Below are 57671 nucleotides of genomic sequence, written 5' to 3'. Positions count from 1 at the left end.
GGTTTTAAAACGGCGATGGAACCACATCCATTGCGTAGGTGCGATACGAAGTTGAGCTTCAATAATTTTATTCACGCGAATAGCATCATCGACTTCATCTTCACTTGGCATATTGTCCACAATTGGTTCAATCAGTACTTTATATTGTGGATTGCGAACATCGCCATAGCGATAGAAATATAAGGGGATCGCAACCGCTTTCGAAATTTTGAGTAAACGGCGATGAGCAGTCACGGTTGCCGCTGGAACACCAAAGAAAGGCGCCATCACACCTTGTTTTAAACCAAAATCCTGATCAGGACTATACCAGATTGCACCGCCATTTTTGAGTCGACGGATCAAACCACGCATATCATCGTGATCAATTTGATGTTGATAAATGGTGGCACGACAGCGATAAATCAGCATATCCAATAGCGGATTGTTTTGTGGGCGATACACTACATCGGGTTCAAAATATTGAGAACAGATATAACCGCCTGCATCCAGTAAGGTGCTGTGGGTGCCGAGTAATAACACGCCTTTACCTTGTGCTTTTGCATCGGTGATATGTTCTAAGCCTTCAATACTATGGCGTCCTTTAAACCATTTGGGACAGTACCAAGCATTGAGGGTTTCAAATACACCAAGCATCATATCGACAAAAACTTGTTTGGCTTGTACTTCAACCTCAGCAGGCGACCATTCTGGAAAACACAGCTCTAAATTCCGAAGTGTGGTTTTACGGCGTGATTTGAGCAAGCGCCAGCATAAAGAAGCTAAACCATGTGCCAAGCGCCATTGTATAGCCCACGGGAGAATGGCCAATAACATAAGAAAGAGAATGGCGATCCAAATTTTCCAGTATTGGGGTAATAGAAATTTCCATTGAAATTCGCCAGGGATATAAGACTGATTTTGACTCATAAACTTAGTAAAGAGAATAACGTTGAATTTCAGAGCAGTGTAACATGAAGTGAGTTTGGCAACTTTAAATGTAAAATAAAACTAAAGCTGTTTTAGTGTCTCTTGCGACACAAAAAGAACATCTATACGTTCATAGATTGAAACAAGATACTGAAATAGGCCTTGCTAACATGCCCAGCAAAGAGATTAGGTTAATAAGGTTTCCAACCAAAATTTGAAGGTTTGAACTTTTGGAAGAGTCGCTTTGTTAAAGGGAATATCGATCCAATAACCATACTTGCTTTGGATATCAGTATCTATCATCGTTTTTAGTGTACCTATATTGAGTTCATTCCGAATCATAGGTTTATCGATAATCGCGATACCATAACCAGCAACAGCAGCTTGAATCACTTGTTCTGTTGTTGAAAATTCGATTGCACAATGTGAATCGCTTAAATCTATATAATGGTTTTGTTTTAACCAGATTTGCCATGTATCTAGTCTTTTACGGTTATATAACACATGGATAAGAGGATAGTCTTGAAGATTGGGAGCAAGTTCATCTTTAAATAGTTGTGGGCTGGCGACCATTACATAGTCTTCTTTTAATAATAAGCTGCTTTGACAATGGTGGGCCGGTGAGAGGCCAAATCGAATACGAATATCCGTATCTACAGCAACCTCAGTGTTTTCAGCATCTTGAGTATAGTTCACTGTAAATGAATAGTCTTTGTTGGTAAGCAAAAAGTTTTTTAAATTTGGGGAGAGAATTCGATTACACCATGTTGGTGGGGCCTCAATATTGAGTTTTGTGCGGATGTTTTTTGCTCTAAATTTGAGTGTGGATGCTTCAATTTGATCAAACACAATCTGCATATCATTTGCGAACTCGAGACCATGAGAGGTGAGTTCGATTCCTTTGGGTGATCTCAGAAAAAGCTGAACGCCTAAATATTCTTCTAGTAATTTGATTTGTCTGCTGACAGCCCCATGCGTCAGACAGAGAGATTGTGCTGCATGAGAGAAATTTAAATGCTTAACCACCTCTTCAAAGATGCGTAAAGCGTTCATGGGAGGTAATTGTCGCATCCATACTTCCTTTTATCATATCCTTGATATTTATAAGATGAAGATTAAAGCCATGTTTCCTGATTTAACGGTTAATCTTCATCACAATCCATTGTACTAAGTCTAGCATAGCGTATATTTTGGATGATGTGCTTTAACTATAAAAATAATTTTTATAATTTAAATAAGGAATATTCTATTGGTTGGTTAAAAATAATAAGCAAGTGAAATATATGTTTTTTGATTCTAGTTATTATTTGATCCTTGTGCTAAACCATTTTGATCACCAAGGTAGGGATCATACTTTCCGATTAAATGCTCTGCTTGAATGGTAAGGTCTTTAATTTTAAATGCAATACCTGGAATAACTCTGTAACTATCAGTATTGCTATGCTTTTTATTGATATAACCACTGATATTGAGATAAGGGCGAATGGATTGTGCATATTCAAAATGATATGGAATTAAGTAGCTAAACTCAGTTGAAAAAAAGTCTCCTTGCGTTGCTGAATTATAAGAATAGTCAAATCCGCCCAAGCTAATATGATCAGGACTCAAGCGGTCTTTATTATCAATGTCTTGATGACCAAATAATAATTTGCTATTCCAACTTTGATAATTAAAATCAGCAAAAATAGACCATACTTGACGTGATCCTGTGCTGGAATAATTTTTGTTTTCGATGTCTGAGTACCAGACCGATGTACCAAGTTGATAGTTGAGGTCAGCATAGTTTGAAGAGTATGCATAACGGGCAATGATCATATTTTTTTCTTGGGTATTGGTTCCATTCTCAACATAATCATCGGCATTGACCATATTAATACTGAAGTGCCGTGCATCTTTTGAATGCCCTCTAAAATTGCCGCCATCAATTGGATAGAAAGCTAAAGATAATTGATTTTTATCAGTTTTGAATTGATAGTTAATCCCAATATTGTGTACATCTTCAAGACCCATCACATTGGCAATGCCAAGAAAAAAGGTATTTCCCCAGTAACGATCTAATCCAAATGGGACTGGGTTTAAACCTGCAATGATTTTATTGTTTGGATTGATTTTATAGCCAAGCCAAGCATCTGTTAACCAGCTTGCATCACCGATATGACCATAATATTCATATAGACGGTAATCTAGCCCGCCAATAAGCGTTGCAGACTCATAGTTGAGCGCTAAGATCGCATCACTAAAAGAAAATTTACTACTACTCGGGTTGGCGTCATGGTCATAGACATATTTACCTCGGATTGCACCACCCACATTTAATTGACCTAAACTTGAAGTTGGTTCGCCAGTTTTTATTCCAGAATAAATGGTTTGACTTATTACTAAACTACCTATGAAAAGTAGAGTTTTAATTGGTGCTGATTTTATTTTTAACATTTTTCATCCTTGAAAATAAATTTAATTTTAATTTACTTGTTTTTGGTTAATAAAACATGTTTGAGGTTTTATTTGTAATGAAAATTTAACAATTGCTATGAATTTAATTCACAGCAGTGTGAGTTTTTTTAATATTAGATTTTTTAATAGTGTTGTGAATTAATTTGCATTTTATTTTTATTTAAAACGAGGGATGGTAATAGCAGTTTATTCGATCAAGGAAAGTACATGGATAATTTAACTGCTGCAGTTTATATCGGCGAGGGATTTGAAGGTGAGGGGGTCAATGCATCACATATCAATATTTTAATTGGTCCACGTGGTGGTCCTGTCGGACAGGCTTTTGCAAATAGTCTGTCTTCACCATCTCAAGGTCATTGTCCATTCATGGTGATTGCTCAACCCAATATCCCCGTGAAACCAATGACTTTGTATGTCAATAAAGCGGAAATTCAAGGGGATTTGCATGCAAATGCGACTTGGGGGGCATCACAAGCGGGTATTGCTAAGGCCATCAATGAAGCACTCTCGTCTGGGATATTTCCTCCTGAGGCTGAAAATGAGTGGGCCATTGTCACCGCGAATTGGGTTAATCCGAGTTGTAATGATTTGGATGAGGTGTATCACAATAATTACAACGCTTGTGTTCGGGCAATTCATGCAGCATTGAATTATTTACCGCTAAAGCATGATTTAGTCGCACTCAAACAAATCAAAAACCCATTTTATACCCCTAAACATTAAGGTTGAAGACCATGGAATATATCAATTTAGGAAATTCAGGTTTAAAAGTTTCGCGCCTATGTTTAGGCACCATGAATATGGGTTCATCTTCTTGGAAACCCTGGATTTTTAATGCTGAGCAAAGTGCTCCAATTATTAAATATGCACTGGATTCAGGGGTCAATTTTATTGATCTTGCTGATTTTTATTCAGCAGGAAAAGGTGAAGAAGTTGTTGGTGGAATTATTCATAAACTGGTCAATCGTGATGAGGTGGTCATCACCACAAAAGTTGGCTATGGAACAGGTGGAGGCATCAATCAAACAGGACATTCTAGAAAGAATATCCTCAGTAGTATCGATCAATCTTTAAAACGCATTGGTACCGATTATGTCGACATTTATATGCTGCACTTTTTTGATGTCGATAGCCCAGTAGATGAAACCCTTGCTGCCATGAATGAAATTATCAAGTCTGGAAAAGCACGTTATTTTGGTGTGTCTACCATGACCGTTGGGCAGTTGGCAAAAATCTTAATCTCATGTGAGTGCAATGGTTTTGTCAAACCGATCAATATGCAATTGCAACTGAACTGTGCTTATCGGGAAGAAGAACGGGAAATGATTCCTTTCTGTATTGATCAAGGGATTGGCGTTTCAGTATTCAGTCCCTTAGCCCGTGGCATTTTAAGTGGTGAAATGAGTTCAACACGGAATACCACCGATTTCTTTACCCAGCAGATGTATAACGACGCTGTGAGCTTTGAAATTGTAAAATCGGTGAGTAAAGTGGCTCAAAACAAAAATTTAACAATGGCACAGGTTGCACAGGCTTGGGTACTGCAACGCCCTGGCATTCACAGTATGTTGGTAGGCGCTGATAACGTAGATCAATTTAAAACCGCAATACAAGCCTTAGAGACCCAATTCAACGAAGATGAATTATATGAAATTGATCGTAATTATACCCCTTGCGATCTGATTAATGATTACACCAGTGAGAAGCGTATTTCGCGCATTGCTCGTGAGGCTAAAGGCTGTTTTGTAGATGTAGGGGTGTAATAAGATGTTAGATTTAAAGAAAAATACCAGCTTTATCAATGGTCAATGGTTGGCAAGTCAAGCCAATACTTATCCTGTTTTTAATCCAGCAAATGCGCAAGAAGTGAGTCAGGTTCTAAAATGCGGTGCTGAAGAAACAGAACATGCAATTGTGGCAGCTGATCATGCTTTAGAAACATGGAAAAAAACACTTGCCGCTGAGCGAACACAAGTCTTGAAACGCTGGGGTGAATTGATGTTGGAGTATCGGCAGCAATTGGCAGAGATTCTTGTGGAGGAACAAGGTAAGCCTTTAGCTGAGGCTTTAGGCGAGGTGGTCTATGCTGCCAGTTTCTTTGAGTGGTTTGCTGAGGAAGCGAAACGTAACTACGGCGATATTATCCCTACATTTAAAGCGCAAACAAAAATCATGGTCACCAAGGAGCCTGTTGGTGTCGTTGCGGCGATTACCCCTTGGAATTTTCCATTAGCAATGGTGACACGTAAAGTTGCCCCAGCCTTGGCTGCGGGGTGCACCATGATTTTAAAACCTTCGGAAGAAACACCGCTGTCAGCTTTTGCACTTGCAGTTCTGGCAGAGCAAGCGGGTGTGCCTGCAGGGGTATTTAATGTTGTTTCTGGGAATGCGCAGGAGATTGGCGCAACTTTACAGTACTCAGAGAAAGTGAAAAAAATCAGTTTTACGGGGTCTACTGCGACGGGCAAATTATTAATGCGTCAAGCTGCGGATACTTTAAAGAAAACCTCATTTGAACTGGGTGGAAATGCCCCTTTTATCGTGTTCGAAGATGCTGATTTAGAGGCGGCGGTTCAGGGTGCAATGGCATCAAAATATAGAAATACCGGGCAGACCTGTGTTTGTGTCAACCGTTTTTATATTCATGAAACGGTCTATGAGTCATTCATTGAACTGCTTACGGCAGAGGTTCAGAAACTCAAAGTTGGTCATGGCCTTGTAGACGGTGTCACCCAAGGGCCATTAATTAATCAGGCCGCGATAGCAAAAGTGCAACGCCACATTGATGATGCCTTAGCGAAGGGCGGTTCAATTGTGACGGGTGGACAAGCACATGCGTTAGGTGGGCTCTTTTATGAACCGACGATTATTCAGCATGCCAATGACAAAATGCTAGTTGCGCATGAGGAAACCTTTGGACCTGTCGCAGCATGTTTTTCCTTTGCTTCGGATCAGGAAGCGATTGCCCTGGCAAATAACACCCAATATGGGTTGTCTGCATATTTCTATACCAAAGATCTAAAGAGAACGTGGTGGGTTGCAGATCAATTGCAAGTGGGAATGGTGGGAATCAATGAGGGCATTATTTCGACTGCGGTAGCACCGTTTGGCGGTGTAAAAGAGTCTGGCTTTGGTCGGGAAGGCTCAAAGTATGGTTTAGAAGAATATCAAAACATCAAGTACATCTTGTTGGGTGGTCTTGCTTGATCAGCTAAGCATGCTAGAACTCAATCGAATTGAATTGGGATCTAGCCTTGCTGGAGTCAGCATCACTTTTTAAATTTTTGGATAGAAGAATTATTCAATTTTACTCCATGGAATGGGAGCGTATATGAATACCGTAAATATTGATAATGTGCCATTGAACAAATTTCATTTGAAAATAACGGCTCTGACTTTCGGTGCACATTTAACGGATGGCTATATCATTGGTTTGATTGGGATGGTTTTCACTTTAATTACCCCCCTGATGCAGCTAGATTCCTTTTGGCAGGGGGCAATCGGAAGTGCTGTTCTGATTGGCCTCTTTGTAGGAAGTTTATTTTTTGGATTTATTTCAGATAAATTAGGTCGGCAGAAGATCTTTTGTATTAGCTTCATTTTGGTCCTGATCGGTTCGATTGCCCAGTTCTATGCTTCTACACCTTTAGAACTGTTTCTTTGTCGCGTGCTCATGGGGATTGGACTGGGTGGGGACTATACCGTTGGGCATGCATTGTTGGCGGAATTTTTGCCTAAACAAAGTCGAGGTGCAATTTTAGGCTCATTTAGTGTGGTGTGGACATTCGGTTATGTACTGGCAACATTCATTGCCAAGTTCGTGATTGATTTAGATCTTGGGCCTGATACATGGCGTTATTTACTCGCCTCAACAGCAATCCCTGCGGCAATTATTTTAATTGCACGAATTGGAACACCTGAATCCCCACGGTGGTTGATGCAACATGGACGTAAAGATGAGGCTCGGGCGATTGTTCAAAAATATTTTGGAGCACATGTCACGATTGAGAGTGAAACAGATCAAGTGGCGCAGCAAAATAATTTTTCCAGTATTAAATTATTGTTTAGTCAAAAATACCTGAAACGGACCTTGTTCAATTGCATCTTTTTTACCTGTATTGTGATGCCGTATTTTGCAATTTATACCTTTTTGCCGATGATTCTAGAATTGATGAAGTTATCCAATGATTTCACTACAGAAACCATCTTAAATTTGATGCTGCTACTCGGCGCAGTAATTGGTATTTACTGTACTTATAAATTTTCCCGTCGCGGTTTCTTAATCTATTCCTTCGTATTGCTCTCGGTCAGCTTACTGTTGATTACCATATTGCCTGAAACATTGAACTGGGCATTGGTACTCTTGTTTGCCGCATTTACGATGATTTTATCTGCAGTCAGTAATTTAGTTGGTGTTTTCCCTGCAGAAAGTTTTCCGACTGAGGTTCGTTCTAGTGGCATTGGGATCGCCACAGCAGTGAGCCGATTTGGTTCTGCAGCAAGTACTTTTATTCTTCCAATCAGTCTGTTACAGATCGGAATGACTGCCACGATGTTATTACTGGTGTGTATTTTGGTTTTTGGAACTATTATTTCGATTTTATGGGCTCCAGAAACTAAAAATCTATCTTTGGTCGAGGCATCTGAAGTTGATGAAATAAAGGCTTATACGGCTTCAAAAGAGCTACCATAAGTACAGTTCATCTGATTAGATTTTGACGTGGCTTCAGATGATTTTAAAAAAGAAAAAGGCTCCATCAGGAGCCTTTAATCAATACATGCCAAGCTTCTAGCCTTTCGACATATTTTCTAAAATGTCCCAGCGTTCCAATTTTTCTAGCAATACTTCTTCAATTTCAGCTAGACGTTGGCTGGCTGCTGTTGCGGCATTGGCGTCTGAAACAAACCAAGAACCATCAGCTAATTTTTCTGATAATTCTACTTGTTCGTTTTCCAGTTTTTCAATCTCAGCGGGTAGTTGTTCAAGCTCTCGCTGGTCTTTATAACTGAGTTTTACCTTTTTAGGTGCTGCAGCCGCTTCTGCTTTGGCTTGTGCTTTTTTCACATCACTTTTCTGATCAACCACCTTTTGATCTGGGCGTTGTTCCAAATAGTCTTGATAGCCACCGATGTATTCATCAATGTTACCTTTACCATCGAATACCCATGTCGAAGTCACGACATTGTCCATAAAGGCACGGTCATGCGAGATCAACAGCAAAGTACCTTTATAGTCAGACAGCATTTCCTCAAGTAGCTCAAGTGTCACCATATCCAAGTCATTGGTTGGCTCATCCATGACGATTAAATTCGATGGTTTGAGCAATAATTTTGCCAATAAGATACGGTTTCTTTCGCCCCCTGAAAGTGCTTTAACTGGCGTGCGTGCACGTTCTGGCGAGAATAAAAAGTCTTGTAAATAACTATAGATATGACGGCGGTTACCATTCACATCAACAAAATCAGAACCTTCTGAAACGTTGGCCATGACGGTTTTTTCAAGATCTAAGGCATTACGCAATTGGTCAAAATAAGCAACTTCGAGTTGAGTACCGGTTTTCACAGAACCACCGTGCTCAATCTCACCTAAAATCGCTTTAATCAAAGTGGTTTTACCCACACCGTTGTCACCGACCAAACCAATACGATCACCGCGTAGCACGATAGCAGAGAAATCTTTGATCAGTGGTTGTTGGCCATAGCTGACGCTGAGATTTTCAATTTCAAATACCAGCTTACCAGAGCGATTGGCTTCTTGCGTTGCCATACTGACTTTGCCTTGTTGTGAACGACGTGCTTTAGATTGTTCGCGTAAGTCTTGCAACGCACGGACGCGACCTTCGTTACGGGTACGACGTGCTTTAATGCCTTGACGAATCCAAGCCTCTTCTTCAGCTAACTTTTTATCAAATAAAGCATTTTGTTTTTCTTCTGCTTCCATTTGTTGTGCTTTGAGATCGAGATAGCGAGAATAGTTACCTTCGTAGCTACGCAAAATGCCACGATCAAGCTCAACAATACGGGTCGCAATGCTGTCAACGAATGAACGGTCGTGCGAAATAAACAGTAAGGTTAGATTATTTTGATCCAATAAAAACTTTTCTAACCATTCGATACTTTCGACGTCTAAATGGTTGGTTGGTTCGTCGAGTAACAATACATCAGGTTGAGTCAGTAGGGCACGCGCCAAGAGTACACGACGTTTACGACCACCCGATAAATCCGCTAGATCAGCATTAGGATCAAGCCCCATTTTACTCAGAATTGAGTTGACCTTGTTTTCTAATGCCCAGCCATCCAACTGATCCAGTTTGTGCTGTAGCATGCCCATGCGGTCGCAAGCTTCCATATCACCTAATACGCAGGCATCACTGGCTTCATGGTATTCTTTCAACACAATAGATGCTTCGCCCGCACCATCGGCAACGATGTCGGCAACTTTGCCTGAATCCATTGGGACGTCTTGGGCTAACATTGAAACAGTTAAACCGTTTTGAATTGAAACTTCACCGTTATCTGGTAACAAGCTTCCCTCAATCAGTTTTAATAAAGTAGACTTACCTTCTCCATTACGACCAATTAAACAGACTCGCTCGCCACGTTCTAGGTTGAAGTTCGCGCCATCGAGTAAGGCAGGTCCGCCAAATGCGAGATGGACATCCCTTAAAGTAATATAGGCCATAATGTTTCCTAAAAGTTCAGATGAGGTCTGAAATGACTAAACCACAAAATTTTGATAATCACGCGTCATTCTCCGCACCCATTGAAGATTTGCAAGTCCGAATTGCATTTTTAGATGATTTAGTTGAACAATTGAATCAGCAACTTGCAATTCAAACGCAGGAAATTGCTGATTTAAAAAAACAAATGCAATTTTTATATCGTCGGGTTGAATCTTCAGATTTATCCGAAGGAATTGCAGCTTTTGATCCTATAAATGATAAACCACCCCATTATTAATAAATCCTCCTGCAATGCTGAGTTGCATTACTGGAGGATTTCCCTTGAATGATTGCATTTAAAAACCATGCAGGACAATTTTTCCTTTGGTTGTACCACTTTCAATTTGTTGATGTACACGTTTCAGATTTTCTGCATTGATTGGTGAAAGTACCTGACTCACTGTGGTTTTAATCTTTCCTTCATCAACTAAGCTGGCAATCTGATTCAAAAGTTGGCTCTGTTGGATCATATCTTCAGTCTGGTACATAGAGCGCGTGAACATAAACTCCCAGTGAACCGAAACAGACTTTGATTTAAAGGGCCTAATGTCGAGTTGCTCAGGGTCATCAATTAAACCGAAATGGCCTTGTGCTGCGATCAGTTCTGCAATATCAGTGAGATGTTGATCGGTTTGCGTGGTTGAAAACACATATAAAGGGGCATTTAAGCCGAGTTGCTGAATTTGTGGCGCTAAAGCTTGGCGATGGTCTAAGACATAATCAGCGCCCAATTGTTTTACCCATTCAGACGTTTCTGGTCGAGATGCGGTACTGATGACGGTTAGATTGGTTAATTGTTTGAGCAATTGAATGGTGATTGAACCGACCCCACCAGCACCGCCAATGATGAGGATTGAAGTGTTCTCAGCCGCAGCGCGAGGAACTTGTAATCGGTCAAACAGCATTTACCATGCGGTAATTGCGGTTAAAGGCAGTGCTGCCGCTTCGCTTGCATCGAGTGACTTGGGTTTATGTCCGACAATACGCTCGTCAACCAATTGCAATTCACTATTACTGCCTTGTCGGTTGAGTGCTCCTGCATACCAGACGTGGTCACCATTTTTGAACTGAGTGACTTGTTCGCCAATCGCCTCAACGACACCCACTGCATCCCAACCCAGAATTTTCCATTGATGATCTTCTGCACTTTTATTGTTTCGGATTTTGGTATCGACTGGATTGACTGAAACAGCTTGCACACGAACGAGTAAATCATGTCCATGTGCAACAGGTGAGTCGATCTCAATGTCTACAAGCGCATCGTCTAAACGAATTGCACCTGCCTTTTGATATGCCACAGCTTTCATGGTTTTGCTTCCACTTGATTGGAATCTCAGCATAACTTAAGCTTAATTTTGGTGACTACAGACAAATAACGCTCATAGTGTCAAAAAGGATACTGTAAAATGGCAAAAATGCGGCATTCGAGTTTTGATTGTTCCCCTGGCTGTTCCGTTGAAGCCGCGATCAGCTTGATTGATGGCAAGTGGAAATGTGTCATTCTCTGGCATTTATTTAATGAAGGCACTTTGCGTTTTAATGAAATTCGTAAGCGCGTACCGAGTATTACCCAGAGAATGCTGACCAATCAGCTACGTGAACTCGAACAAGATGGCATTCTGCATCGAGAGGTCTATCCTCAGGTTCCTCCAAAAGTTGAATATTGTTTAACTGATTTAGGTCGTAGTCTGGAACAGATTATTGTTGCATTAAAGCATTGGGGCGATATACATCTTGATCAATTCGGAAAATTAACCCTAGTCGAATAAAGTAAGCGCGTTAAAAGCATTTGGCACTTTAGGCTTTTGAGAGTCTGAAAAGGGGTGCTTTAAAGGGTCAGTTGAATACAAGATTATTTTTTTACGTTGAAACTTGCCTTTTGGATTCAACTTATGTAACGCTAATAAAAGAAAGTTTTGGGCTACTTTATGAGTAATATTGGAATTTGGATCACAGTTGCGATTGTACTGTTTGTACTTGGCTCGATTTTTGGCTTGCGTGTCAGTCCACGAGAAAAGGCATTGGGTATGATGCGTGATCAGGCGCGCAAAATGGGATTGCATCCGCGTTTAATCGTTGCGCCAGAATGGACCAAGATTCCAATGGCATCGGAAAAACGTGCCAGTATGGTGGCTTATTATAGTGTGCTGATTCCAGATGCCCGCTTGGCGTTAATGCGCGCGCGGGTGGTGGATGGCAAGCTTCAGGTTGTGCAAGGGGATCAGAAATTTAATGATTTAACCATTGCATTAAAAGGAGTTTATGCTATTGATATGCAGGCAAACTGTGTCGGACTGTATTGGGATGAAGAAACTGACCTAAGAGCCACACAGCTTGAACAGATAAAAGCTTATTTACATGATTTAGCACAGCGCTAACTCTCTGATTGATCATAGGAAAAACGATTTATTATGGCGAATACTCCACGCTCTGCTTCAGAAAGCACAGCAGCTTCCGCATCTGCTGCAAAGAAACGTGCCTTAGTGATTGTGGAGTCGCCTGCAAAAGCGAAAACAATTAATAAATATTTGGGTTCACAATATGTGGTGAAGTCATCTGTCGGTCATGTGCGTGATTTACCGACAGGAGGCGGGGCGAAATCCACTGAAAAGAAGCCCGCAACCCGTGCCAAATTAACGGATCAACAGAAAGCCGAAAAAGCACAGTCTGCATTGATCAATCGTATGGGTGTCGATCCAGAGCATGATTGGATTGCACACTATGAAGTGCTCCCAGGCAAAGAACATGTGGTTGCCGAACTGAAAAAACTCGCCAAAGATGCAGATGCAATCTATCTCGCAACGGACTTGGATAGAGAAGGGGAAGCGATTGCTTGGCATTTAAGAGAAGTCATTGGTGGGGATGATAGTCGCTACCATCGTGTGGTCTTTAACGAAATTACCAAGAATGCCATTCAAGAAGCATTTAAACAGCCAACACGACTTGATTTAAACCGTGTTAATGCTCAACAGGCGCGTCGTTTCCTTGACCGTGTGGTGGGCTTTATGGTGTCGCCATTACTATGGGAAAAAATTGCCCGTGGTTTATCGGCAGGACGCGTGCAGTCAGTTGCAGTGAAACTGGTAGTTGAGCGTGAACGTGAAATCCGTGCCTTTATCCCTGAAGAATACTGGCAAGTGTTTGCAGATACCATTTCCAAGAAAGAAGACATTCGCTTAGAAGCGGTTAAGCAAGCAGGTAAAACACTCAAGCTTAAAAATAAAGCCGAAACAGATGCCTTACTCAGCGTATTAAAAGATGCTGAATATAAAGTGGCGTTGCGTGAAGATAAACCAACCAAAGTTAATCCGAGCGCTCCGTATATCACTTCAACCTTACAACAAGCGGCGAGTACGCGTTTAGGTTTCTCTGTGAAGAAAACCATGATGCTGGCGCAGCGTTTGTATGAAGGTGGTTTCATTACCTATATGCGTACAGACTCAACCTTTTTGAGTGATGACGCTGTGAATATGGTGCGTAACCATATTCAACAAAACTTTGGTGAAAAATACGTCCCTGCCAAGCCAAATCGCTATGGCAATAAAGCGGGTGCACAAGAAGCCCATGAAGCCATTCGTCCTTCAGATGTTGGTTTGACTGGCGATAAACTTGCGGGCGTAGAGCGTGATGCACAGCGTTTATATGATTTGATTTGGCGTCAATTTGTTGCCTGTCAAATGACACCAGCAGAATATTTATCTTCGACGTTGACCGTTGAGGCATCAAATGTTGAGCTAAAGGCGAAAGGCCGTACTCTGGTATTTGATGGTTTTACCCGTGTTCGTGGTGCCAATAAATCTGATGATGATATTTTATTGCCTGCGGTGAAAGTTGGTGAAGTACTTAAGTTAGAAAAACTTGATCCGAGTCAACATTTTACCAAGCCACCTGCACGCTTTACTGAAGCATCTTTGGTGAAAGAATTAGAGAAGAAAGGGATTGGTCGTCCATCGACTTATGCTGCGATTATTTCAACCATTCAAGAACGTGGTTATGTAAAACTGGAAAACCGTCGTCTCTTTGCAGAGAAGATGGGCGAGATCGTTACAGACCGCTTGGATGAAAGTTTTAATAACCTGATGAATTATGCTTTTACCGCTGATTTAGAAGGTCAATTAGACCGTGTTGCAATGGGTGAACGTAACTGGAAAGAGTTACTGGATACCTTCTACGGTGATTTCAAGAAACGTTTAACCAATGCGCAGGGTGAAAGCGGCATGCGCCGTAATCAGCCAGTCGAAGTTGCCGATGTATCTTGTCCTGAATGTTCGCGTCCAATGCAAGTTCGTACCGGAACAACGGGTGTATTCTTAGGATGTTCAGGTTATAACCTGCCACCGAAAGAGCGTTGTAAAGGCACACTCAACTTAACGCCAGTCGAGTCTTTGGCGGCATTGTCGGATGATGATGGTGCTGAAACTGCTGATTTGATGTCGAAACACCGTTGTCCTAAATGCGGTACAGCAATGGACAGTTATGTGGTCGATGGTGGCCGTAAATTACATGTCTGTGGTAATAACCCAGATTGTGATGGTTACGAAGTCGAAGAAGGCGAGTTCAAGATCAAGGGCTATGACGGTCCAACCATTCCATGTGATAAATGTGATGGTGAAATGCAGTTAAAGACAGGTCGTTTTGGTCCTTACTTTGCCTGCTCAAGCTGTGACAATACCCGTAAAGTATTAAAGAGCGGTCAACCAGCGCCACCGCGTGTTGATCCAATTAAAATGGAACACTTACGTTCAGCCAAGCATGATGATTTCTTCGTGTTACGCGATGGTGCGGCAGGTCTGTTCTTAGCAGCCAGCAAATTCCCGAAAATCCGTGAAACGCGTGCACCGAAAGTGGCTGAATTACGCAGTGTTGCTGAGCAGCTTGATCCGAAATACCAGTTCTTGTTAGAAGCGCCAGATGTTGATCCTGAAGGCAATCCAACGGTAGTGAAATTCAGCCGTAAGAACCAAGCACAATATGTGGGTTCTGAGACCGCTGAAGGCAAGCAAACCAAGTGGAGTCTGGTGTTCCAAGATGGAAAATGGGTTGAAGCTTAAACATTAAAGTTTAAAAAAATGCTAGCGATTGCTGGCATTTTTTATAGAACAAATAAAAAGAAAAATTAATTTTTATTGGGGTGAAGTGTATGTGGAAAAATATCCGAGTCGCTTGTTTACTACTGGTGTTGTTGATTGTTGCAGTGAATGCTTATCGGGATCAAAATCAGGATTGGAATCAGCCAATTAATATCTTACTTCATCCGATTAACGCGGATGGTTTGACTGCAACACAGCAGTATATTCAACAATTGCAGCAAGATGATTTTGCTGAGGTCAAACAATATTTAGAAAAAAACAGCCAGCAATATCGAGGGCAAAGCAGCTACTTTATGATTCAAATCGGACGTGAGTTACAACAAACCCCACCGAAGATGTCTGAGCAAGCGAATATTCTGGATAATATTCTATGGAGTTTAAAGTTCCGATTCTATGCATGGAAACAGCATCAATCGATCGATGGTTCACCGAGTTTAACTTTATATTTGAATTTCTATGACCCAAAGCAAACACGTGAGTTGAAACACTCAACTGCGTTGGAACGAGGGCGAATTGGTTCAGTCAATTTATTTGCCTCGGCTAAACAGACGCAGCAAAACAATGTGGTATTGGTACATGAGTTATTACATGGTTTTGGCGCGACCGATAAATATAACTTAGCCAATGGTGAACCTATTTTTCCGATTGGCTATGCACAGGCAGATAAACAGCCACTCTATCCACAAACCGAAGCTGAAATTATGGGTGGACGGATTCCATTGTCTGAACACAAAAGTAAAATGCCAAACGATTTAGAACAAACCGTGATCAGTGTGCTGACCGCACAAGAAATAGGCTGGATCAAATAAATTGTGGATAAGTTCAGACTTATCCATATCTTTAAAAAATAATGACACAACTTAAAAAGATCAAAGAAAACATCCATTTTCTGACATTCCGTCATTAATTCTCAACATGCCTTATACAGAACTCAGTGAAAAACGCGATCAATATAGAGATATAACATTGATGATAAAAGAGTAAATAATGATGAAAACAGTGGGTAACGATCTAATTCGCAATCAACTGCATGCTGATCGTAAATGGTATCTGTTATTGGGCGTGTTATTGGTTATTTTTGGCCTTGTTCTTTTAGCGGCTTTACCATTTGCAACATTATCTGCCGTGTTGTTGTTCGGTGTGTTGATGATGTTGGGTGGTATCTTGCATTTTGTTGCCGCATTTATGGTGTTTAAAGGTGGCACACGTTGGCTGTGGGCCTTGTTTGGTGTGCTCTATTTGGCAGCGGGTTATTTTGCTTTTACCACACCCGTGATTACTGCGGTGGTACTCACCAGTTTCTTGGCAGTTGCCTTAATTATTGCAGGGATTATCCGTACAGTGAACGCCTTTATCCTTAGACCAATTTCAGGTTGGGGGTGGGTGCTGTTTTCAGGCATATTAACCCTATTAACTGGGATTCTGATCCTGTCATCACCTGATTCACCTTTTTGGGTACTAGGGATGTTCCTTGCGATTGATATTCTATTCCAAGGGATTAATTATCTGACTTTTGCTGGTGCAATTAAGCAGTTACCACATAGTTCAACTACAGTCTAACAGGTCAGGCTGAGAGCGAGAGCATGTCTTTACATGCTCTTTTTGTTTTTGTAGTCGGAAACATTTCAATGGCTTGAGTCTGCTAAAATAGCATTTCGTTTTTAATTGACCGATTGTATGACGCTTGCCAAGCTAATTGATGAACTGAATCCACAACAAAAACAAGCAGCCACAACGACAGCACAAAATTGTCTGGTCTTGGCTGGAGCAGGTTGTGGTAAAACCAAAACCATCGTGGCAAGAGCAGCATACTTAATTGATCAAGGTTTAGCTGCACAACAAATTCAGATTCTGACCTTTACCCGACGTTCAGCAAGTGAAATTGTCACGCGGGTGGAACAGCATATGGGCGCACAGTCCAAGGGCTTACGCGCCTCAACCTTTCATACTTTTTGTATGTATCTATTGCGCCGTAATCCACGGGCTTTTGGGTTGACTCAGTTCAGTATTATTGATCGAGATGATCAATTGCTGATGTTCCGCTTACTGCGTGGTAAAGATAAGGGCAATGTGTTGCCGAAGGCTGCGGAGTTGTGCGATCTGTATTCTTATGCGCGAAATACCAAAACCAAATTGTCAGATGCATTAGTTGAGCAGTTACCCCAAGCGGTTGAGTATAAAACTCAAATTGCTGAATTGATGAAAGCCTATGAGCAGCGCAAGCAGGAACGTAATTTTCTGGATTATGATGACATCCTATCTATTGTTGCCGTGCATTTGCAAAGTTCACCAGAGCTAGTGAAGTGGGTCACTGGTTTTTGTTCTGCCTTATTGGTTGATGAAATGCAGGATACCAATCCACTGCAATGGGCGTTGTTACAACCATTGGTAGGCAAGGTCAAACTGTTTTGTGTTGGTGATGAGGCACAATCCATTTATGGCTTTCGTGGCGCAGATTTTGAAAATATTCATCATTTTAAAGAACGTGTACCCGATGCCGAAGTGTTGACTTTGGAAATGAATTATCGTTCGACCCAAGGTATTTTAGATTTATCCAATTGGCTGCTGGAGCAGAGCCAAATTGAATATGATAAGCATCTGCAGGCTTATCGAGGCAAAGGTCTAAAGCCGCAACTGCATATCTTGAGCAATGAGTTTGAAGAAGCTAATTGGATTATTCAGGATTTGAATCGCCGTCATATGCAAGGTGCAGCTTGGGCAGAACATATGGTGCTGCTGCGCTCAGGTTTTAGTGGACGTTATTTAGAAGGTGCATTGATTGCAGCTAATATCCCTTATCGTTTTGTTGGTGGGGTAAAACTGCTTGAGTCTGCACATGTGAAAGATGTATTGAGCTTACTTCGGGTCAGCGTTAACCCACAGGATGATTTGGCTTGGATGCGTTTCTTGACGCTTTGGGATGGCGTGGGTGATGTGGGTGCCAGTAAGTTGGCGCAAGAGCTGATTCAACTACCTGATATCGAAGCCCGTTGCCAACGTTTAGAGCGGCATGGCAAAGTACCGCAACAGGCGATTTTAATTTTGATGCAACTGGATGTATTGCAGCAGCATGTTGAAGCGTGTATTGGCCTCGCACTGGATGCGCTAAATGAACAGCTGGAAAATAATTATAAAACTAAAGATTGGTCACGCCGTGTTAAAGACTTTGATTTGGTCAAGCAATTGGCACGTAAACACAGTGCTCTTGGGGAGTTCTTAGAGGAATATGTACTTGATCCAATTTCTATCTCAGAAATTGATAAAATGCCTGATCAAGATTTAGTGACGCTGATTACCATCCATTCAGCTAAGGGTGCTGAACAAAAAGTCTGTTATGTCCCACATGTTTCTCCAAATCAATATCCTCATGCACGTGCACAAGGCGATTTTGATGATGTGGAGGAGGAGCGTCGTGTGCTGTATGTGGCCTTAACCCGTGCAGAAGATGAATTGATTTTGACCAAACAGAATTTAAATTTATGGTCACAAGATCAATATGATGAGCTAGGAAGAAAAATAGAAAGTTACTTCCTCAATGATTTACCTCAACATTTAGTCGATGTTCAGATTCATCGAGATATTCCACGTGGCTATGCCCAAAGCAATCGTACTCGCACTGCTGCAATCAATTTAGGTTTTGGGATTGATTTCGATTAAACTAGGCAGATTCAATTTCTTTTGATTCATTGATTCTACAATGAATCATCTTTTAGGTTTTAGCATGAAAATTTTAGTTCGTAATTTAGACCGTAATGTGACTGATGCGGAAATTCTCGACTTATTCAAAGCATATGGAAAAGTTGAGTCTTGTGTCGTGGTCAAAGACGAAGCAACAGGTAAATCGAAAGGTTTTGGTTTTGTTGAAATGCCAAACCCACGTGAAGCGATTAAAGCAATTAAAGGTTTAAACACCTTGAAAGTAAAAAGCCAAGGCATTCGTGTCAAAGCTGCGGATGATAAAGCTTAATTAGCAATGTTAAAGCAATATACGGCTTTATCAATTGTTGCACCAAATGCTGAGCGAATAGCGAAGAAAATTAAAACTCTTGAAGTTCGCTCATGGCAACCTGAAATGTTGCCACTGAAAGATTTGATGATTGTAGAGAATCAAAACTTTCTTTTGAATGATGGGGATGAAGACGCTGGTTTTGCAGTTGCACTGGTAGATATTGAATCAGTGCATCCATGGCAATTTGATGAAGTTGACGCGGCTTGTGCGACGTATTGGACTGAAGGATATTTGGCTTGGGTTATTGGCAATATTCGCCCGATTGATCCACCGATTCAAGTCATTGCCAAACGAAAACTCTATCTGCTTGGGCTGGACATTGAATAACTTATCCTACCGTTATTTGCCCCAAGTTGAACCCCAGCCCTGACAAGGGTTCGAAAAATATTGATAGATATTAATCATTTCTTGCTGGTCGATCAGACCATTGTGATTAAGGTCTAAGGCTTTAAAGATTTTTATTCTTTTGGAATCGATTGTAAGGACCTGTTTCTGCCAAGCCACGGGTTGGCCATGTAATTGGATTAATTTTTTCCATTCATTTTGATCGATCATTTGATCATGGTTGAGATCGTAATCTGCATAGAGCTTTTCCCAGTCTAATCCTGCTGGCTCACAGCTATAGCTGGTTGGGATGACCACGCAGCATATTAAGCTCAGTATGGCTTGTTGAATATGACGCATGGGTAGGCTCAAAAGATATTGATTTTATCATTAAAGCATTTAATCTTAAGTAGGGTCTATTGATATTTCAACTGTACCCCTGAGCAAGAGTAAAGCACTCAGCGTTATCGCTCGTAAGGTGTAATCTCAATAGCCTCTAAACCAAGCGAAAGGATTTTGAAGGAAAATATTATGTCCCGTGTTGCTCGTTATCATGCTGATCGCACCAATCAAAAACTGTATTTTGCTCGTCTCGCATGTCAACAAGCGGAGCAAACTGAGCATATTCAGCAGGCACAGGCTTATCGCGAAGCTGCGGTTTTCCATTTGCATGGTGCACTTTTAGCTTTCTTGCAGGAACTGGTGCGTTATTACCGTCTCAATGATTTACAGCCGACCTTTAAATCAATTGAAGAGCATATGGCAGATAAAGGGCAGGTTTCACCTGAGGTTTTAGTGTTGCAGCAATTGGCTAAAGATGGTTTTGTGGCAGAATTAAAGCGTGCATACCGTATGTGTCAATATGCACCTGAGCCAACAGCACCTGAACCTGAAAATGAGACTTCCTCAAACCTGATTATCAAAGTAACTCAAAGCCCACAGGCTTGGTTGCCCGATGCCAAAATTCTGCGTGAGTGGCACCGTGAATTGAGTCATTTAATTGATGGTTTCCGTAATGAAATGGTTGAGTTCTAAGTCGGAATGTTTAAGGCGACTTGAAATCTATGCCAACAGTACTTATATAAATAAGACGTGAGCGCAAAATACTTTGCCACCATGTTGAAGCATGGAGAAAATTTATGTCAATGCAACAGTTAAAAGAATTATTTGGTAATCAAGAAGCAGTTCTTGAGTTGGTCCAACTCGAAGGTGGTGAGCTGGCTTTGCGCAATGCGGGTTCTGAAAATGAGCCTTTAGTTAAGATACAGTTTAGTGATGAGGTCAAAGCCATACTTGGCGATCAAACAGCAACTGTCGCACAGCACATGATTCAAGCGGCTTTGTTTGGTCTATTAGAAAAGCAGATGAATGAGTGGCAGGCCGAGGTCGTCGATGAGCAACCTCCACACTTGAGTTAATCTCACAAAATAAAAAAGCGTACTTTAAGTACGCTTTTTTATTGTTGAACATATTTAGTGGGCTTCGGATTGATGCGCCAGTTCGATTTGACTGAGAATATGATGGCTCATATTTTTTGCCATTTCTTCTTTGGCGTAGAACACTTCACCAATATTTTCTTCGCGTATCACCACCGCTTCTTCTTTACTCTCTGCACAAATAAGAACCTGAATTTCAGGATTCAGTTGTTTGGAGATGTCCACGATACGATGAATATCTAGAATATCCATCGGTGAAATGACTAGCAAACGGGCATGTTGAATATGTGCCTGAATCAATACATTGGGTTCAGTTGCTTCACCACTGACCGCAGCAATGCCTTGGCTACGTAATTTTTCAACAATTTCACGATTTTCTTCTGCAATCACGACTTTGATATTCTGTTGCATCAGATTTTCGCTGATACGACGACCAACACCGCCATAGCCAATAATCACCACCTGATCACGTAAGTAAGCTTGATCAACCTCATCTGGCAACATGGCCAGTGGGTCACCACTACGTTCTAATAAACGTGCTAAATGCGAGCGTTCACGAATCCAGCGCTGTACAGGTTCGATTGCAGAGAACACAAATGAGTTCAGAGTAATCGAGAACAATGCGCCAGCAAGAATCAGGTTTTGTGCATCATGCGTCAATAAACCTAAGGATAAACCGAGTGTTGCCAAGATAAAGGAGAACTCACCGATTTGCGCCAAACTTGCGCCTACGGTTAAGGCGGTATTGATTGGGTAGCGGAAGAATAATACCAAAGCCATAGCTGCTAGGGTCTTGCCCACCATGATAATGGCAACAACAGCTAAAATACGTAACGGCTCTTCTACTAAAATGCTCGGATCAAATAGCATACCGACTGAAACAAAGAATAAAATCGCGAAAATTTCACGCAATGGCAGTGTTTCTTCTTCTGCGCGGTGGCTAAAGTCAGACTCTTTTACAACCATGCCCGCAAAGAATGCACCAAGCGCCATTGATACGCCAAACACTGCATAAGAGCCGTATGCAATCGAAACTGCAGCTGCAACAACAGTGAGTGTAAATAGCTCACGAGAACCTAAACGTGCCACGAATTGCATGATCATTGGTACAAGTCGTTTACCAATAATCAGCATGAAGGCGATAAAGCCTGTGACTTTAAGTAGGGTAATGCCAATCGTGATCCAGATGCTTTGAGATGTATCTGTCCCAGGTAGTGCTTGTCCACCGAGTAATACCGCTGTGGCGGGTAGGAGGACCAAGGCTAAAACCATCACCAGGTCTTCAACCAAGAGCCAGCCGACAGCAATTTTTCCATTCACTGAGTCAAGTAAGCCACGATCACCCAATGCCTTGAGTAATACCACGGTACTCGCACAGGATAAGCTTAAGCCGAAGATCAGTGCAGAGCCAAAGCTCCAGCCCCAAAACATAGAAACTGCGATCCCAAGTAAGGTTGCAACCGCAATCTGCAAAATTGCGCCAGGCACAGCTATACGACGTACTTGCAGTAAATCTTTAAGGGAGAAATGCATTCCCACGCCGAACATCAGGAACATAACCCCCAGTTCAGCCAACTGATTGGCGAGCTGCATATCACCGACTACGCCAGGCGTATTTGGACTAATAATAATGCCTGCAACTAAATAACCAATTAAAGGAGGGAGGCGTAGACGTGCTGCGATATAGCCAAAAATAAGGGCCATACCAAAACCAACAGCAAGTAATATAATTAAATCAACATTATGTGGCATTGCGTTTCCTTAATCGTTGCGGTTAAGGTAGAAATAAATGAGCATAAAACATGCCAAGAAAACAGCGAATAAAGTGTAACAAGTAAAATCGAATTTGTTGATGACAATTTTTTTATTTATCAAAAAAAGTCATGTAAACCATAGTTTCATTTGTTTTTTATTATGACCATTTTTTAGGCAAAAAAAACGACTTCAAGTGAAGTCGTTTTTTTAAAGAGCTAAAATTATTTAATTTTAGCTTCTTTGAAGATTACGTGTTGACGGATTTTTGGATCAAATTTTTTGATTTCCATTTTTTCCGGCATAGTACGTTTGTTCTTAGTAGTGGTATAGAAATAACCAGTACCAGCTGTAGAAACGAGGCGAATCTTATCACGCATTGTTCAGACTCCTTAGATCTTTTGACCTTGAGCACGGAGATCAGCAACAACTTTCTCAATACCCAATTTATCAATAATACGCATACCTTTAGTAGTTAGACGAAGACGTACGAAACGCTTTTCGCTTTCTAACCAAAAACGGTGGTGGTGCAGGTTCGGCTCGAACCGGCGTTTGGTTTTGTTGTTTGCGTGCGATACGTTGTTACCAACGATAGGACGCTTGCCGGTAACTTGGCAAACCTTAGACATGGTGAACTCCATTGCTAGTTTATATAGCACTGTTTCGTGCAACTAGCCATTCAAGTAAACGGATGAAATCATTCAAGGGGCGTTTTATACCAAAAATACGATTAAAAGACAAGCGAATTTGGTAAAAACAAGGCATGAACTGGTGTGATAGCTCATGCCTTAACCAGCTTAGCGAAATAGTGTTTTTAAAAGCAGTTTGTGCGTTGCTTTATTATAAGGCGGTAGGATGAATTTTAAACTGTAAAGTTTAGGACTTACTGGGTTGGACATCATTGAACGTTCATGTGAGAAGCTAAAGAAACCTTCTTTACCATGATATTTGCCCATACCCGATGCACCAATACCTCCAAATGGCAGGTCATCTTGTGCAACGTGTGTTAGCACTTGATTGATACCAAAGTGACCTGAATGGGTACGTCCCGCCACATAGTCAGCACGTGCAGTATCGATATCGAAGTAATAGAAAGCTAGTGGACGTGGGCGACTATTAATGAACTGAAGTGCATCATCTATATGGTCGTATTCTAAAATAGGCAGAATTGGACCAAAGATCTCATTCTTCATAATTTCCATTTCAGTGGTCACGCCCGTTAATAAGGTCGGCGCAATTTTACGAACTTCAGTTAAAGACTCATTCTTGGCATTTAGTTCAACAATCGTTGCACCTTGGTCACGAGCATCCTCTAAATAACCTTGCAGGCGATTATATTGCTTGTCATTCACAATTGAGGTGTAGTCTTTATTGTCACGCAAGCTTGGGTACATCGTGGTCACAAAGTCATTGTAGTGCTTGGTGAACTCTGCTGTTTTGCCTTTAGGTAGGAACATATAGTCTGGCGCAACACAGGTTTGACCCGCATTCCATAGCTTACCAACAGCAATACGTTGTGCCACATCACGAATATTCATGGCTGAATGGACCAACGCAGGCGATTTTCCGCCAAGCTCTAAAATCACTGGAACAAGATTCTCTGCTGCCGCTGCCATCACCGTTTTACCGACAGACGTTGAGCCTGTGAAAATCATTTTATCAAAAGCGAGATGACTGAATGCATCTGAAATAACGCCGCCGCCATTCACGACAGCAACCAACTCTTGTGGGAATGCTTCAGAAAGGGCATTTTCAAGCACATAACCAAAATTTGAAGAAGCACTCGAAATTTTGATCATGGTATGGTTACCTGCAGCCAAAGCACAGATCAATGGGCCGACTGAAAGTAATAAAGGGTAGTTCCATGGTGCAATCACCCCGATTACACCCAATGGTTGATATTCTACCCAGCCTTTTGCTGGTTGGTGTAACATGCTGATATGGCGTTTAGATGGTTTCATCCATTCAGTTAAGTTTTTGCTGTAGTATTTGATATGTTCTAAACAAGTCAGAACTTCGCCAATTTTGGTTTCCATAATGGCACGGTTGCCATAATCTTGACTAATTGCGTTAGCAAATTGATCTTGATACTTTATCAAGATGTTTTTAAGTCGAGCTAAGCGTTCAATACGTTCTTTGGCGCTTGGCACAGGATGGCGTTGGTAAGCTGCTTTTTGCTGCTCAAGCAAATCATGTAGCCGTTTCACATCAACATGAGGTGTCATAGCGGTTGTTTTTGTTTGACTGTTCATAGGAGTGGACCAAAAGAAAGCTTATTATTTTTTAATTTTTAGAGTAAATACTCTAAAGTGTCAAGTCGCTTTATAGGTTTGTTTTATAACCTATTGATTATGTTATAGATGGTTAAAATCAATGTCGCACGCTAAACCGAATAAAACAAAAGATCGAATTCTGCAAATCAGTTTGCAGTTGTTTAATGAGCGTGGAGAGCGTTCGGTCACAACCAACCACATCGCGGCTGAACTCGGGATTAGCCCAGGCAACTTGTATTATCATTTCCGTAACAAACAGGAAATTATTAAAGAACTGGCACAGCAATATCAGGCTGAAACCTTGGAAATGTTGGCCTTGCCAACGGATCGTCCGTTGAATGCCAATGATAAAATTAGTTATTTCCAAGTACTCAGTAATCAGTTGTGGGCCTATCGCTTCATTCATCGTGATGTCTATCATCTGGTCGAAAATAATGAAGACTTCAGAAAAATCTATCCGCGTTTTGCTGGACAGGTGATGCAACAGGGGCAAAAAATTTATCGTGCCTTCGTAGACGCAGGTCTGATGAAAATGACTGATTCAGAAATTGAAGCCTTGATTATCAACTTGTGGATTGTGCTGACCAACTGGACCAACTTCTTATATATGTCTGGTCATATCAGCGATAACAATCGTCTGGAAGAAAAGTGGGTTTGGCAAGCATTGCGACAAATGGTGTTCTTGGAAGGCCCATATTTGATGGGTGAAAGTCGCCAAACCTACGAACAGTTACTTAAATCACTTGGACCATCAGACTTGTTCGCGAGTTTGTCTAATCTTAAAAATGATGATGAATAGATCGTCAGCAGCTATTTAGTCAATAGCAAAAAAGGGTTAGAATGCTCGGCTTGATTTTAATTTGATTCGAATAAGTGATATTAACCAAATGAACACGACTACAGCCCACACAGCGCGATTACTGATTACTTGTGAAGACAAGCCGGGGATCGTGCAAGCCGTATCGAGCTTTTTGTATCATCAGGGAGCAAACATTACCGCACTTGATCAGTACGCAACAGAAGCTCAAGGCGGGCGTTATTTCATGCGTGTTGAGTTTGAGATTGATCATTTGCAATCTCGGAAAGAAGCGTTGATGCAGACCTTTGCTGCCAATGTTGCTGAACGTTATGAGATGCAATGGAAGCTTACTTTTGTTGGCGAGTTGAAAAAGGTCGGTATTTTAGTTTCTAAAGTGGACCATGCTTTATTGGAATTGTTATGGCGTCATGCACGTGGTTCATTGCCATGTGAAATTACCCAAGTCATCTCAAACCATCCAGATTTGCGTGAATCGGTTGAAAACTTTGGTATCCCATTCCATGTTGTACCAGTCAATAAAGACAATAAAGTTGAAGCTTATGCTCAAATTGATGAAATGATGCAGGGCAATGATCTATTGATCTTAGCGCGTTATATGCAGATTTTGAGTGAGGACTTTGTTGCCAAGTGGGAAATGAAGATCATCAATATTCATCATTCTTTCCTGCCTGCTTTCGTGGGTGCAAACCCATATAAGCAAGCCTATGAGAAAGGGGTGAAGCTGATTGGTGCAACCGCACACTATGTGACGGCTGATCTCGATCAAGGCCCAATCATCGAACAAGATGTTGAACGTGTTAGCCATGATTACAATGTGGAACAGTTACGCGAGTTAGGCGAAGACGTTGAACGTAACGTATTGGCACGTGCAGTCAAATGGCATTTAGAAGACCGTATTATTGTGGATGGAAACAAAACAGTGGTGTTCTGATCCATCAGTTTGTTTCAGTGTGTAAAGAGAACATGTCGAAAGGCATGTTTTTTTATATCTATTTTTCAATGGTTAGCGAATATACAATAAAAAAACAGTTGCAAATGAAAACACTTCTCATTTATTATTACGGCACTTTCATTGTTCTATCCGATGAGTGAAATCGTTTTTTTTAAGGTTTGCCCATCTATATTGGTACTTAGATTCTTATGAGTCAATCTCCTGCCACATTCAATACGCCACACCCGATGAAAAAGAAAATCATCACTGCATTAGCTGCCGTTGTGATTGGACATGTAGGAGTTTTGTGGGCGGTTAGCCACATGAAAACGATTGAGTTAAGACCAATCGAAAAAGAACCGCTTAAGGTGAAGTTCGTTAAAATTAAAGAACCACCTAAACCAGAACCACCTAAACCAAAAGAACAGCCGAAACCTGAACCTAAAAAAGAAGTGAAGGAAGTTAAGGTCGTTGAAAAACCTTTGCCTCCACCGAAAAAGATTGAAAAGGTTCAACAGGTCAAAGAGGCACCAAAACCTGTTCTTCAAAAAACTGAACAAAAGATTGAACCTAAAGTTGAGACTAAAGTCGTTACCACAGTCACTGAAAAAGTGGTTGAAAAACCACAACCCGTTCAGGAAGTAACGAAACCTCAACCTGCTGCTGATCCATCACCAAAACGTGTATCGATTGGGGGTTCAGGGGTTCAGTGGAGTCGTTCACCGAAATTATCTGTTACAGCAAAAGATTTAGATAACCAAACACGCTCAGTGATGGTACTGATTGAAGCTGATGAGAAAGGTAAAATTACCAACGCGCGTGTAACACGTAGTAGTGGTATACCGAATCTCGATGAAAAAGTTTTACGTGCTGTAAGAAGTGCGAAATTTAAACCGTATATGGAAAATGGTGTTGCTTACCCGATTCGAGCAGAGCAGCCGTTTGATCTTAGTCCTTAATAAATTTGAGTCCTTGCGACAGATTAAATCAGGAGTTCGTATATGAACTTTTCAGTTTATTGGCAACATGCAGATGCAGTAAGTAAAACACTGTATTTCATCCTTTTAGCAATGTCGATTGCGACGTGGACTATTTTCATTCTGCGCCTATTAGGAACACGCCAATTAAAACAACAAGCTTATACTCAACTTGTTCAAGCGTTGGCTACGCTTAAATCAAAGTTACAGCCATTATCGTTTGAACAACGTAAAGCCGTCGCTGAGCAAGCATTGCTTCGCCAAATCTCTGCTGAAAAATCTCAAGCAGAAAAAGGTGTATCCGTTCTTGGAACAATTGCTTCACTTGCACCGTTTGTGGGTTTATTCGGTACAGTATGGGGAATTTTCCACGCACTTGTTGCAGTGGGTAAAAGTGGTCAAGCTGGTTTAGCTCAAGTCGCAACTCCAGTGGGTGAGGCGCTGATCATGACGGGTCTTGGTCTTGCGGTCGCGATTCCAGCGGTGATGGCGTATAACATCTGTGTACGTTTCAATCGTGGCTTGGCACATGATTTACAAGATCAAGCACATAGCTTGTTAATCGATACCATGTTGCAACAAGACAGTACAGCAAAGACGGAAACTAAAGCGACTCAACAAAGTTTAGTTGGAGGTCAAGCTTAAAATGGGCTTTCAATTGGGTGAAGACCACGACAGTGGCATGAATGAGATGAACCTCATTCCTCTGATCGACATTATGTTGGTATTGATGATTATCTTTTTAGTCACAGCAACGGTTGCTAACCCATCAATTCCATTAAGTTTACCAAAAACCACTGCTGAAATTGTCGATCCGCCACCAAAAGCGATCACCATTAGTATTAATGACAAAGGTGAAGTGGCTTGGGATGCGCAGATTATTAGCTTAGAAGAGCTAGAGAAGCGTTTCCAAGAGGCGGGTCAGGCCGCGACCAAACCGACTGTGCAGTTGCGTGCAGATAAAGAATCAAAATACGATACGGTTGCGCAAGTGATGTCTCGTGCCAGCGAAGCAGGTTTAAGTGATATTGCGTTCGTCAGTGAAAACTAAGACAGCACGCGATACCAAGAAAAAAGCAACTCAATGAGTTGCTTTTTTTGTGCTTAGGCATCTTTGAGCAGATCAAGATACTTAGCGCGTAATTTAGATAGCTTAGGTGGAATGCTAAAGTTGCAGTAACCTTGTGATGGATTACGTGCAAAGAAGTTCTGATGATACTCTTCCGCAGGGTAGAAGGTCGGTACAGGAGCGAGTTCCGTCACAATATTTAGTCCTTCATCTTCCAGACTATGGATGACCTGTTCAGCTTGCTGCTTTTGTTCTTCGTTGAAGTAATACACCACAGAGCGATATTGAGTGCCAATATCATTGCCTTGACGATTGAGTGTAGTTGGATCATGTGTGGTAAAAAAAACATTCAACAATTGCGTATAGCTGATCTGCTGTTCATCGAAATCAATCAGAACGACTTCAGCATGTTGAGTTGTGCCTTGGCAGACCTGTTCATAAGTCGGGTTTTGACTAATTCCACCTGCATAACCACTCACCACTTTCTCTACACCTTTGAGTTGTAGAAACACGGCTTCGACACACCAAAAACATCCACCACCAACGAGTGCTTGTTGCATAAAACTCCCCAATTTTTAATTTTAAGAATGTTACTAAAGTAAACGAAGTGCTCAAAAAGTAAAAGCCCGTGTTTGCAACGAGCTTTTACTTTTTTGTGATCTGTAAATTACGGAAGCGGCTGAATCACTGTGACGAAACTCACCAGAACCTTGCCTGATGCATCCATGAATTTAAGCTCATGGCCTTTGAGTTCATAGTTCGTTGTGCTTGCCAATGCATTTGCATATTGACGTGAGAGCGCACTGTTATCTTGGCCAATACACGCCATCATGGTTGAAGCAATTGGACCGAGGCGTAAGATAGCCCCTTGGCTTTCAAAGCTGCCTTGAATCTGGTTGCAACCATCTGCACCAAAGAAACGTTTGCCTTTGGCGTCAAATTGAATTGCAGGGCGCTTGCCAGAAAGATCATTGCTTTTAATCTCGACACCATTGATATGGGTGGCAATCCAATTACGGTCATAGAGATTGATGCTTTCTTTTTGAGACGCATTGGGTGAGGTTTGGAGAGATTCTGTGGTTGAACAACCCGTCATTGCTACGGCAATTGCCAAAGTACATGTTGTTAAAAAAGGCTTTAACATAAAATTTAAGTCCAAATCATTGTGTTTCTATGCTTGGTATTAGAATAAAACAACATGGAGTGGAGCAGGATATTGCGTATCCTTTTGTAAATGTTCAGATGTTTTTAATAAAATTAGTGGAAAAATCACTCAGTTTTGGGAAGACCTGTACGAATGACATCCGAAAAATATTCACTGCTCTGATTGGGCTGTTGTTCATATTGTTCTGCACGTGGATTGATATGTGCTAAGCGATACCATTCTTTCATGCTGTAGTTTTGATTGAGGGCTTTCAGGTCGTAGAGGTAGTTGGGTAAATAACCTGAGGCCAATAAGCGGTAATCTTTAGGTAAGCGCTGTGGATTAATCGCTTGCACCATGTCAAAGACCAGCGTGGTGCAGTTACTGGTCAGGGTGTTGTACCATTTGGCTTCTGCACGCAGTTCATCTGCTTTGTGCAGATATTCAATAAATAGGGCTTTGCGTTCAGTTGCAGGCATTCTGATCGGGAATAAATAGACCTGTTCATGACGAACATTACTGCGCGTATAGATCAGATCCTTTTCATCTGAAGCCACTAGACTGAGTTCGTATTTACGGAAAAAGCCACCAATTGCAGAAAAATCTTCGCCTTTTTCCTTACGGATTTCAATGGAGAACACCAATGGCTTTTGATCAGAAAAATCAAAACTGACCAGCGTATGGGCAATTTGTGGGCCCATCCAATAAGAGGTAATGACATTGATGCCCGTAATCTTATTCAGATCAATGGTGCGATCTTCCCAGTGAATGTCATAGCTGCCATCAGCATGCCAGTCGAAATTTCGGACATTGTGCAGCTGTACAGTATCCCCACTCTTTTCGTAATGGAGCTGTTCTGCAACTTCAGGGTTCCAATCCCGATCCTGTCTAGCATCTAGGGAAAAATACCAGACTAAGGAGCAGGCAAATGCAACACAATAAATAATGATATCAGTGCGGCGGCTAAAAAGATGACCGCTGACATAAACGCCAATTAGACTAAGTGCAAATAAAACCCATAACACAATTGCAGCGCGGCTAAAAAAACTACCTAAGGGTTGCTGAATCCATAAAGCCAGACAGAGCCAGACACTTGAAAGGATCACACACAAGGTAAACAGACTGTGTAAAAGCCCGATGCCTAAAGCGATGAAAAACTCACGGGATCCAATATTGTGCATGGCAAGCGCGATCCATTATTATTTTTGGTAGGTCGCAAACTCAAAAGTAACCCCTGATTTCTCATCAGTATGTTGTTCCGAGTTTACTTTGTGAAAGTTATCGGAGATTTTTGGGTAATGCGCATCACCTTGAACATCGAGATCAACGTGAGTTAATTCTAAACGATCAGCAATAGCGAGCGTTTGCGTAAAAATCTCTCCACCCCCAATAATAAATAAGGATGCTTTTTCAGCCTGTTGTGCATCTGTAAGTGCACCATTGAGCGCATCTTCGATACAGTGAGCGACTTTAACCCCATCAAAATGCCATTCAGGGTCTCGCGTAATCACCCAGTTGACACGATTCGGTAGGCTACGCCCCATAGATTCAAGGGTTTTACGCCCCATAATCACTACACCACCTTGGGTAATGGCTTTAAAGTGTTTCAGGTCAGCAGAGATATGCCACGGCAAAGCATTGCCTTTACCGATACAGTGATTTTTATCCATTGCAACTACGTGGACAACTTCAGTGCCTTGCCATGCCATTTTATATTCTCTCTAACTAATCGATTTAAACTGCGACGGGTGCTTTAATTGCTGGGTGTGATTCATACCCTACAATTTCAATATCTTCAAATTTAAAGTCGAAAATATCAGTGATCTCAGGATTTAGTTTTAATTGACACAACGGTAGCGGTTCACGGCTAAGTTGTAACTGTGCCTGTTCAAAGTGATTGGCATATAAATGCGTATCGCCACCTGTCCAGACAAAATCACCTACGCCTAAACCACAGACCTGAGCAATCATATGTGTAAGTAGGGCATAGCTGGCAATATTAAACGGGACACCTAAAAACACATCAGCACTGCGTTGATAGAGCTGGCATGACAGTTTGTTGTCTTGTACGAAAAATTGGAACAGGGTATGACAAGGTGGTAATGCCACTTTTCCTGCTTCATTTGGGTTCCAGCCTGACACAATCAAACGACGTGAATTGGGATTGGTTTTAATTTCATTGATCAACCATTTGATCTGGTCAAAGCCATCCTGCTGGTAGCTACCATCTTCATTTTGGGTTGCGCCAAAGTTACGCCATTGGTGACCATAAACTGGACCAAGCTCACTTTCAGGGCGACCAAAACGGGCAGTTTGTTCTGCGGTTGCCCACTCATCCCAAATCGAAACTTTATTATCTTTTAGATATTGAACGTTGGTATCGCCTTTGAGGAACCAAAGTAATTCAATGGCGATAGAGCGAAAATGGACTTTCTTTGTGGTGAGCAGTGGAAAGCCTTTAGAAAGATCAAAGCGCATCTGATGACCAAATACTGAACGTGTACCTGTGCCAGTACGGTCGCCTTTGTCGCCGCCATTGTCGAGGATATGTTGTAAAAGGTCTAAGTAAGTGCGCATCGTGATTCCTAATCGCAAATTTTTATCGGGCTCATCTTATCAGAATTTATGTGATAAATAATGGGTCAATTGAGCGTCATTAACTGTCGTAGTATAGACTTTGTGCTCTGTTTAAATTTAGCTGCTTGTTTTATATTAAGTTCTATAAATAAGTACATGGACAAGCAACAAAATGAATTTTAAACCAGAAACTTTACAGAACAGTTTGCAGCCATACCTAGAAAAAATCTCGGCGACTATTCTGCCAACAGTCACCATGCAACTGACACCCTGTGATGAATTAACTTTATGGCAAAGTAAGATTGGGGGACAACCTTACTTACCGCTGGATGCGACATATCCAGTCGACTCGAATGGCAATCCGTTGGCTTTATTGGCGCAATTTAATTTTGCTGAAATCCCTAATTTACCTAATTTTCCAAATCAGGGAATTCTACAATTCTATATCGCTGCTGATGATTTGTATGGAATGAACTTTGATGACCAACAGCAGCAATCGGGTTTTAAAGTGTTGTACTTTGATCATGTACTGGAGGATGTTTCACAATTAAAACAGGACTTCTCAGAAGTTCTGCTGAGTGAAGATGATTATTTACCATTTACGGGACAGTACGCGATTGAATTTAATCTCACTTCTCAGCCAATGAGCCTTGGTGATTTTGCCTTTGCACCGAAGATTTTAGGCGTCGATGAACTATACGATTTTGAAGATCGATTCGAAGGTGGTGATTTCGAAGATGATTTTATAGAACCTTATGATGAAGTTGCTTCCGCAAGTGGACATCGTTTAGGTGGTTATCCGTATTTTACTCAGACCGATCCACGTCAATATAATGAAAAAGTTCAAGATTATGTACTGCTTTTTCAGCTTGATACCGATGATGCAGAAAATGAGATTATGTGGGGTGATTCAGGTGTGGGGAATTTCTTTATTCATCCAGAAGATCTAAAGAAACGAGACTTTTCCAAAGTGCTATATAACTGGGATTGTTGTTAAATAAAAAAAGCGGATGATTTCTCATCCGCTTTTTTATCAGTGCTGAATCTTATTCAGTAACAAAAGTAACTTTGCCATCTTCTAAAGATTTAACACGCGCTAACGACTCAACGCGGTAGCCTTTTTCCAGCAATACATCGCGGCCTGGTTGGAATGATTTTTCAATCACGATACCCACCCCAACCACTTCAGCTTTTGCTTGATGAATTAAGTCAATTAGACCTAACGCAGCTTGACCATTTGCCAAGAAGTCATCAATTACAAGTGCTTTGTCACTTGAACTAATGTGCTTGTTTGAAATCGCAATGGTACTTTCAGTCTGTTTGGTAAACGAGAACACTTTAGAACGGTAAAGGTCGTCTTTCAATGTTAATGACTGGTATTTGCGCGCAAAAATAACAGGAACGCCAAGCTCTAAACCTGCCATGATTGCAGGTGCAATACCTGAAGCTTCGATGGTAATAATTTTAGTAATACCTGCATCTTTAAAGCGAGCGGCAAACTCTTTACCAATCAGCTGCATCAACACAGGATCGATTTGGTGGTTTAAGAAAGCATCAACTTTCAAAACCTGATCAGATAGAACGATACCTTCATTTAAGATTTTCTGTTCTAAAGCGTACACGGGAGAATCCTCTAAACGGATGCTTGTTCAAGCAAAGGCATATTTTAAAAAGCATCGAAAAAAATGCAAGCCAAAATTGACCAGATGCTTAGTTTGTTTTACCCGAATAGCCTGTTAATAGCAGACCATATGATGATTTTCCATCATTATGTGCCATTTTTACAGGAAGGTAATCGAGTTTTGGTGCTAACCAGAACACGGTATTGCGCTCAGGTTTATCATGCTGCATGACCACTTTGATGGTGCTGAATGTGCCATAAGGGGTTTTGATGTTCTCAGTGCCTTGCTTAACAAAGCGACGTTCATCGATGGCTTTCGCATCTGCAATCAGATACTTGGTTTTCAATGAATTGCTCTTCAAATCCTCACGGATTTGCAGTTCAGCATTGAGTTCATCCAAAGCACCTGCTTGCCATGCAAATGAGCGTGCCGTGTCATCTTTTTTGGTATTCACAATTTTGCTATTGGGATTGAAGTTAATGCTCATCGTGTTGTTGTGAATTAAGATTTTACTGCTGCGACTAAATTTCTGAGAGTTGATTTTATTATCGGCAAAACTAAATTGACTGGTTTCAGATGCAGAAGCAATGCCACCAGCTTTAGCACTGAATTGATAGGTCCAGTTATTGCCTTGTTGAGAAAGAGTACGTGTTGCTGAACCTAGATTTTTATTGTTGTAGCTGAATTGATAGCTGGCTTGGAAAGGCGCCATTGCCAAGGCATGACTAGAGACGCTCGCACTGAAAATGGTAGCCGAAGTAAGACCTAGTACTTTCAATAATTTCTTTGTCATAACACTATATCCTTTGAGCAATACTGAATTGAATCGCTCATTTATCATTACGATTTAAAGATATTATGCCTGTAGATTATGAAGAAAAGATCAGGTTTTTTACTAAGCGCTTGTTAATTTTTCGTATAAATCATGAAGATGTGTATTTTAGGTAGCACCTCATGAGAAATGGGGTACTACCTAAATGAGGTGCATTTTATCGTTTACGATCTTTTTGCTGAATTGGGGTGACTTCGGTATCTTCTAAGTCATGCTCATCAAAATCATTATCATTTGGCGGATACAAAATTGCAGCTAGATTAACATTGCCCCATACGATGAGTTCCGCAGGACGGACACGAGCACGATTAACATGTACTTTACTCAACGTTTCGATAATGCTGGCCTTTTTCCCAAGCCAACGATTTAAATCGAGATAGAGTAAGTCATCTTTGACTTTAACAACTTCAAAATGTTCTAGGATTTTGCCAAGCGGATCTTCTTCACGGAATTTTTGGTAGTACCAAATTGCCACATAAAAGCCCCATTTTTGAAAGATATTTTTGAATTTGGCTTCAATCACTTGGGTATTACTGATTTGCTCAAACACCATTAGTTGTACATTTTGATTCATTTCCATTTGAATCAACTTTAAATCAACCGATAAGGTGGTATGCAGGCCTTTGACATCGAGGGTGGTGTATAGGCGTAACCAACCATCATAAAGATCTGCGTGCAGGTCTTGCATAATGCCGACATTTTCGGTGACATAACGTTCCATCGTGGCATTCACAAAAACTTGTGAAAGTGAAAATTCTCTTTCTTCTTCGATGAATTCTTCTGCTTTTTGGTAAACTTTACGTAGACGTTTAACTACAGATGAAATTAGCGTTTGCATAAAAGTTGTTCCAGAAAGTGAATTGATGAGTAAAGCAATGCCACGATCTTTGTATTCACTAAAAATAAAAAATAAATTTCTGACTTGCAGTGTAGCAAAATTAATTGCTACATTTTCATAAAATGATGGTATGGAAACACTGTAACTATAAGTGGATCACATTTTTGTAAAATTTTGAATATTGGTTTGGTTTTTATACGGTTATGCCGTTGGGGATGGGACATTTTGTCGCTTAAATACCATGTGGAATAAAATAAATTTTCGTTCAGAACTGTCTCCTTATTGGTGGCAAGATCCAATTTTTGTTGGGGCAGTGGCTTTAGCGATGCTTTTGCATGGGGTTGTGTTGGCGATTCAATTTACCATGCCGTCACCCGCTGACACTTCCACCAAAGAAATTGCGGTAAGCGTTCGTCCAAGTACTGAAAAAGTTAAAGATGCAGACTTTTTGGCGCAAGCTGATCAAAAAGGTTCTGGTGACTTCCGCGAAGCACATCGGATGTCGAGTGATATGCCTGCACCGATGCAGGCCGATGCGACTACGGGTGAAAAAGAGCTAGAAAGTCTGGAAAAAATTCAGCAAAAACGAGAGTTAAAATTCGAAGAAAAAGTGCTCATGACGGTTTTGAGCTGGCAAAAGCAAGCCGAGCAGAGCGAACGTAAAAAAACCTTGGATGATCTACAAAGTCAGTTTCAAGCCAAAGCTGCCATGGTGGCGAGCTTAGAAGCACAATATTTACAACGCCAACAAAATTTTAGCCGTAAACAACGGATTAAAACGGTTGATGGCATTCAGGCCAAACAAGATGCATCTGCCGCTTACCTAGATAAATTTCGCCAAAAAGTCGAGTTATACGGGAATCGCTATTATCCTGATGAAGCGAAACAACAACACTTGGCGGGTGAAGTGCGCTTAATGGTGATTTTGAATGCTGAAGGAGGAATCCGAGCGATTCGCTTAATTGAAAGTTCTGGGCATGCAATTTTAGATGAGGCAGCCAAAGCATCGGTTCGCCGTGGTGCACCATTTGGACCTTTTGATGCCACGATGAAAAAAGAAATTTCTGAGTTACGTATCATTCGGACTTGGCGTTTTGATCCGGTCGATGCTGAATTTGAAGTGCACTAGTGAAGGGTGCGCTTCTTATTAGAAAATAATGATGGATAAACTAAAAAATAAATATTTATAAAAATCATTTAATTAGTTTTAATGTGGTCTTAATTTTATTTTAAATTAAATAAAAACAATTAACTAAATTTATTTGTTAAAACTTGAATTGATAATAAAAACAATTATCATTTGCAATGTGTTTTTAGTTAACTCTCCTTTTTGAAAATGAATGCATCCTTCTTAAAATTTATCGGGGGAATGAGGTGCATGTTTTCAAGACCGCTCCCTTGCAATAAGGACATATTTCATGCACCAACATCCAACTTTAAACCTGTTTAAAGCCCGCCCGCTCGTATTGGCAATGGCTGCCATATTATTACCTTCATTGGCTTTTGCAGAAGATGAAGCTAAAGAAAATGCAAAATTGCCAACGATTACAGTAAAAGCAGAAGAAGGGGCTCTGGCTGTAACTGAAGGAAAGAAAAGTTATACCGCTAAAAGTACCAATACGTCGACCAAACTCAATTTATCGCTTCGAGAGACACCACAATCGGTCAAAGTTCTCACCCGTGAGTATTTGGATGATGCCAATATTACATCGTTTCAGGACTTGTTAAATAACGTCACAGGCGTGACTGTGAACCAGTGGGATGAACGTCAGTACCCAACAGCACGTGGGTTTGATGTCGACTATTATCTGTTTGATGGTGTTCCAAGCAATGTTGGAATGGAAGCCAATGATCCTGATTTAACCATGTACGATCGGGTTGAACTGGTGAAAGGTGCAAATGGTTTGATGACAGGTGCTGGGAATCCTGCAATTGCAATTAACATGATTCGAAAACATGCCAATGCTAAAGAGTTGACGGGCAATGTCAGCACTTCTTTGGGCTCATGGAATGCATGGTCAAGTTCAGCAGATATTTCAACACCATTAAATGCCGATGGCAGTGTCCGTGGTCGTATCGTCGTGAAGCATGAGGATACGGATTCTTATATGGATCGCTACGAAAAAACCAATAATGTCGTCTATGCGGTTGTGGATGCAGATATTACTGATAAGACTTACCTTTCAGTCGGTGCGGGTTATCAGAATCTGGAGAGAGATGGCGTTCGTTGGGGCGGATTGCCAGCATTTTACACCGATGGTACTCGAACTCATTTCGATCGTTCTAAATCAGTGAGTTCGGATTGGACATACTGGAATACTGATACCACTACGGCTTTTGCGACATTGAAGCAGAATCTATTTAACGATATTAATTTAAATGTGAACTACGCTTATCGAGAAGTAAAACAAGACACGGCTTTGCTCTATTCATGGGGGAAGCTGGATAGAGCAACCAATACACTCGACTCTTTCATGACCTGGTCTGATGCCACTCAGACCAAAGAAAATAATATTGATACCTATCTCTCAGCACCCTTTACGCTGGGTGGTTTAAAGCAGGAAATTGTTGCAGGTTTTATGTATAACCAAAGCAAGAAAGACAAGTGGTACTCAGGAACGCCGCCGATTGCCTCAGGTGCTGTGCTTGATTTTGATCATCCCAATATTCCATTAATTGGCGCAATTCAGAATAATAACTTGTATCAACCTCCAAATAAGACCACACAAACAGGTGCTTATCTTGCAGGCAAGTTCAGCTTATTAGAGCCATTGAAGTTAATTACAGGGGTACGTTTATCAAACTGGAAATATGAAAGTGATAATGGTGAAGGTAATCGGGAATTTAATAATGAAGTCACGCCGTATGCAGGCTTAGTTTTTGATTTTCTGGATCAATACTCTTGGTATGCCAGTTATACCAGTATCTTTAAGCCAGAAGATAAAAGAGATATGAATCGCCAATATCTTGATCCAAGAGAAGGAAAAAGCTATGAAACTGGCTTAAAAGGTGAGTTTTTAGATGGTAAGTTGAATGCGGCCTTATCGGTATTTAAAACCCAGCAGGATAATGTTGCAGAAGAGATAGTTGGTGTTTTTGTACCTGATACCAATGGTAACCCAACCACTGAGAAAGCCTACCGCAGTGTAGATGGCGTTGAAAGCAAAGGGGTTGAGTTTGAACTAGATGGGGAAATTAAAGACAACTGGAACCTGAGTTTTGGTGTTGCACATTTCAATGCCAAAGATGCGAAAGGTGATGAAGTTCAAACCATGTCGTCAAGAACCAGTGCTAATCTTTTTACCAAATATACGCTGGATAAGTGGAGTGTTGGAGGTGGGCTAAACTATAAGAGCAAATTTTATACTGGAGAAGGTAGTCAACGTATTAGCCAAGATGCATATGCTTTAGCAAACTTAATGGTGGGTTATGATATTGATTCAAATATCAAAGCACAGGTTAATTTGAATAATGTATTTGATAAAAAATATTATGCAGGTATCGGTAATAACAGCATGGTCTATGGATCACCTCGCAATGTCACTTTGACGCTACGCTATCAATTCTAAGTCTCTTGAGAAATAAAAAACGGCTGAATTCAGCCGTTTTTTATTGAAGATGTGGATAAGTTTGCGCTTATTCACAAGTCATTTTGACTCGAATAGGCACGTTCAACTGTGCAGATTTCCACACTAAAATCCTGATACCATTTTTCTTTACCTAATCGCTGAGCAATCAGATGTTCTGCATCGCGTTGCCACTGCTTGATATCTTCAAGGCTATGCCAGTAAGACAATGCAATTTCAAAACCATTTTCACTACACGCTTCAAACTTGATGCAGTTAAATTGGCTCAAGGCTTTATTTCTCAGCTTTTGTGCCATTTCTGAATAAGTCGCATCAAGTTGTTTGATGGTTGCTTTAAAAATAACGATATACATAGGACCTTGGTTTAGCTTTCATCGGCTTGGTAAGGATTGGCGATCCCCAGTTTTTTCAGAATCTCAATTTCTAAAGCTTCCATTTCTTCGGCTTCAGTTTCGCTGGTTTCATGGTCGAAGCCAAGCAAATGTAGAACACCGTGAACCATTAAATGGGTGAAATGATCGCTTGGCATTTTTTGTTGTTCAGCCGCTTCTTGTAAAACCACAGGAATGCAAATCACCAAGTCACCTAAAGGTTCTGCATCCAGTAAGCTGAGCATTTCCTCAGGAATATCGCTTGGGAAAGACAGCACATTGGTCGGTTTGTCTTTTTCGCGATATTGCAGATTGAGCTCATGGCTTTCAGCTAGATCAACACAGGCAATTCCAATTTCACAATTGGCATCAAAACCGACATGGCGCAGTGCAGTTTCGATATGTTTTTTGATTTGACCACGTTTGAGTGGCAATTCCGCAGCTTGAAAGTCTTGTTGAAGACTTAAATTGATTTTCAAAGTAGATCCTTAAAATCGTCCCCCTAAGATGCGACTAAAGCATCTTAAGGGGAGTGGGGGGATTTTTCTAAATGTGTTGCGCATCTGCCGCAGAATCATTTTCTGCAATCAGTGCTTCTTGTTTGGCTTTGCGTTCGGCACGGGCTTCAGCAGACAGGCGTTGCTGTTCACTGTCCCAACCTTCGTAAGCTTCCACAATCTTTTGTACCAATTGATGGCGGACCACATCACGTGAATGGAAACGGGTGATATGAATTTCATGGACATTTTCCAGTACACGTAATGCTTGTGCTAAACCGGATTGCTGCCCACGCGGTAAGTCAACCTGTGTGACGTCACCGGTAATCACGGCACGTGAACCAAAACCTAAACGGGTCAGGAACATCTTCATCTGTTCAGGTGTGGTGTTTTGTGCTTCATCTAAAATGACAAATGAGTGGTTCAGGGTACGTCCGCGCATGTAGGCAAGCGGAGCAACTTCAATCACTTGGCGTTCAATCAGTTTGGCCACTTTTTCAAAGCCCAGCATTTCATATAGGGCATCGTATAGTGGGCGTAAGTAGGGATCGATTTTTTGGGTGAGGTCACCGGGTAAGAAACCGAGCTTTTCACCAGCTTCTACCGCAGGACGAACCAGCAAGATTCGCTGAATTTCATTGCGTTCCAGCATATCAACCGCGGCAGCAACCGCCAGATAAGTTTTACCTGTCCCTGCTGGGCCAATACCAAAGGAAATATCACTTTGTAAAATACGTTGCACATAGCGTTTTTGATTGGCGCCACGTGGGTTAATTCGCCCTTTGCGGGTCTGTAACCAAACGCTATCGAGGCCTGTATGTTCCTGATCTGAATCATCCATTAGTTCACGGTCCGTCTGTGAACCTTGGATCATCAAATGAATGACATCGGCGCTAATTTGTGAGGAAATTTCTGATTCTTGATAGAGCCGTTGCAAAAGTGCTTCGGCTCTTTCGACCGCTTCTATATCACCATCGAGATAAAAGGCATCGCCACGGTGAGTAATTTTGACATCTAAACGTTGTTCGATTTGTTTTAAATGCCCGTTATACGCACCGAGCATGCTTTTCAAACGTTCCAATTGAATCTCAGGGAACGTTACTGTACGTCGAATCGCTGCAGTCAAGATAAACCCTTTTTGTTGCTCTGTAGGAATACCCTTACATTACGCCACGTCAGGTTCAAGATTCAAGAGTTCTCCGTAAACTAAATTTAAAGTTTTAATTTCCGTGATCTCAATCTCTGCGAAACGCCCAATCCACGCGGCGTCACCGATAAATGTCACTAAACGTGTATTGTCTGCTGTACCGATCAAAACATTTGGATCTTTATCAGAAACCTTCTCAATCAACACACGCTCAATTTTACCGAGCATGGCATCCGTTTTATCAATACTCGAACGTTTAATCACTTCTTGTACTTGAGCCAAACGATCTTTTTTCACTTGCTCAGGGGTACTGTCTGGTAAGTCGGATGCAGGCGTACCTGGACGCTTAGAATAAACAAAACTATAAGAGTGATCGAAATCTAGATCTTTAATGAATTGTAGGGTTTCAGCAAAGTGTGCATCTGTTTCGCCAGGGAAACCGATAATGAAGTCGCTGGATAAATGCATATCTGGACGTACTTTACGTAACTTGGCAATTTTATCAATGTAGACATCAATAGTATGGTTACGCTTCATAGCTTGAAGTACATCGTTTGAACCACTTTGTACTGGTAGATGCAAGTGCGAAACCATTTGCGGTAAATCACGGTAGCATTGAATTAAATCTTCAGAGAATTCAAGCGGGTGAGAGGTGGTATAACGTAGACGACCAATCCCAGGGATTTCTGCGACTAAACGCAATAATTCTGGGAAGGTACAAATGTCACCTTCAAAAGTTTCACCACGATAACCATTCACGTTTTGACCGAGTAAGCTGATCTCACGAACGCCTTTTTCGGCGAGGCCTGCGATTTCTGCCAATACATCATCCAACGGACGAGACACTTCTTCGCCACGGGTATAAGGGACCACACAGAATGAGCAGTACTTCGAGCAACCTTCCATGATGGAAACAAATGCTTTGAAGCCTTCCACACGTGGTTCAGGCAAAAAGTCGAACTTTTCAATATCTGGGAAAGAAATATCAACCAATTTGATTTTTTCTTTCTTTGGTTTTTCAATTTGAGCGTGATGCTGATCTAGCATTTGAGGTAAACGGTGCAGCGTTTGTGGGCCAAAGATCATATCCACATAAGGGGCACGTTTTTGAATGTTGTCACCTTCTTGAGAGGCAACACAACCACCGACACCAATCACTAGATCAGGATTTTTTTCTTTAAGTTTGCGCCAGCGGCCTAAACCACTGAATACCTTCTCTTGGGCTTTTTCACGAATTGAACAGGTATTCATCAGCAGAATGTCTGCTTCATTCGGGTTGTCAGTGAGCACATAGCCATGTGAATCACCTAACAAATCTGCCATACGATGACTGTCATACTCATTCATCTGACACCCTTGAGTTTCAATAAACAATTTCTTGATTGAAACATCAGCGGTGTGCATTGGCTGGGTAACAGTGTTTTCTGAAGCAGCTTTTACAGCACTGGGAATGAATGTTTGAACCGTCATGCAGGCTCCTAAACAAGGTGGATTTAAATAAACGGCGGATTATAGCAGCATTTTAAACGGAACGCAGAGAATAAAAAACTGACAAAAATGGACAGTTTATGAATAAAATTGTGCGAATTTTAATGAATATGAATCAGTAATTTACATAACACAACAATAGTGGAAGGCCAGACTTATTACACTATAATGGCAGGGCAAAATTGGGCATAGATATTGATGAAGATGAAAAAGCAGCGTGATTTTAGAACAACCGTAACTCATAAATTGAATAACAAGAAGAGCTTCCGTTGTTTTATCGCAATGGGAGGAATGATCGCATGCTCGTCTGTCTATGCTTTAGATGAACAATTTAATGATGCTTTACGTGCTGCCAATGCAAGCAACACTGCTTTGCTCGATCAATACCAATATGACATGCAAAATGATGCTTTGGGTTATTATCCAGAATATTGGAAACTGAACACCAATCTAGGCTTTCAGCCTGCATCTTCGATCATTAGCTTTGCACAACGCTATCCACAATCGGCAATGGCGGAAAAACTCTCTGCCGATTACGTGGAAGAAAAAGTCAAACTCGGAAGCTTTGCTGATGCCAAGCCTGTACTAAGTTATGTCACCAATCCAGATCAAGAAGAAAGCTGTGCCGTTGCACAAGTCCGTGCAAAAACAGGTGATAGTCTAGTTTTTGCAGAATATAAAGACATTTGGTTAGCGACCAATTCCCAACCTGAATCATGCAATGGTTTGGGGCGTTTGATGTTGTCTAGCCCATTGATGACTACACAAGACCGTCAACAACGCTTATGGGGACAATTACGTGCAGGTCAATCTGGCCCAGCGATCGCCACAGCTCAAACCATGGGCTTGAATCTTTCTTTAGCGCAGTTCAATCAAATTCAAGCCAATCCATTGGGTTATTTGTGGAGCGCACCGAAGTCGAATGATGCCGATTATGCCTATTTAATCTTTGCCTTGGGACGCGTTGCGGATAGTGACTTAACCAATGCTTTGGGCAATGTGCAGCGTGCTGTTCAAGATGTGCCACAACCCGTACAACAATATTTGTATCGTACTATTGGTTATGTCGGTGGTACCACCGTGATGAAAAATGGCTTTAATCGTGAAGTGTTAAATGCCTATGACCAAAGTTATGGTTATCCGTTTAGCCCTGAAGAAGCTGAAATTTATGCCCGTCAGGCGATTCGTTTCGGGGCGTGGGAAAGTTTGATTCGTGCGATTGATGCGATGTCTGTGACGCAAAAACAGGAAGATCGCTGGCAGTATTGGCTGGCACGTGCATCGGAACAGCGTTCAGATGGTGGTTCTAAACAAGCGGCACAGCAGATCTATCGCAAATTGGCACAAGCTGGTGATGACTACCATAACTTGTTGGCAAAAGATCGCCTAGGTGAGCGTTATAACCATCAGCCTTATAATGAGCAGCCAAGCACTCAGGATATTCAACGCCTGAATCAAAATATCCATTTTAGACGTGCGTTTGCATTAAGAGATGTCAATGCGCCCGCCAATTATACCAATCGTGAATGGAACTGGGCAGTTCGCCAAGCCTATTTACAACACGACGATGGTCTGCTTTTAGCTGCAGCGAAACGTGCGCATGATGTCGGTTGGTATGATCGTGCAATTTATGCAGCGGATCGTACCACGTCCCGCCATAATGATACTTATCGTTACGCGACACCACATCGTAGCAATGTAACCAGTCATAGTTACAATGCAGGTATTGATCCAGCATGGGCGTATGGTTTAATGCGCCAAGAAAGTCGTTTTGTAACCTCCGCACGCTCTCATGTTGGGGCAGGTGGTTTAATGCAGATTATGCCAAACACGGCAAAACTGATCGCAAGACAAATGGGTGAAACTTATAATCCTGCGGCATTGAGTGAAATGAACACCAATATTCGATACGGGACCTATTATCTTTCAATGATTCAAAGTCAGTTGAGTGGTAATGCGGTATTGGCAACAGCGGGTTATAACGCGGGTCCAAATCGTGCGCGCCGTTGGCAGCCTGATGCTCAGAATATGGCAGCCGATCAATACACTGAAACCATTCCATTATTGGAAACACGTGACTATGTTAAACATGTCATGACCAACGCTACACATTATGGTGTGGTATTAGGGCAGGGATCGCAATCGTTAGAAAAACGAATGAGCACGATTCCTGTACGTAGTGGGCCTTAAGACACACCAAGATGTTTAAGTGAAACAATGAAGTTTTTGCATTTGATGAAACCAATCGAATTACTCAAAGGGCAGTTGATGAGATCGCTACAGGCATTGGCTTGTTACTTGGTCTTCTCTTTTAGTGCTCCATTACATGCTGCGAGTAATCCAGACGTTGCAGGCTATGTCATGCATGTACAAATGACACCTGCTGCTTGCTCTTTTGATTCATCAAGACAAAAGCAACGTAAATGTCTGGAAGGTTATTCCCTCACGATTGCAAGTTTATTGCCTGAAGTACCGCTCAACCGAGATTGCTCAACTAAAACATCGGCCAAATTATCGCCATTGCAAGCCAAGGTGGTTGCGCGCGTCATGCCTGATGAAAATGCACGTGTGCAGTTATGGCAGGATGTGGGTGGGTGTATGCCGATGAATGCCAGTCAATATTTTAGAACCATTATTAACTTTGCAGAGCGTTTAAAAATCCCTGCAGATTTGACCAGCCCGAATACCATTGAAGTACAAAAAGAAAGTTTAAGACAGCAATTTACCAAGCTCAATCCTTCATTACCGCCGAATGGAATTCGCTTTACTTGCCAGTCATCGAGATTTGATTCTGTCCTGACTGAAATACGCGTCTGCTATCAGAAAAATGGTCAATATAAACAATGCGCAAGCCATATTGTGACGGGCTGCCCAAGTGAATTTACCATTAAAGGCAGTTACTAGGTATTTACCTAGTTTGATTTGTATTTTCTATTAGACTTTCGTTGAAATTCATTCTCTTTTACATGCATCTGTATTCGCTTTAGAGTACAATCTTTGCCGTTTATGATAATTCGATTGAATAATAATAGCGTTCAATCGTGCAAACGCATCTCATTGGAGAATATCACATGAAGCAACCCGTTCGTGTAGCCGTTACAGGCGCTGCTGGTCAAATTGGTTATAGCTTATTATTCCGTATTGCAAGCGGTGAAATGCTAGGTAAAGATCAACCAGTAATTTTACAATTGCTTGAAGTTCCTTTTGAGAAAGCTCAACAAGCGCTTAAAGGCGTGATGATGGAACTTGATGACTGTGCTTTCCCATTATTGGCAGGCATGATCGGGACTGATGATCCTAAAGTTGCATTTAAAGATGCTGACTATGCGTTATTAGTTGGTTCTCGCCCACGTGGTCCTGGTATGGAACGTGCTGACTTGTTGAAAGTGAATGGCGAAATCTTTATCGGTCAAGGTCAAGCACTTAACGAAGTTGCTAGCCGTGACGTTAAAGTATTGGTTGTTGGTAACCCAGCAAACACCAATGCATACATCGCAATGAAATCTGCTCCAGATCTTCCAGCGAAAAACTTTACAGCAATGTTACGTCTTGATCACAACCGTGCATTAACTCAACTTGCTCAAAAAGCAGGTGTTGCAGTTTCTGACATCGAAGACATGACCGTTTGGGGTAACCACTCTCCAACAATGTACGCTGACTACCGTTTTGCAACTGCAAATGGCGTAAGCTTAAAAGACAAAATCAACGATGCAGCATGGAACAAAGATGTATTCCTTCCAACTGTTGGTAAACGTGGTGCTGCGATTATCGAAGCACGTGGTTTGTCTTCAGCTGCTTCAGCTGCAAACGCTGCAATCGACCATATGCGTGACTGGGCGTTAGGCACAAACGGCAAATGGGTAACCATGGGTATTCCATCTGACGGTTCTTATGGTATTCCAGAAGGCGTAATGTTTGGTTTCCCTGTAACAACTGAAAACGGTGAATACAAAATCGTTCAAGGTTTAGAAATTGATGAGTTCAGCCGTGAACGTATCAACTTCACGCTGAATGAGCTTGAAGAAGAGCGTGCAGCAATTGCTGACATGGTAAAATAATTTATCTTTTGGATAAATTGAAAGCACCCTCCTAGAGGGTGCTTTTTTTATGCCAATAAACACAAAAAACAACAAGAAAATATAGACCTATCGCTGCATGTCAAGGCGATTTGCTGTTAGATTATTTCGATAAAGAACATGATTTGGAGAATAACAATGTTTGAACAGCAACCGACACTTGAGCTTTTATTCGAACAACTTGGGCTTGGGGCTGATGAGGTAGCAATCGAAAATTTTGTGAAAGCCCATCAGTTACCTGCCGATCAAAAATTACATGAAGCTGAGTTCTGGAGTGCAGGACAGCGTGATTTTCTCAAAAGTCACTGGGATAAAGATGATGAGTGGGCGATCGTGATTGATGAGTTGAATCAACAACTGCATGTCGATAGCACAAGATAGTCAAACATAAAAAAAGCTCACATTAGTGAGCTTTTTTTTGAATCAAGGTTTTAAACCAATCTTCTTGGCGTATCGCGTTAAATGCAGGGTGGAGTTGTAATAATTCTAAATCATGTTCTAAACATGACACATATTTTTTTAACCAGTGTTGTGTTAAGGCCTGTTCTTGTTTAGCTGCAGATGCGTAGGCCAAAAAGAAATAGACGTCTAAATGCTCATGATGAGCCAAGGGTTTTAAAATTTGTTGGGTGATCAAGGCAAAGCGTCGTTCTTTGGTCAACTCAAAGTAAATCATATAGGCTTTGGCTAGATGCAAGGACAAATTCAAATATAAACTCAGTGGCATTTCATCGTATTCAATACGTGCCTGCTCAATGAGCACGATTGCTTCTTGCAAGAAATGCAATTGTTCCTGACGAATATGGCTCAGTACCACTAATTGCAAACGTAGGTCAGCACGCTCTAAAGCAAGTTCGGGAGTATTGCTGTCTAAATAGAGTTGGTCTGTTTCACCAATTCGAGCAATCACTTGTTGAGTTTCATTCGACATTATGGATCCAAAATCGTCAGTTATGCGTGGTATATAAGGGTGTTTTTAGGAATTTAAAGGGTTTAAGCTTTATTCCAAATTGAACCACCACTACGTAACCATGCAGTAATCGATAAACGTTGCTGTTTGGAAAGCAGTACTTCATGCAAGACATCGCTTTGAAAAATCGCGAGACGATTTGGCTGTGGTTGGATGATATGCCATTGATCTTGCTTATCCTGCAATCGTAATTGACCACCCCAATCCTCTTGCCAACTTTCATGCAAATAGAACACGGTCGAAATCATACGATCATTTTTTTGCTGTGGATTATCTCGGTGCAAGGAATAAAACTCACCTGCGTTGTAACAGGCGAAATGTGCTTCGACTTCTTTAATTCCTAAATAAAAAGCCTGATTCAATGCTTGTGATAAGTGCTCTAGCGTCTGTAAATGCTGTTGTGCAATTGGCAGTTGTCCATCAATCCATAGAATGTGATCACTGCGGATATGACTGACCACGCCATTTTGTATGCCGGCTGCCCTGAATTCGGCAAGATGAGAGGTACATTCATGTGCAAGTGCTTGTACATATTCATCTGAATACACTTGATCAATCAAGGCAAAACCAAATTCATTTAGACTATCCAGCACTTGATCCAGATTCCAAGACTGAAGATTTAATGCGGGTGGAAGAGTTGTTGCTTGCATAGCACTCCAGTGACTTAGGTTTGATTGTAAGGCAATTTTAGACGATCACATCAACGCTAAAGAATAATTTAGGGGCTGCTGACGTTTCAACCATGCTTTGCGTGATAAGCTAAAACGACATAAACGAGGCATGGAACGTAGGCAATGGCGATTCCCTTGTCAAGTTTCATAACGAAGTTTAGGGTGGTTTTAGCTATAACCCTGAGCAAAAGCAAAGCATTGCTTTGATTGCAGCGCAAGGCGAAGCTCAAGGACTGTGATATTTTTTGCTGCTACAGCGTTATGTTTTTCTCATTTAGGATACTAAATTTCGTAAACCATGCCTTGTATCAGCTAAAAAATGTCTACAGTCGCAAGCATCTGTGAAATGTCATCGGCCCCTATTTTCATGTTAAACTACCTGCTGAATTGAGGAATAATTGTCAACATGAATTACCGTCACCATTTCCATGCGGGTAACTTTGCCGATGTTATGAAGCATGTACTTTTGCTTCAACTGCTCGCTCGTTTAAATGCTAAAGATAAACCTTATCGATATATCGATACCCATGGTGGTGCAGGTAAATATGATTTATCTACGTCTGAAGCACAAAAATCAGGTGAATTCTTAACGGGTATCCATCGTTTGGTCAAGCTTGACGATTCGATTAAACGTAATGCGCCTGAAGGTGTAAAACAATATCTTAAAATTGTTGAAGATATGCGTGCTGGTTCGGGTAAAGGCGCTTATCCAGGCTCACCTTGGTTTGCGCTTGAAGGCATGCGTGATATTGATAAAGCAACGATATTTGAAATGCAGCGTGATGTGTTTCAACAATTGTATTTTAATATTCGTGATAAACGTGCGGGCTTGCATGAGCGTGATTTTTATGAAGGCCTGATGGGTGTCATTCCGCCTAAAGAAAAGCGCGGATTGGTCATGATTGACCCTCCTTACGAAATTGAGCGTAAAGATTTCCCGCAATTGGTTGAAATACTCCAAGCCGCACATAAAAAATGGCCAACAGGTGTGTTTGCAGTTTGGTATCCAATCAAAGATCGCGCCATGATTGATCGTTTTGAAAAGAAAATGATGAAAACGGGTATTCGCCGTCAGCTCATTTGTGAAATTTGTGTGTGGCCAGATGACACCCCAGTCGGATTGAATGGTTGTGGTTTATTGGTGATTAATCCACCTTGGAAGTTCTCAGAAGATGCGGATCAAGCATTACAATGGTTATTTCCACATTTGCGCATGAGTGAAAATGGTGGACATGCTGCAGTGCGTTGGTTGGTGGGTGAATAACCCATCAACGTCCAAATATTCTCGAGGAATTGAAAATAATGACAAATTCTCTTAAACCTGATTCTGATTTGAACAAAGAAGATCATTCTTTTGATGGAATCACTTTTGAAGTAGAAGAAGAAGAGCATACGCACGAAGGACAAAAAGTGAAACGCCGTGGCATTTATTTATGGCCGAATTTAATTACAACAGCCGCACTTCTTTCTGGTTTTTATTCAATTATTGCCAGTATGAATGGAAACTTTAATCAAGCGATCTATGCCATTTTCTTGGCTGCATTGCTTGATGGTTTGGATGGTCGAGTGGCTCGAGCAATTGGCGCACAAAGTGCATTTGGTGAGCAATACGATTCGCTTTCTGACTTGTTAGCGTTTGGTGTTGCACCCGCTATTTTGATGTATAGCTGGAGCTTGCATGATCTTGGACGTATCGGTTTAGCCTGTTGCTTTATTTATACGGCTTGTGCAGCTTTCCGCCTAGCACGTTTCAATGTGCAAATCGGCGTGGTGGATAAGCGCTACTTTATTGGTATTGCCAGTCCACTTGCGGCTGTGACCGTAATTTCATTGGTGTGGGTGGGACGTGATTATCCATTTATCTTTGATTTGAATGATATTGTTATTCAAGTGATTAATTCAGTGGTCATGGTTGCCGTGGGTTTACTGATGATTTCCAACATCAAATACTATTCATTTAAACAAATGGATCGTAAGCGTGTACCTTTCGTCGTGATGTTACCTGTGGTCTTGATTTTTGCTGCAATCACGTACAACATTCCTGTAGGGATACTGATTGTCTGTATTCTCTATGTCCTTTCAGGATTTGTGACGACACTATTTGCCAAAAAGAATGATGCCAAAATAACAACTTAAAATACGGAGGTTCAGTATGCCAATATTGATGAATAACAATCAATTAAAGCAGCTGAACCTCAATAAGTCAGATGCTTTAACTTTTCATCCACCCAAAGGTCTCTTTAAAATTGTTTATCAGGCCTTAATCCTGCCAAATTTGCCTGAACCGTTTCATTATTTAAATTTCATTAGCCTGATTGGGCAACCTCGGATCCCTATTTGTTATAACGCGAGTGCAATTGCTACGACGGCAATTGATACTGCGACTGTTTTGGTTGCCAGTAGTTTATCTACAGTCGGGCATCTCAAAAGTTATAGTGCCAAAGAACAGTGTCAATTAGAGCAAGATCGTTATCAGTTTTTAGATGTAGATCAAATCCAAGTTGATTTTCCAAATTATTATTTTAAGCGTGATGATGAAGAACTCAGTTGCCAACTGAAAGTGAATATTGGCACTGAAATAGAAAACCATTCAGCCTTGCAGTGGGGCGTTGGGGATTATTGGTATGTTCGCTGTCAGTGCGAAGGCGAAATCATTCATAAAAAACAAAAATATCAAATCCAAGCGCAGGGCATTTTGAAACATGCCAGAGCCATCTACTTGCCTTTTATCGCCTTTCATTTTTTTACCTATCAAATTATTCAGGTCAGTGCAGACTTTCAGATCATCTTGTCTGAACTTAGAAATCAGTGGAATAACATTATTTTTTCTAGAATTGAAATTCAATCAAATGAGCAAAATTCCATACTTTATGATCATCAAGTCATTTTAGATGTCACACGTGTTTATCCAAAAGTTCAGACACCCAATGGCCGAGAGATGTATTTGCCTCGAGAATTCATTTGGCAATATTCAGAAAAGGATGAAATCGTCTTTCAGCTACAAGCTCAAAGCCGAGGGGATTATAAATTTGGCTTAGCTGCAGGTTATGTAGGAAGTTTTAACTATCAATTATTGTGGAACAAACAAAGCTATCAAGGTTCTGGATACTGTGAATATATCGATTGTCGTCCTTTACACTGGCAAGAAAAAAATAAAACTGAGCAAATAATCGACCAAATTGCACATTTTCAGCCTTATTTGTGTAAAAAATAAGCGGTCGATACAATAATTTAAATAAATTTGAAAAAGGGGGTTGTGTTGGTTTGGAAATGCTGTAGAATGCACATCCATCGGCGGTGATGCAGATAAAAACTTGTTGAGAAACAAGGATTTGGCTAGAAAGGTTGGATTCTTGGATTGGTTGATAAGTTTGCTAAATATCTAAATTACCTGTTGACTTTTAAGAAATTGAGAGTAATATAGCCGACCTAGCTTGATGATGACGAATCATCGAGAAGATCATTAAGAGAATAGAAGAACAACTTGTGTGGATTTTTACTGGTTGATCAATCGAAAATATTTCATTGATTGAATGGTAAAAATTTCTCGAAGTTTATTTGAGCGAATTTTTAGTCAGAAAATTGATGAGCCAAGATTTGTAGCCATAAGCTACTAATGATTTTAAACTGAAGAGTTTGATCATGGCTCAGATTGAACGCTGGCGGCAGGCTTAACACATGCAAGTCGAGCGGAGTTATGGTGCTTGCACTATGACTTAGCGGCGGACGGGTGAGTAATGCTTAGGAATCTGCCATTTAGTGGGGGGCAACATTCCGAAAGGAATGCTAATACCGCATACGTCCTACGGGAGAAAGCAGGGGATCTTCGGACCTTGCGCTAAATGATGAGCCTAAGTCGGATTAGCTAGTTGGTGGGGTAAAGGCCTACCAAGGCGACGATCTGTAGCGGGTCTGAGAGGATGATCCGCCACACTGGGACTGAGACACGGCCCAGACTCCTACGGGAGGCAGCAGTGGGGAATATTGGACAATGGGCGGAAGCCTGATCCAGCCATGCCGCGTGTGTGAAGAAGGCCTTTTGGTTGTAAAGCACTTTAAGCGAGGAGGAGGCTCTCTTAGTTAATACCTAAGATGAGTGGACGTTACTCGCAGAATAAGCACCGGCTAACTCTGTGCCAGCAGCCGCGGTAATACAGAGGGTGCGAGCGTTAATCGGATTTACTGGGCGTAAAGCGTGCGTAGGCGGCTGATTAAGTCGGATGTGAAATCCCTGAGCTTAACTTAGGAATTGCATTCGATACTGGTCAGCTAGAGTATGGGAGAGGATGGTAGAATTCCAGGTGTAGCGGTGAAATGCGTAGAGATCTGGAGGAATACCGATGGCGAAGGCAGCCATCTGGCCTAATACTGACGCTGAGGTACGAAAGCATGGGGAGCAAACAGGATTAGATACCCTGGTAGTCCATGCCGTAAACGATGTCTACTAGCCGTTGGGGCCTTTGAGGCTTTAGTGGCGCAGCTAACGCGATAAGTAGACCGCCTGGGGAGTACGGTCGCAAGACTAAAACTCAAATGAATTGACGGGGGCCCGCACAAGCGGTGGAGCATGTGGTTTAATTCGATGCAACGCGAAGAACCTTACCTGGTCTTGACATAGTAAGAACTTTCCAGAGATGGATTGGTGCCTTCGGGAACTTACATACAGGTGCTGCATGGCTGTCGTCAGCTCGTGTCGTGAGATGTTGGGTTAAGTCCCGCAACGAGCGCAACCCTTTTCCTTATTTGCCAGCGGGTTAAGCCGGGAACTTTAAGGATACTGCCAGTGACAAACTGGAGGAAGGCGGGGACGACGTCAAGTCATCATGGCCCTTACGACCAGGGCTACACACGTGCTACAATGGTCGGTACAAAGGGTTGCTACCTAGCGATAGGATGCTAATCTCAAAAAGCCGATCGTAGTCCGGATTGGAGTCTGCAACTCGACTCCATGAAGTCGGAATCGCTAGTAATCGCGGATCAGAATGCCGCGGTGAATACGTTCCCGGGCCTTGTACACACCGCCCGTCACACCATGGGAGTTTGTTGCACCAGAAGTAGGTAGTCTAACCGTAAGGAGGACGCTTACCACGGTGTGGCCGATGACTGGGGTGAAGTCGTAACAAGGTAGCCGTAGGGGAACCTGCGGCTGGATCACCTCCTTAACGAAAGATTGGTGACCGGTAAGAATCCACAACAAGTTGTTCTTCGAAGATGTATCTGAGGGTCTGTAGCTCAGTTGGTTAGAGCACACGCTTGATAAGCGTGGGGTCACAAGTTCAAGTCTTGTCAGACCCACCAAATCTGATTGCAGTAGCTTAGATTGAAAGATATGTCGTTCATTAAGTGATAAGCTGGGGACTTAGCTTAGTTGGTAGAGCGCCTGCTTTGCACGCAGGAGGTCAGGAGTTCGACTCTCCTAGTCTCCACCATACATTACGAAGTAATGTAGAAAACGAAAGTTAAATTCCAAAGATAGCTTATAGAAATTAATAAATAAGAAGATCGAATGATCTTGGTTTATTAACTTCTGTGATTTATCACAGTTTACTACTCACCGACGAGGTGGTAGTTAATCATTAACAGATTAGAAAATTGAGTCTGAAATAAATTGTTCAAACTCGATTAATTTGACACTAACGGTAATACGTAAGTATTTCAGTTAGATGAAGAATTAATCTGAGAACTAGCAAAAACACTGAATCAAGCGTTTTGGTATATGAATTAGATTGAAGCTGTATAGTGATTAAATTCACAGACAACAGATAGTAGCAATTAAGTTTGCAACGATAACACTCACTTGTATGTGTTAACGACTGTTTGGGGTTGTATAGTCAAGTAATTAAGTGCATGTGGTGGATGCCTTGGCAGTCAGAGGCGATGAAAGACGTAATAGCCTGCGATAAGCTCCGGGGAGGCGGCAAATATCCTTTGATCCGGAGATTTCTGAATGGGGGAACCCACCCGCTATAAGGCGGGTATCATAAGCTGAATACATAGGCTTATGAAGCGAACGAGGGGAAGTGAAACATCTCAGTACCCTTAGGAAAAGAAATCAATTGAGATTCCCTTAGTAGCGGCGAGCGAACGGGGAGCAGCCCATTAAGTTGTGTGTGTTCTAGTGGAACGCTCTGGGAAGTGCGAACGTAGAGGGTGATATTCCCGTACACGAAAGGGCACACACAATGATGACGAGTAGGGCGAGGCACGTGAAACCTTGTCTGAATATGGGGGGACCATCCTCCAAGGCTAAATACTCCTGACTGACCGATAGTGAACCAGTACCGTGAGGGAAAGGCGAAAAGAACCCCTGTGAGGGGAGTGAAATAGATCCTGAAACCGCATGCATACAAGCAGTGGGAGCCGACTTGTTCGGTGACTGCGTACCTTTTGTATAATGGGTCAGCGACTTATATTCAGTAGCAAGGTTAACCGAATAGGGGAGCCGTAGAGAAATCGAGTCTTAATAGGGCGTTTAGTTGCTGGGTATAGACCCGAAACCAGGCGATCTATCCATGAGCAGGTTGAAGGTTGGGTAACACTAACTGGAGGACCGAACCCACTGTCGTTGAAAAGCCAGGGGATGACTTGTGGATAGGGGTGAAAGGCTAATCAAGCCTGGTGATAGCTGGTTCTCCCCGAAAGCTATTTAGGTAGCGCCTCGGACGAATACCATTGGGGGTAGAGCACTGTTTCGGCTAGGGGGTCATCCCGACTTACCAAACCGATGCAAACTCCGAATACCAATGAGTACTATCCGGGAGACAGACTGCGGGTGCTAACGTCCGTAGTCAAGAGGAAAACAATCCAGACCGCCAGCTAAGGCCCCAAAATCATAGTTAAGTGGGAAACGATGTGGGAAGGCATAGACAGCTAGGAGGTTGGCTTAGAAGCAGCCACCCTTTAAAGAAAGCGTAATAGCTCACTAGTCGAGTCGGCCTGCGCGGAAGATGTAACGGGGCTAAAACTATGTGCCGAAGCTGCGGATTTGACTTTAAGTCAAGTGGTAGGGGAGCGTTCTGTAAGCCGATGAAGGTGTATTGAGAAGTATGCTGGAGGTATCAGAAGTGCGAATGCTGACGTGAGTAACGACAAAACGGGTGAAAAACCCGTTCGCTGAAAGACCAAGGGTTCCAGTCCAACGTTAATCGGGGCTGGGTGAGTCGACCCCTAAGGCGAGGCCGAGAGGCGTAGTCGATGGGAAATTGGTTAATATTCCAATACTTCTGTGTAATGCGATGAGAGGACGGAGAAGGTTAAGTCAGCCTGGCGTTGGTTGTCCAGGTGGAAGGTTGTAGGCATGTATCTTAGGCAAATCCGGGGTACTCTATGCTGAGAACTGATAGCAAGCTGTACTTGTACAGTGAAGTGGCTGATACCATGCTTCCAGGAAAAGTCTCTAAGCTTCAGTTACACAGGAATCGTACCCGAAACCGACACAGGTGGTCAGGTCGAGTAGACCAAAGCGCTTGAGAGAACTCTGCTGAAGGAACTAGGCAAAATGGTACCGTAACTTCGGGAGAAGGTACGCTGCTGACGGTGATGGGACTTGCTCCCTGAGCTATTGGCAGCCACAGAAACCAGGCCGCTGCAACTGTTTATTAAAAACATAGCACTCTGCAAACACGAAAGTGGACGTATAGGGTGTGATGCCTGCCCGGTGCTGGAAGGTTAATTGATGGGGTTAGCGTAAGCGAAGCTCTTGATCGAAGCCCCAGTAAACGGCGGCCGTAACTATAACGGTCCTAAGGTAGCGAAATTCCTTGTCGGGTAAGTTCCGACCTGCACGAATGGCATAATGATGGCGGCGCTGTCTCCAGCAGAGGCTCAGTGAAATCGAAATCGCTGTGAAGATGCAGTGTACCCGCGGCTAGACGGAAAGACCCCGTGAACCTTTACTGCAGCTTGACATTGAACTTTGACCTTACTTGTGTAGGATAGGTGGGAGGCTTTGAAGTTAGAACGCTAGTTCTAATGGAGCCGTCCTTGAAATACCACCCTGGTAATGTTGAGGTTCTAACTCTGCCCCGTAATCCGGGGCGAGGACCATGTCTGGTGGGTAGTTTGACTGGGGCGGTCTCCTCCTAAAGAGTAACGGAGGAGTACGAAGGTGCGCTCAGCGTGGTCGGAAATCACGCGTAGAGTATAAAGGCAAAAGCGCGCTTAACTGCGAGACCCACAAGTCGAGCAGGTACGAAAGTAGGTCTTAGTGATCCGGTGGTTCTGTATGGAAGGGCCATCGCTCAACGGATAAAAGGTACTCTGGGGATAACAGGCTGATACCGCCCAAGAGTTCATATCGACGGCGGTGTTTGGCACCTCGATGTCGGCTCATCTCATCCTGGGGCTGAAGCAGGTCCCAAGGGTATGGCTGTTCGCCATTTAAAGAGGTACGCGAGCTGGGTTTAGAACGTCGTGAGACAGTTCGGTCCCTATCTACCGTGGGCGCTGGAAATTTGAGAGGATCTGCTCCTAGTACGAGAGGACCAGAGTGGACGAACCTCTGGTGTACCGGTTGTGACGCCAGTCGCATCGCCGGGTAGCTATGTTCGGAAGGGATAACCGCTGAAAGCATCTAAGCGGGAAGCCTACCTCAAGATAAGATTTCCCTAGGAATTTATTCCTCTAAAGAGCCGTTCGAGACTAGGACGTTGATAGGTTGGGTGTGGAAGCACGGTGACGTGTGAAGCTGACCAATACTAATTGCTCGTGAGGCTTGACTATACAACACCCAAGCAGTTGTATATAAAGCTCAATTCGATTCAAAACCAAACAGTCAGAAGTGAAAACAACTGATTGAACTTGATTTAGTGAATAAACTAGTTACAATACAGACCAATTATCTAATCCGTTAATAACTCTTTGGACCGTAAGTAAGGCATACGACAATACATCGTGATTAAGACCCGAAAGCACCACAACAGTTTGCTGGCGACAATAGCAAGAGTGAACCACCTGATCCCTTCCCGAACTCAGAAGTGAAACCTCTTAGCGCTGATGGTAGTGTGGCACTTGCCATGTGAGAGTAAGTCATCGCCAGCTTTTAAATACTAAACACCCCCAACCTAACGGTTGGGGGTGTTTTTTATTG

The 57671-nt window shown here is 41.9% G+C and carries 53 protein-coding genes, 2 tRNA genes, 3 rRNA genes and 1 pseudogene (1 of these 59 running past the window's edge); 35 read left to right on the top strand and 24 right to left on the bottom strand.

Features of this window, described 5'->3' with window-relative positions; all coding sequences use genetic code 11:
• The 3 genes from F896_RS01935 to F896_RS01945 form a co-directional block, all read right to left on the bottom strand.
• Positions 1-906, bottom strand: the 5' portion of a protein-coding gene (locus tag F896_RS01935) for an LpxL/LpxP family acyltransferase (RefSeq protein ID WP_016164993.1). It extends 30 nt beyond the left edge of the window; 906 of the gene's 936 nt are visible here — the first part of the coding sequence; it begins with the start codon at positions 904-906; its stop codon lies beyond the left edge, outside the window.
• Positions 907-1092: 186 nt separating this feature from the next.
• Positions 1093-1977, bottom strand: a complete 885-nt coding sequence (locus F896_RS01940) for a LysR family transcriptional regulator (protein WP_004802518.1) — start codon at positions 1975-1977, stop codon at positions 1093-1095.
• Positions 1978-2202: 225 nt separating this feature from the next.
• A complete protein-coding gene (locus tag F896_RS01945; RefSeq protein WP_016164992.1) occupies positions 2203-3339 on the bottom strand; it encodes a hypothetical protein in 1137 nt (378 codons plus the stop codon).
• 228 nt (positions 3340-3567) lie between these two features.
• On the opposite strand from F896_RS01945, the gene fae reads away from it, so the two are divergent.
• The 4 genes from fae (at position 3568) to F896_RS01965 (ending at position 8053) form a co-directional block, all read left to right on the top strand.
• Complete coding sequence (gene fae / locus F896_RS01950; protein ID WP_016164991.1) at positions 3568-4083, top strand: formaldehyde-activating enzyme; 516 nt, start codon at positions 3568-3570, stop codon at positions 4081-4083.
• An 11-nt stretch (positions 4084-4094) separates the two neighbouring features.
• Positions 4095-5123: an aldo/keto reductase gene (locus tag F896_RS01955; protein ID WP_016164990.1), complete on the top strand. Its 1029-nt coding sequence runs from the start codon at positions 4095-4097 to the stop codon at positions 5121-5123.
• Positions 5124-5127: 4 nt separating this feature from the next.
• On the top strand, positions 5128-6567 hold the full coding sequence (locus F896_RS01960; RefSeq protein ID WP_016164989.1) for an NAD-dependent succinate-semialdehyde dehydrogenase: 1440 nt from the start codon (positions 5128-5130) through the stop codon (positions 6565-6567).
• A 124-nt stretch (positions 6568-6691) separates the two neighbouring features.
• A complete protein-coding gene (locus F896_RS01965; protein ID WP_016164988.1) occupies positions 6692-8053 on the top strand; it encodes an MFS transporter in 1362 nt (453 codons plus the stop codon).
• Between the two features lie 96 nt (positions 8054-8149).
• Here F896_RS01965 and F896_RS01970 read toward each other — a convergent pair whose 3' ends face one another.
• Positions 8150-10042: an ATP-binding cassette domain-containing protein gene (locus tag F896_RS01970; protein WP_016164987.1), complete on the bottom strand. Its 1893-nt coding sequence runs from the start codon at positions 10040-10042 to the stop codon at positions 8150-8152.
• A 32-nt stretch (positions 10043-10074) separates the two neighbouring features.
• Between F896_RS01970 and F896_RS01975 the strand changes: the two genes are divergently transcribed.
• Positions 10075-10320: a SlyX family protein gene (locus F896_RS01975; RefSeq protein ID WP_004656007.1), complete on the top strand. Its 246-nt coding sequence runs from the start codon at positions 10075-10077 to the stop codon at positions 10318-10320.
• Between the two features lie 58 nt (positions 10321-10378).
• Here the strand turns inward: F896_RS01975 and F896_RS0120120 are convergent.
• Positions 10379-11389 (bottom strand): annotated as a pseudogene (locus tag F896_RS0120120) (zinc-binding alcohol dehydrogenase family protein).
• Between the two features lie 99 nt (positions 11390-11488).
• Here F896_RS0120120 and F896_RS01980 point away from each other — a divergent pair.
• The 8 genes from F896_RS01980 (at position 11489) to F896_RS02015 (ending at position 19508) form a co-directional block, all read left to right on the top strand.
• Positions 11489-11851, top strand: coding sequence for a winged helix-turn-helix transcriptional regulator (locus tag F896_RS01980; RefSeq protein ID WP_016164984.1), 363 nt, complete (start codon positions 11489-11491; stop codon positions 11849-11851).
• 159 nt (positions 11852-12010) lie between these two features.
• Positions 12011-12460 carry a hypothetical protein gene (locus F896_RS01985; protein WP_004802536.1) on the top strand — a complete coding sequence of 150 codons (450 nt, stop codon included), beginning with the start codon at positions 12011-12013 and terminating at the stop codon, positions 12458-12460.
• Between the two features lie 33 nt (positions 12461-12493).
• The gene (topA, locus tag F896_RS01990) at positions 12494-15133 is read left to right on the top strand and encodes a type I DNA topoisomerase (RefSeq protein WP_016164983.1); all 2640 of its coding nucleotides are present in this window, start codon (positions 12494-12496) and stop codon (positions 15131-15133) included.
• Between the two features lie 89 nt (positions 15134-15222).
• Positions 15223-15981, top strand: coding sequence for a hypothetical protein (locus F896_RS01995; protein ID WP_016164982.1), 759 nt, complete (start codon positions 15223-15225; stop codon positions 15979-15981).
• A 178-nt stretch (positions 15982-16159) separates the two neighbouring features.
• A complete protein-coding gene (locus F896_RS02000; protein WP_005200279.1) occupies positions 16160-16732 on the top strand; it encodes an HdeD family acid-resistance protein in 573 nt (190 codons plus the stop codon).
• 117 nt (positions 16733-16849) lie between these two features.
• Entirely contained in the window at positions 16850-18829 is a 1980-nt protein-coding gene (locus F896_RS02005; protein WP_016164981.1) for an ATP-dependent helicase, read from the top strand.
• 64 nt (positions 18830-18893) lie between these two features.
• The gene (locus F896_RS02010; RefSeq protein ID WP_004802550.1) at positions 18894-19139 is read left to right on the top strand and encodes an RNA recognition motif domain-containing protein; all 246 of its coding nucleotides are present in this window, start codon (positions 18894-18896) and stop codon (positions 19137-19139) included.
• A 6-nt stretch (positions 19140-19145) separates the two neighbouring features.
• Positions 19146-19508 (top strand): ASCH domain-containing protein, encoded by a 363-nt coding sequence (locus F896_RS02015; protein WP_016164980.1) that lies wholly within the window; start codon positions 19146-19148, stop codon positions 19506-19508.
• Positions 19509-19520: 12 nt separating this feature from the next.
• Here the strand turns inward: F896_RS02015 and F896_RS02020 are convergent, their stop codons facing one another.
• A complete protein-coding gene (locus F896_RS02020; RefSeq protein WP_016164979.1) occupies positions 19521-19865 on the bottom strand; it encodes an EF-hand domain-containing protein in 345 nt (114 codons plus the stop codon).
• Positions 19866-20036: 171 nt separating this feature from the next.
• On the opposite strand from F896_RS02020, the gene F896_RS02025 reads away from it, so the two are divergent.
• Both F896_RS02025 and F896_RS02030 read left to right on the top strand, forming a co-directional pair.
• The gene (locus tag F896_RS02025; RefSeq protein WP_005192240.1) at positions 20037-20540 is read left to right on the top strand and encodes a DUF6586 family protein; all 504 of its coding nucleotides are present in this window, start codon (positions 20037-20039) and stop codon (positions 20538-20540) included.
• Between the two features lie 104 nt (positions 20541-20644).
• On the top strand, positions 20645-20923 hold the full coding sequence (locus F896_RS02030; protein ID WP_005200271.1) for a hypothetical protein: 279 nt from the start codon (positions 20645-20647) through the stop codon (positions 20921-20923).
• 54 nt (positions 20924-20977) lie between these two features.
• Here F896_RS02030 and F896_RS02035 read toward each other — a convergent pair whose 3' ends face one another.
• From F896_RS02035 to F896_RS02050, 4 genes are all read right to left on the bottom strand, one after another.
• Positions 20978-22693: a cation:proton antiporter gene (locus F896_RS02035; RefSeq protein WP_016164978.1), complete on the bottom strand. Its 1716-nt coding sequence runs from the start codon at positions 22691-22693 to the stop codon at positions 20978-20980.
• A gap of 224 nt (positions 22694-22917) precedes the next feature.
• Entirely contained in the window at positions 22918-23073 is a 156-nt protein-coding gene (gene rpmG / locus F896_RS02040; protein ID WP_003654787.1) for a 50S ribosomal protein L33, read from the bottom strand.
• A gap of 12 nt (positions 23074-23085) precedes the next feature.
• On the bottom strand, positions 23086-23322 hold the full coding sequence (gene rpmB / locus F896_RS02045) for a 50S ribosomal protein L28 (RefSeq protein ID WP_004649871.1): 237 nt from the start codon (positions 23320-23322) through the stop codon (positions 23086-23088).
• A 168-nt stretch (positions 23323-23490) separates the two neighbouring features.
• Positions 23491-24945: a coniferyl aldehyde dehydrogenase gene (locus F896_RS02050; RefSeq protein WP_016164977.1), complete on the bottom strand. Its 1455-nt coding sequence runs from the start codon at positions 24943-24945 to the stop codon at positions 23491-23493.
• Between the two features lie 121 nt (positions 24946-25066).
• On the opposite strand from F896_RS02050, the gene F896_RS02055 reads away from it, so the two are divergent.
• The 5 genes from F896_RS02055 to F896_RS02075 all read left to right on the top strand — a co-directional run bounded on the left by F896_RS02055 (position 25067) and on the right by F896_RS02075 (position 28745).
• On the top strand, positions 25067-25765 hold the full coding sequence (locus tag F896_RS02055) for a TetR/AcrR family transcriptional regulator (RefSeq protein WP_004655980.1): 699 nt from the start codon (positions 25067-25069) through the stop codon (positions 25763-25765).
• Between the two features lie 88 nt (positions 25766-25853).
• A complete protein-coding gene (purU, locus tag F896_RS02060; RefSeq protein ID WP_004802565.1) occupies positions 25854-26717 on the top strand; it encodes a formyltetrahydrofolate deformylase in 864 nt (287 codons plus the stop codon).
• Between the two features lie 209 nt (positions 26718-26926).
• Positions 26927-27676 (top strand): energy transducer TonB, encoded by a 750-nt coding sequence (locus tag F896_RS02065; RefSeq protein ID WP_005210352.1) that lies wholly within the window; start codon positions 26927-26929, stop codon positions 27674-27676.
• 42 nt (positions 27677-27718) lie between these two features.
• Positions 27719-28339, top strand: coding sequence for a MotA/TolQ/ExbB proton channel family protein (locus tag F896_RS02070; RefSeq protein ID WP_016164976.1), 621 nt, complete (start codon positions 27719-27721; stop codon positions 28337-28339).
• 1 nt (position 28340) lies between these two features.
• On the top strand, positions 28341-28745 hold the full coding sequence (locus tag F896_RS02075) for an ExbD/TolR family protein (protein ID WP_004802569.1): 405 nt from the start codon (positions 28341-28343) through the stop codon (positions 28743-28745).
• A 53-nt stretch (positions 28746-28798) separates the two neighbouring features.
• On the opposite strand, the gene msrA is transcribed toward F896_RS02075, so the two are convergent.
• The 5 genes from msrA to thyA form a co-directional block, all read right to left on the bottom strand.
• The gene (gene msrA, locus F896_RS02080; RefSeq protein ID WP_016164975.1) at positions 28799-29323 is read right to left on the bottom strand and encodes a peptide-methionine (S)-S-oxide reductase MsrA; all 525 of its coding nucleotides are present in this window, start codon (positions 29321-29323) and stop codon (positions 28799-28801) included.
• A 107-nt stretch (positions 29324-29430) separates the two neighbouring features.
• On the bottom strand, positions 29431-29907 hold the full coding sequence (locus tag F896_RS02085) for an META domain-containing protein (protein WP_016164974.1): 477 nt from the start codon (positions 29905-29907) through the stop codon (positions 29431-29433).
• A gap of 125 nt (positions 29908-30032) precedes the next feature.
• Positions 30033-31088 (bottom strand): Lnb N-terminal periplasmic domain-containing protein, encoded by a 1056-nt coding sequence (locus F896_RS02090; protein WP_016164973.1) that lies wholly within the window; start codon positions 31086-31088, stop codon positions 30033-30035.
• A gap of 18 nt (positions 31089-31106) precedes the next feature.
• The gene (locus F896_RS02095) at positions 31107-31616 is read right to left on the bottom strand and encodes a dihydrofolate reductase (RefSeq protein ID WP_016164972.1); all 510 of its coding nucleotides are present in this window, start codon (positions 31614-31616) and stop codon (positions 31107-31109) included.
• A 25-nt stretch (positions 31617-31641) separates the two neighbouring features.
• A complete protein-coding gene (gene thyA, locus F896_RS02100) occupies positions 31642-32484 on the bottom strand; it encodes a thymidylate synthase (RefSeq protein WP_005192259.1) in 843 nt (280 codons plus the stop codon).
• Positions 32485-32656: 172 nt separating this feature from the next.
• Between thyA and F896_RS02105 the strand changes: the two genes are divergently transcribed.
• Entirely contained in the window at positions 32657-33481 is an 825-nt protein-coding gene (locus F896_RS02105) for a YwqG family protein (protein ID WP_016164971.1), read from the top strand.
• A gap of 49 nt (positions 33482-33530) precedes the next feature.
• Here the strand turns inward: F896_RS02105 and F896_RS02110 are convergent, their stop codons facing one another.
• The 3 genes from F896_RS02110 to F896_RS02120 all read right to left on the bottom strand — a co-directional run bounded on the left by F896_RS02110 (position 33531) and on the right by F896_RS02120 (position 35776).
• A complete protein-coding gene (locus tag F896_RS02110; protein ID WP_004655958.1) occupies positions 33531-34106 on the bottom strand; it encodes a xanthine phosphoribosyltransferase in 576 nt (191 codons plus the stop codon).
• A gap of 88 nt (positions 34107-34194) precedes the next feature.
• Positions 34195-34899 (bottom strand): DUF3108 domain-containing protein, encoded by a 705-nt coding sequence (locus F896_RS02115; RefSeq protein WP_016164970.1) that lies wholly within the window; start codon positions 34897-34899, stop codon positions 34195-34197.
• A 196-nt stretch (positions 34900-35095) separates the two neighbouring features.
• On the bottom strand, positions 35096-35776 hold the full coding sequence (locus F896_RS02120; protein ID WP_016164969.1) for a hypothetical protein: 681 nt from the start codon (positions 35774-35776) through the stop codon (positions 35096-35098).
• 241 nt (positions 35777-36017) lie between these two features.
• Between F896_RS02120 and F896_RS02125 the strand changes: the two genes are divergently transcribed.
• Positions 36018-36905: an energy transducer TonB gene (locus tag F896_RS02125; protein ID WP_016164968.1), complete on the top strand. Its 888-nt coding sequence runs from the start codon at positions 36018-36020 to the stop codon at positions 36903-36905.
• Positions 36906-37194: 289 nt separating this feature from the next.
• Positions 37195-39345 (top strand): TonB-dependent siderophore receptor, encoded by a 2151-nt coding sequence (locus F896_RS02130; protein WP_016164967.1) that lies wholly within the window; start codon positions 37195-37197, stop codon positions 39343-39345.
• A 71-nt stretch (positions 39346-39416) separates the two neighbouring features.
• On the opposite strand, the gene F896_RS02135 is transcribed toward F896_RS02130, so the two are convergent.
• The 4 genes from F896_RS02135 to miaB all read right to left on the bottom strand — a co-directional run bounded on the left by F896_RS02135 (position 39417) and on the right by miaB (position 42848).
• Positions 39417-39716 (bottom strand): antibiotic biosynthesis monooxygenase family protein, encoded by a 300-nt coding sequence (locus F896_RS02135; RefSeq protein WP_016164966.1) that lies wholly within the window; start codon positions 39714-39716, stop codon positions 39417-39419.
• A gap of 11 nt (positions 39717-39727) precedes the next feature.
• Positions 39728-40213: an rRNA maturation RNase YbeY gene (gene ybeY, locus F896_RS02140; protein ID WP_016164965.1), complete on the bottom strand. Its 486-nt coding sequence runs from the start codon at positions 40211-40213 to the stop codon at positions 39728-39730.
• A 67-nt stretch (positions 40214-40280) separates the two neighbouring features.
• Positions 40281-41357 (bottom strand): PhoH family protein, encoded by a 1077-nt coding sequence (locus F896_RS02145; RefSeq protein ID WP_004655946.1) that lies wholly within the window; start codon positions 41355-41357, stop codon positions 40281-40283.
• Positions 41358-41396: 39 nt separating this feature from the next.
• Complete coding sequence (gene miaB / locus F896_RS02150; RefSeq protein ID WP_016164964.1) at positions 41397-42848, bottom strand: tRNA (N6-isopentenyl adenosine(37)-C2)-methylthiotransferase MiaB; 1452 nt, start codon at positions 42846-42848, stop codon at positions 41397-41399.
• 300 nt (positions 42849-43148) lie between these two features.
• Here miaB and F896_RS02155 point away from each other — a divergent pair, with 300 nt between their 5' ends.
• From F896_RS02155 to F896_RS02170, 4 genes are all read left to right on the top strand, one after another.
• Positions 43149-45056, top strand: coding sequence for a lytic transglycosylase domain-containing protein (locus F896_RS02155; protein ID WP_171069733.1), 1908 nt, complete (start codon positions 43149-43151; stop codon positions 45054-45056).
• A 45-nt stretch (positions 45057-45101) separates the two neighbouring features.
• A complete protein-coding gene (locus F896_RS02160; protein WP_004802585.1) occupies positions 45102-45770 on the top strand; it encodes a ribonuclease T2 family protein in 669 nt (222 codons plus the stop codon).
• Positions 45771-45937: 167 nt separating this feature from the next.
• Entirely contained in the window at positions 45938-46924 is a 987-nt protein-coding gene (locus F896_RS02165) for a malate dehydrogenase (protein WP_004655942.1), read from the top strand.
• 156 nt (positions 46925-47080) lie between these two features.
• Complete coding sequence (locus tag F896_RS02170; RefSeq protein WP_016164961.1) at positions 47081-47323, top strand: DUF2789 family protein; 243 nt, start codon at positions 47081-47083, stop codon at positions 47321-47323.
• 22 nt (positions 47324-47345) lie between these two features.
• Here the strand turns inward: F896_RS02170 and F896_RS02175 are convergent, their stop codons facing one another.
• Both F896_RS02175 and F896_RS02180 read right to left on the bottom strand, forming a co-directional pair.
• Positions 47346-47873, bottom strand: coding sequence for a hypothetical protein (locus tag F896_RS02175; RefSeq protein ID WP_004802587.1), 528 nt, complete (start codon positions 47871-47873; stop codon positions 47346-47348).
• 62 nt (positions 47874-47935) lie between these two features.
• Positions 47936-48562, bottom strand: coding sequence for a 2OG-Fe(II) oxygenase (locus F896_RS02180; protein WP_016164960.1), 627 nt, complete (start codon positions 48560-48562; stop codon positions 47936-47938).
• Positions 48563-48989: 427 nt separating this feature from the next.
• On the opposite strand from F896_RS02180, the gene F896_RS02185 reads away from it, so the two are divergent.
• From F896_RS02185 to rrf, 8 genes are all read left to right on the top strand, one after another.
• On the top strand, positions 48990-49847 hold the full coding sequence (locus F896_RS02185; protein ID WP_016164959.1) for a 23S rRNA (adenine(2030)-N(6))-methyltransferase RlmJ: 858 nt from the start codon (positions 48990-48992) through the stop codon (positions 49845-49847).
• A gap of 38 nt (positions 49848-49885) precedes the next feature.
• On the top strand, positions 49886-50719 hold the full coding sequence (gene pssA / locus F896_RS02190) for a CDP-diacylglycerol--serine O-phosphatidyltransferase (RefSeq protein ID WP_016164958.1): 834 nt from the start codon (positions 49886-49888) through the stop codon (positions 50717-50719).
• 16 nt (positions 50720-50735) lie between these two features.
• Entirely contained in the window at positions 50736-51797 is a 1062-nt protein-coding gene (locus F896_RS02195) for a DUF6670 family protein (RefSeq protein ID WP_016164957.1), read from the top strand.
• Between the two features lie 410 nt (positions 51798-52207).
• Positions 52208-53745: ribosomal RNA gene (locus tag F896_RS02200) — 16S ribosomal RNA — on the top strand.
• A gap of 59 nt (positions 53746-53804) precedes the next feature.
• Positions 53805-53881, top strand: a tRNA-Ile gene (locus tag F896_RS02205).
• A gap of 55 nt (positions 53882-53936) precedes the next feature.
• Positions 53937-54012 (top strand) — tRNA-Ala (locus F896_RS02210).
• A 400-nt stretch (positions 54013-54412) separates the two neighbouring features.
• Positions 54413-57304 (top strand): 23S ribosomal RNA (locus F896_RS02215).
• Between the two features lie 203 nt (positions 57305-57507).
• Positions 57508-57622: ribosomal RNA gene (gene rrf, locus F896_RS02220) — 5S ribosomal RNA — on the top strand.
• Together the 16S, 23S and 5S rRNA genes with 2 tRNA genes alongside form the textbook arrangement of a ribosomal RNA operon.
• The last annotated feature ends 49 nt before the right edge of the window (positions 57623-57671 follow it).

This window comes from Acinetobacter genomosp. 15BJ, from assembly GCF_000400715.1.
Taxonomy (GTDB): domain Bacteria; phylum Pseudomonadota; class Gammaproteobacteria; order Pseudomonadales; family Moraxellaceae; genus Acinetobacter.
Note: the sequence above shows the minus strand (reverse complement) of the source record. Positions and strands in the feature narration are given on the sequence as shown.

Excerpts from the sequence above, each read along its gene's own strand:
- F896_RS02095 (WP_016164972.1), bottom strand. The coding sequence starts at position 31,616 with ATGGCATGGCAAGGCACTGAAGTTGTCCACGTAGTTGCAATGGATAAA.
- F896_RS02075 (WP_004802569.1), top strand. The coding sequence starts at position 28,341 with ATGGGCTTTCAATTGGGTGAAGACCACGACAGTGGCATGAATGAGATG.
- F896_RS01980 (WP_016164984.1), top strand. The coding sequence starts at position 11,489 with ATGGCAAAAATGCGGCATTCGAGTTTTGATTGTTCCCCTGGCTGTTCC.
- rpmG (WP_003654787.1), bottom strand. The coding sequence starts at position 23,073 with ATGCGTGATAAGATTCGCCTCGTTTCTACAGCTGGTACTGGTTATTTC.
- F896_RS02165 (WP_004655942.1), top strand. The coding sequence starts at position 45,938 with ATGAAGCAACCCGTTCGTGTAGCCGTTACAGGCGCTGCTGGTCAAATT.
- F896_RS02015 (WP_016164980.1), top strand. The coding sequence starts at position 19,146 with ATGTTAAAGCAATATACGGCTTTATCAATTGTTGCACCAAATGCTGAG.
- F896_RS01945 (WP_016164992.1), bottom strand. The coding sequence starts at position 3,339 with ATGTTAAAAATAAAATCAGCACCAATTAAAACTCTACTTTTCATAGGT.
- F896_RS02195 (WP_016164957.1), top strand. The coding sequence starts at position 50,736 with ATGCCAATATTGATGAATAACAATCAATTAAAGCAGCTGAACCTCAAT.
- F896_RS02085 (WP_016164974.1), bottom strand. The coding sequence starts at position 29,907 with ATGTTAAAGCCTTTTTTAACAACATGTACTTTGGCAATTGCCGTAGCA.
- F896_RS01985 (WP_004802536.1), top strand. The coding sequence starts at position 12,011 with ATGAGTAATATTGGAATTTGGATCACAGTTGCGATTGTACTGTTTGTA.
- F896_RS02155 (WP_171069733.1), top strand. The coding sequence starts at position 43,149 with ATGGGAGGAATGATCGCATGCTCGTCTGTCTATGCTTTAGATGAACAA.
- F896_RS02050 (WP_016164977.1), bottom strand. The coding sequence starts at position 24,945 with ATGAACAGTCAAACAAAAACAACCGCTATGACACCTCATGTTGATGTG.
- F896_RS02090 (WP_016164973.1), bottom strand. The coding sequence starts at position 31,088 with ATGCACAATATTGGATCCCGTGAGTTTTTCATCGCTTTAGGCATCGGG.
- F896_RS01940 (WP_004802518.1), bottom strand. The coding sequence starts at position 1,977 with ATGCGACAATTACCTCCCATGAACGCTTTACGCATCTTTGAAGAGGTG.
- F896_RS01975 (WP_004656007.1), top strand. The coding sequence starts at position 10,075 with ATGACTAAACCACAAAATTTTGATAATCACGCGTCATTCTCCGCACCC.
- F896_RS02025 (WP_005192240.1), top strand. The coding sequence starts at position 20,037 with ATGTCCCGTGTTGCTCGTTATCATGCTGATCGCACCAATCAAAAACTG.
- thyA (WP_005192259.1), bottom strand. The coding sequence starts at position 32,484 with ATGCGCACTTACTTAGACCTTTTACAACATATCCTCGACAATGGCGGC.
- F896_RS01960 (WP_016164989.1), top strand. The coding sequence starts at position 5,128 with ATGTTAGATTTAAAGAAAAATACCAGCTTTATCAATGGTCAATGGTTG.
- F896_RS02055 (WP_004655980.1), top strand. The coding sequence starts at position 25,067 with ATGTCGCACGCTAAACCGAATAAAACAAAAGATCGAATTCTGCAAATC.
- F896_RS02010 (WP_004802550.1), top strand. The coding sequence starts at position 18,894 with ATGAAAATTTTAGTTCGTAATTTAGACCGTAATGTGACTGATGCGGAA.
- F896_RS02135 (WP_016164966.1), bottom strand. The coding sequence starts at position 39,716 with ATGTATATCGTTATTTTTAAAGCAACCATCAAACAACTTGATGCGACT.
- F896_RS02035 (WP_016164978.1), bottom strand. The coding sequence starts at position 22,693 with ATGCCACATAATGTTGATTTAATTATATTACTTGCTGTTGGTTTTGGT.
- fae (WP_016164991.1), top strand. The coding sequence starts at position 3,568 with ATGGATAATTTAACTGCTGCAGTTTATATCGGCGAGGGATTTGAAGGT.
- F896_RS02170 (WP_016164961.1), top strand. The coding sequence starts at position 47,081 with ATGTTTGAACAGCAACCGACACTTGAGCTTTTATTCGAACAACTTGGG.
- F896_RS02125 (WP_016164968.1), top strand. The coding sequence starts at position 36,018 with ATGTGGAATAAAATAAATTTTCGTTCAGAACTGTCTCCTTATTGGTGG.
- F896_RS02005 (WP_016164981.1), top strand. The coding sequence starts at position 16,850 with ATGACGCTTGCCAAGCTAATTGATGAACTGAATCCACAACAAAAACAA.
- F896_RS01995 (WP_016164982.1), top strand. The coding sequence starts at position 15,223 with ATGTGGAAAAATATCCGAGTCGCTTGTTTACTACTGGTGTTGTTGATT.
- F896_RS02115 (WP_016164970.1), bottom strand. The coding sequence starts at position 34,899 with ATGACAAAGAAATTATTGAAAGTACTAGGTCTTACTTCGGCTACCATT.
- purU (WP_004802565.1), top strand. The coding sequence starts at position 25,854 with ATGAACACGACTACAGCCCACACAGCGCGATTACTGATTACTTGTGAA.
- msrA (WP_016164975.1), bottom strand. The coding sequence starts at position 29,323 with ATGCAACAAGCACTCGTTGGTGGTGGATGTTTTTGGTGTGTCGAAGCC.
- F896_RS02030 (WP_005200271.1), top strand. The coding sequence starts at position 20,645 with ATGTCAATGCAACAGTTAAAAGAATTATTTGGTAATCAAGAAGCAGTT.
- pssA (WP_016164958.1), top strand. The coding sequence starts at position 49,886 with ATGACAAATTCTCTTAAACCTGATTCTGATTTGAACAAAGAAGATCAT.
- rpmB (WP_004649871.1), bottom strand. The coding sequence starts at position 23,322 with ATGTCTAAGGTTTGCCAAGTTACCGGCAAGCGTCCTATCGTTGGTAAC.
- F896_RS02105 (WP_016164971.1), top strand. The coding sequence starts at position 32,657 with ATGAATTTTAAACCAGAAACTTTACAGAACAGTTTGCAGCCATACCTA.
- F896_RS02070 (WP_016164976.1), top strand. The coding sequence starts at position 27,719 with ATGAACTTTTCAGTTTATTGGCAACATGCAGATGCAGTAAGTAAAACA.
- F896_RS01965 (WP_016164988.1), top strand. The coding sequence starts at position 6,692 with ATGAATACCGTAAATATTGATAATGTGCCATTGAACAAATTTCATTTG.
- F896_RS02065 (WP_005210352.1), top strand. The coding sequence starts at position 26,927 with ATGAGTCAATCTCCTGCCACATTCAATACGCCACACCCGATGAAAAAG.
- F896_RS02130 (WP_016164967.1), top strand. The coding sequence starts at position 37,195 with ATGCACCAACATCCAACTTTAAACCTGTTTAAAGCCCGCCCGCTCGTA.
- miaB (WP_016164964.1), bottom strand. The coding sequence starts at position 42,848 with ATGACGGTTCAAACATTCATTCCCAGTGCTGTAAAAGCTGCTTCAGAA.
- F896_RS02160 (WP_004802585.1), top strand. The coding sequence starts at position 45,102 with ATGAAACCAATCGAATTACTCAAAGGGCAGTTGATGAGATCGCTACAG.
- F896_RS01955 (WP_016164990.1), top strand. The coding sequence starts at position 4,095 with ATGGAATATATCAATTTAGGAAATTCAGGTTTAAAAGTTTCGCGCCTA.
- F896_RS02185 (WP_016164959.1), top strand. The coding sequence starts at position 48,990 with ATGAATTACCGTCACCATTTCCATGCGGGTAACTTTGCCGATGTTATG.
- F896_RS02020 (WP_016164979.1), bottom strand. The coding sequence starts at position 19,865 with ATGCGTCATATTCAACAAGCCATACTGAGCTTAATATGCTGCGTGGTC.
- F896_RS01970 (WP_016164987.1), bottom strand. The coding sequence starts at position 10,042 with ATGGCCTATATTACTTTAAGGGATGTCCATCTCGCATTTGGCGGACCT.
- topA (WP_016164983.1), top strand. The coding sequence starts at position 12,494 with ATGGCGAATACTCCACGCTCTGCTTCAGAAAGCACAGCAGCTTCCGCA.
- F896_RS02000 (WP_005200279.1), top strand. The coding sequence starts at position 16,160 with ATGATGAAAACAGTGGGTAACGATCTAATTCGCAATCAACTGCATGCT.
- F896_RS02175 (WP_004802587.1), bottom strand. The coding sequence starts at position 47,873 with ATGTCGAATGAAACTCAACAAGTGATTGCTCGAATTGGTGAAACAGAC.
- F896_RS02180 (WP_016164960.1), bottom strand. The coding sequence starts at position 48,562 with ATGCAAGCAACAACTCTTCCACCCGCATTAAATCTTCAGTCTTGGAAT.
- F896_RS02120 (WP_016164969.1), bottom strand. The coding sequence starts at position 35,776 with ATGCAAACGCTAATTTCATCTGTAGTTAAACGTCTACGTAAAGTTTAC.